This window comes from Streptomyces sp. NPDC048514 (assembly GCF_043199955.1).
Taxonomy (GTDB): domain Bacteria; phylum Actinomycetota; class Actinomycetes; order Streptomycetales; family Streptomycetaceae; genus Streptomyces.
Map to the genome: position 1 here is coordinate 222,903 of NZ_JBICWT010000003.1, position 41,672 is coordinate 264,574.

Annotated in this window: 31 protein-coding genes (1 of these 31 only partly in view); 7 read left to right on the top strand and 24 right to left on the bottom strand. The window is 72.8% G+C overall.

Going from position 1 to position 41,672, the window contains the following annotated elements:
- Positions 1–43 carry the final stretch of a carbohydrate ABC transporter permease gene (locus tag ACGFT2_RS07025; protein ID WP_393274325.1) on the top strand. It extends 917 nt beyond the left edge of the window, so the window shows 43 of its 960 coding nt (coding positions 918–960); its start codon lies beyond the left edge, outside the window; the stop codon is at positions 41–43.
- Complete coding sequence (locus tag ACGFT2_RS07030) at positions 40–909, top strand: carbohydrate ABC transporter permease (RefSeq protein ID WP_393274327.1); 870 nt, start codon at positions 40–42, stop codon at positions 907–909. The genes ACGFT2_RS07025 and ACGFT2_RS07030 overlap by 4 nt, the downstream gene beginning before the upstream one ends.
- A gap of 18 nt (positions 910–927) precedes the next feature.
- Here ACGFT2_RS07030 and ACGFT2_RS07035 read toward each other — a convergent pair whose 3' ends face one another.
- The 14 genes from ACGFT2_RS07035 to ACGFT2_RS07100 form a co-directional block, all read right to left on the bottom strand.
- A complete protein-coding gene (locus ACGFT2_RS07035; protein WP_393274329.1) occupies positions 928–1,890 on the bottom strand; it encodes an alpha/beta fold hydrolase in 963 nt (320 codons plus the stop codon).
- 100 nt (positions 1,891–1,990) lie between these two features.
- A complete protein-coding gene (locus ACGFT2_RS07040) occupies positions 1,991–2,461 on the bottom strand; it encodes a hypothetical protein (protein ID WP_393274331.1) in 471 nt (156 codons plus the stop codon).
- Positions 2,462–2,570: 109 nt separating this feature from the next.
- Positions 2,571–3,401, bottom strand: coding sequence for an SDR family NAD(P)-dependent oxidoreductase (locus ACGFT2_RS07045; protein WP_393274333.1), 831 nt, complete (start codon positions 3,399–3,401; stop codon positions 2,571–2,573).
- Positions 3,402–3,519: 118 nt separating this feature from the next.
- A complete protein-coding gene (locus ACGFT2_RS07050; protein ID WP_393274335.1) occupies positions 3,520–4,242 on the bottom strand; it encodes a tryptophan 2,3-dioxygenase family protein in 723 nt (240 codons plus the stop codon).
- Positions 4,239–5,480 (bottom strand): pyridoxal phosphate-dependent aminotransferase, encoded by a 1,242-nt coding sequence (locus ACGFT2_RS07055; protein WP_393274337.1) that lies wholly within the window; start codon positions 5,478–5,480, stop codon positions 4,239–4,241. The genes ACGFT2_RS07050 and ACGFT2_RS07055 overlap by 4 nt, the downstream gene beginning before the upstream one ends.
- Entirely contained in the window at positions 5,480–6,382 is a 903-nt protein-coding gene (locus ACGFT2_RS07060) for a class I SAM-dependent methyltransferase (protein WP_393274339.1), read from the bottom strand. The genes ACGFT2_RS07055 and ACGFT2_RS07060 overlap by 1 nt, the downstream gene beginning before the upstream one ends.
- An 82-nt stretch (positions 6,383–6,464) precedes the next feature.
- Positions 6,465–7,214 (bottom strand): SDR family NAD(P)-dependent oxidoreductase, encoded by a 750-nt coding sequence (locus ACGFT2_RS07065; RefSeq protein ID WP_393274341.1) that lies wholly within the window; start codon positions 7,212–7,214, stop codon positions 6,465–6,467.
- Between the two features lie 142 nt (positions 7,215–7,356).
- Complete coding sequence (locus ACGFT2_RS07070; RefSeq protein WP_393274343.1) at positions 7,357–8,010, bottom strand: O-methyltransferase; 654 nt, start codon at positions 8,008–8,010, stop codon at positions 7,357–7,359.
- A complete protein-coding gene (locus ACGFT2_RS07075) occupies positions 8,007–8,789 on the bottom strand; it encodes a thioesterase II family protein (RefSeq protein ID WP_393274345.1) in 783 nt (260 codons plus the stop codon). The genes ACGFT2_RS07070 and ACGFT2_RS07075 overlap by 4 nt, the downstream gene beginning before the upstream one ends.
- Positions 8,786–9,913: a Gfo/Idh/MocA family oxidoreductase gene (locus tag ACGFT2_RS07080; protein ID WP_393274347.1), complete on the bottom strand. Its 1,128-nt coding sequence runs from the start codon at positions 9,911–9,913 to the stop codon at positions 8,786–8,788. Before ACGFT2_RS07080 ends, ACGFT2_RS07075 begins: the two co-directional genes overlap by 4 nt.
- A complete protein-coding gene (locus tag ACGFT2_RS07085; RefSeq protein ID WP_393274348.1) occupies positions 9,910–11,046 on the bottom strand; it encodes a saccharopine dehydrogenase NADP-binding domain-containing protein in 1,137 nt (378 codons plus the stop codon). The genes ACGFT2_RS07080 and ACGFT2_RS07085 overlap by 4 nt, the downstream gene beginning before the upstream one ends.
- Positions 11,043–16,613, bottom strand: a complete 5,571-nt coding sequence (locus tag ACGFT2_RS07090; RefSeq protein ID WP_393274350.1) for an amino acid adenylation domain-containing protein — start codon at positions 16,611–16,613, stop codon at positions 11,043–11,045. The genes ACGFT2_RS07085 and ACGFT2_RS07090 overlap by 4 nt, the downstream gene beginning before the upstream one ends.
- A complete protein-coding gene (locus ACGFT2_RS07095) occupies positions 16,610–23,311 on the bottom strand; it encodes an amino acid adenylation domain-containing protein (protein WP_393274352.1) in 6,702 nt (2,233 codons plus the stop codon). Before ACGFT2_RS07095 ends, ACGFT2_RS07090 begins: the two co-directional genes overlap by 4 nt.
- Before the next feature lie 27 nt (positions 23,312–23,338).
- Positions 23,339–24,679, bottom strand: coding sequence for a condensation domain-containing protein (locus ACGFT2_RS07100; protein WP_393274354.1), 1,341 nt, complete (start codon positions 24,677–24,679; stop codon positions 23,339–23,341).
- Positions 24,680–24,788: 109 nt separating this feature from the next.
- Here ACGFT2_RS07100 and ACGFT2_RS07105 point away from each other — a divergent pair, with 109 nt between their 5' ends.
- Together ACGFT2_RS07105 and ACGFT2_RS07110 are read left to right on the top strand one after the other, a co-directional pair.
- A complete protein-coding gene (locus tag ACGFT2_RS07105) occupies positions 24,789–25,775 on the top strand; it encodes a diiron oxygenase (protein WP_393274356.1) in 987 nt (328 codons plus the stop codon).
- Between the two features lie 38 nt (positions 25,776–25,813).
- Positions 25,814–26,905: a methyltransferase domain-containing protein gene (locus ACGFT2_RS07110; protein WP_393274358.1), complete on the top strand. Its 1,092-nt coding sequence runs from the start codon at positions 25,814–25,816 to the stop codon at positions 26,903–26,905.
- A gap of 87 nt (positions 26,906–26,992) precedes the next feature.
- On the opposite strand, the gene ACGFT2_RS07115 is transcribed toward ACGFT2_RS07110, so the two are convergent.
- The 8 genes from ACGFT2_RS07115 to ACGFT2_RS07150 form a co-directional block, all read right to left on the bottom strand.
- A complete protein-coding gene (locus tag ACGFT2_RS07115) occupies positions 26,993–27,826 on the bottom strand; it encodes an alpha/beta fold hydrolase (RefSeq protein ID WP_393274360.1) in 834 nt (277 codons plus the stop codon).
- Between the two features lie 14 nt (positions 27,827–27,840).
- The gene (locus ACGFT2_RS07120) at positions 27,841–29,301 is read right to left on the bottom strand and encodes an NAD(P)/FAD-dependent oxidoreductase (protein WP_393274361.1); all 1,461 of its coding nucleotides are present in this window, start codon (positions 29,299–29,301) and stop codon (positions 27,841–27,843) included.
- Between the two features lie 6 nt (positions 29,302–29,307).
- Entirely contained in the window at positions 29,308–30,519 is a 1,212-nt protein-coding gene (locus tag ACGFT2_RS07125) for an FAD-dependent oxidoreductase (RefSeq protein ID WP_393274363.1), read from the bottom strand.
- A gap of 73 nt (positions 30,520–30,592) precedes the next feature.
- On the bottom strand, positions 30,593–31,396 hold the full coding sequence (locus ACGFT2_RS07130; RefSeq protein ID WP_393274365.1) for an ABC transporter permease: 804 nt from the start codon (positions 31,394–31,396) through the stop codon (positions 30,593–30,595).
- The gene (locus ACGFT2_RS07135) at positions 31,393–32,190 is read right to left on the bottom strand and encodes an ABC transporter permease (protein ID WP_393274366.1); all 798 of its coding nucleotides are present in this window, start codon (positions 32,188–32,190) and stop codon (positions 31,393–31,395) included. The genes ACGFT2_RS07130 and ACGFT2_RS07135 overlap by 4 nt, the downstream gene beginning before the upstream one ends.
- Positions 32,187–33,182 (bottom strand): ATP-binding cassette domain-containing protein, encoded by a 996-nt coding sequence (locus ACGFT2_RS07140; RefSeq protein ID WP_393274368.1) that lies wholly within the window; start codon positions 33,180–33,182, stop codon positions 32,187–32,189. The genes ACGFT2_RS07135 and ACGFT2_RS07140 overlap by 4 nt, the downstream gene beginning before the upstream one ends.
- 133 nt (positions 33,183–33,315) lie before the next feature.
- Positions 33,316–33,594 (bottom strand): hypothetical protein, encoded by a 279-nt coding sequence (locus ACGFT2_RS07145; RefSeq protein ID WP_393274369.1) that lies wholly within the window; start codon positions 33,592–33,594, stop codon positions 33,316–33,318.
- Between the two features lie 7 nt (positions 33,595–33,601).
- Complete coding sequence (locus ACGFT2_RS07150; RefSeq protein WP_393274371.1) at positions 33,602–35,299, bottom strand: AMP-binding protein; 1,698 nt, start codon at positions 35,297–35,299, stop codon at positions 33,602–33,604.
- Positions 35,300–35,590: 291 nt separating this feature from the next.
- Here ACGFT2_RS07150 and ACGFT2_RS07155 point away from each other — a divergent pair, with 291 nt between their 5' ends.
- Both ACGFT2_RS07155 and ACGFT2_RS07160 read left to right on the top strand, forming a co-directional pair.
- Positions 35,591–37,198 carry a (2,3-dihydroxybenzoyl)adenylate synthase gene (locus tag ACGFT2_RS07155; protein ID WP_393274373.1) on the top strand — a complete coding sequence of 536 codons (1,608 nt, stop codon included), beginning with the start codon at positions 35,591–35,593 and terminating at the stop codon, positions 37,196–37,198.
- Positions 37,185–37,898: a 4'-phosphopantetheinyl transferase gene (locus tag ACGFT2_RS07160; RefSeq protein WP_393274375.1), complete on the top strand. Its 714-nt coding sequence runs from the start codon at positions 37,185–37,187 to the stop codon at positions 37,896–37,898. Before ACGFT2_RS07155 ends, ACGFT2_RS07160 begins: the two co-directional genes overlap by 14 nt.
- Before the next feature lie 38 nt (positions 37,899–37,936).
- Here ACGFT2_RS07160 and ACGFT2_RS07165 read toward each other — a convergent pair whose 3' ends face one another.
- Positions 37,937–38,440 carry a winged helix-turn-helix domain-containing protein gene (locus ACGFT2_RS07165; protein WP_393274377.1) on the bottom strand — a complete coding sequence of 168 codons (504 nt, stop codon included), beginning with the start codon at positions 38,438–38,440 and terminating at the stop codon, positions 37,937–37,939.
- A 500-nt stretch (positions 38,441–38,940) separates the two neighbouring features.
- Positions 38,941–40,146, bottom strand: coding sequence for a cytochrome P450 (locus tag ACGFT2_RS07170; protein WP_393274379.1), 1,206 nt, complete (start codon positions 40,144–40,146; stop codon positions 38,941–38,943).
- Positions 40,147–40,309: 163 nt separating this feature from the next.
- Between ACGFT2_RS07170 and ACGFT2_RS07175 the strand changes: the two genes are divergently transcribed.
- On the top strand, positions 40,310–41,530 hold the full coding sequence (locus ACGFT2_RS07175; RefSeq protein WP_393274381.1) for a cytochrome P450: 1,221 nt from the start codon (positions 40,310–40,312) through the stop codon (positions 41,528–41,530).
- The last annotated feature ends 142 nt before the right edge of the window (positions 41,531–41,672 follow it).

A 41,672-nucleotide genomic window follows, 5' to 3' on the forward strand; every position in this document is an offset into this window, starting at 1 on the left:
GGTGCAGTTGTGGATCTTCCGGCGCAAGGGGGAGGACGCATGATCCGCCGCCGTTTCCCGTGGTTGTCGTACCTGGTGGTCGTGACCGGGGCGGTGCTCACGGTGGTGCCGTTCCTCGACATGGTGTTGACGTCCTTCAAGGGGCCGGGTGAGGCGGGCACGCTGCCGTACCGGTTCCTGCCCGAGGCGTTCGACCTGTCCAACTACCGGGCGGCGATGGACCAGCTCGATCTGCCGGTGCTCTTCCGCAACAGCGTCGTCGCCACCGGCGTGATCACCGGATCGGTGCTGCTCACGTCGTCACTCGCCGGCTACGCGCTGGCCAAACTCCGCTTCCCGGGCCGGGACCTGATCTTCCGCCTGGTGCTGTCGACGATGATGTTCCCTCCGTTCGTCTTCTTCATCCCGCACTTCCTGATCCTGGTGCACTGGCCGCTGGCGGGCGGCAACGACCTGTTCGGGCGCGGCGGCGCGGGCCTGACGGTCAGCCTCGCCGCGCTCGCCATGCCGTTCCTCGTCAACGGCTTCGGGATCTTCCTGACGCGGCAGTTCATGCTGTCGATCCCAGACGAGGTCCTCGAGGCCGCGCGCATCGACGGCGCCGGCGAGTTCGCCGTGTGGTGGCGGATCGTGGTGCCGCAGACCAAGCCGGTCGTGGTGACGCTCGGGCTGCTGACCTTCGTCGACGCCTGGAACGAGTACATCTGGGCGCTGCTCGTCTCGACCGCCGATCCGGACGTGATGACCCTGCCCGTCGGCATCCAGCTCCTGCAGGACTACGTCGACCCGACCCGCACGATGCCCATCGTCATGGCCGGACTCGTCCTGAGCGTGCTGCCGGTCCTGATCGTCTTCCTGCTGCTGCAGAAGCACTACATCCGGGGCGTCATGCTCAGCGGCCTCAAGTGACGGGCCTGGCAAGGGGCGTCAGGGACAGGATCGGAAGAAGTCGATGAGCGCCGCGTTCACCTCGTCGGGGCGTTCCTGCTGGGTCCAGTGGCCGCAGCCGGGCAGTTCGAGGGGCGTGCGCCTCAGGTCGGGCATGAGGTCGGGCAGTCTCCGGATGAGCTGGGGTGTGCCGGGGAAGGCCGGGACGACGTCTCGGTCGCCGTAGATGTACAGGGCGGGCGAGGTGACGACGGCGCCGTGCCACGGAGCGGTCAGTTCCCAGTTGCGGTCGATGTTGCGGTACCAGTTGAGGGCGCCGGTGAAGCCCTGGGAGAAGCTCTCGGTGAGGGCGTCGAGATGCTCCTCGGTGAACCAGTCGGGCAGCACCTCGGGATCCGGCATGCTCGCGAGCCAGCCGCGCTCGGGGTCGATCAGCGGCTGCCTTCCCTCGCCGGCGCCGGGAGCGTCCCCGGAGGCCCAGTAGAAGAACTTGCGCAAGGCGGTGCGCGGATCCCCGGCGAACTCGGCGTCGGCGTCGGCGGAGCGGTTGATGTAGTTCCAGTAGAAGCGGCCGCCGAACCTCTTGTCCATGGCCGCCAGCGGAGCTTCCGTGCCGCGGAAGGGAGGCGGCACGCTCAGACCGGCCACCCCGAGCACCACGTCCGGTCGCAGCAGGGCGGTGTGCCAGGCCACCGGCCCGCCCCAGTCGTGCCCGACGACGTACGCCTTCTCCTCGCCCAGCGCCCGGATCAGCCCGACGACGTCGCCGACCAGGTGGAGGATGGTGTACGCCCCGACGTCCTCGGGATGGTCGCTGCGTCCGTACCCGCGCTGATCGGGGGCGACCACCCGGAAGCCCGCGTCGGCGAGCGGGCCCAGCTGCCGCTGCCAGGAGAGCCATGACTCGGGGAAGCCGTGCAGGAGCACCACCAGGGGGCCGTCGCCCTGCTCCGCGACGTGCAGCCGAACGCCGTTCACGTCGACCATCCGATGCTTGACCATGTGCCCGAGCGTACGCGCCGTGATCTTCGGACGGCGGCGCCGGTGCCAGGGCCGCGGCGGACCTGCCCCGTTCGTCCCACAGCACCGGACGCCTCGCACGTCAGCCGGCGTAGAGCCTGCCCTTCTGCACGACGTAGTGCGCCGGCTCGGAGCAGCCGATGGACGGGGTGACGAGCAGACTCACGGTGAGCGGCGCCGGTTCCGTGCTCGCGGTGGAGAACTCGCAGACGGCGCCGCTGCCGGTGAGCGGGTACCAGAACCATCCGCCGGTCTCGCCCACGGTCACCCGGTCGGACTCCTTCCAGGTGCCGCCGGCGTGGGTGAAGACCTGCAGCCGCACGGAGGCGGCGGTCGGTTCCTGTGCCGAGCGCAGCGCGGTCAGCGTGACCTTGTAGTCGCTGCCGAGGACGGACGAGGCGATCGTCCGGGCCTGCGGGGCGGCGGACGGTGCGGCGCCGGCGACACCGCGGGCGTGGGACGGTGCGGCGCCGGCGGTGCCGAGCACGGCCGCCGTGAGGAGGGTGCAGGCCGCGGTCGTGAGGACGCGGGTGCGGTTGCGGACGAGACTCATGTGTTCCCCCGATGGAACGAGTTGTACCCGAAGGCCGGATTGGTCCCTACGGAGATAGAGACCAGCCACCCGGCTCCAGGGTTGTACGGCGATTCGCGGCGGGTGGTGCCTAACGGGGGTCGGGGCCCGCACCGCCGCGAGGCGTGATGTGGAAGTCGAAGGCGAGCGTGCCCGGATCGAGGGCGGTGGCCCCGCCGTCGGCGGTGAGCACCGCGCCGTTCACGTACGACGCCGCCGGGGACAGCAGCCAGCCGATCACCTCCGCGATCTCGCGCGGCTCTCCCGGCCGCCCCAGCGGCAGCACGCCGGTCGCCTCCGCGTAGGCGGCCTCCGCTCCCCCGCCGCCCAGGTCCGCCTCCTCGGCGAAGCGGGTCATGCGACGGTCGGCCATCTCGGTGCGGACCCAGCCGGGGCACACGATGTTGGCACGCACGCCCTGGCGCCCGTAGTCGACGGCCACGGAGCGGCAGAGCTGGAGCAGGGCCGCCTTGGACGTCGCGTACGGGGCGTTGCCGGTGGCGTTGCGCAGGGCGGAGACCGAAGCGACGGCGACGACGGAGCCCCTGGACTCCAGCAGGTGCGGTATCGCCGCCCGGAGCAGCAGGAGCGGGCCGGTGACGTTGGTGCGCATCACGTCCTCCCAGTCCTGCAGCGACAGGTCACCCACCGCTCCGCCGCGCCCGATGCCGGCGTTCAGCACCAGGCCGTCGAGCCGGCCGTACGCGGTCAGGGCCGCTTCGACGAGTCCTTCGGCCGCCTCCGGGTCCCCCACGTCGGACGGATGGGCCAGCACCCCCGTCTCCCGCTCCAGGCGCCGTAGCGGTTCGGCCCGTCGGCCGGCGACGACCACCTGGTGGCCCCCCTCCATCAGCAGGCGGGCCGTGGCCTCCCCGATGCCCGTGCCTCCGCCGGTCACGACGACAACCCTCTTGTCCGTCACTGCAGTCGGCTCCCTTCACCGAGATCGTCCAGTGAGGCCGAGCCTAGAACGCGCTGATCCACCGACGTCGACTTCCGGCCGGTCACCGCCGGCGCCTACGGGGCACGGCCCCGAGGTGTCAGGTGCCGGTCTGCCCCTGATGCAGTCGTTCGCGGGTCGAGCGCAGTTCGGGGAAGGGCATGCGGGTCCGTGAGACCAGGTAGGAGGCGCCCGCCGTGCCGCCGGTGCCGGAGAGGCCGCCCACCGCGCGGTCGACCAGCGACAGGTGGGCCACCTTCCAGTGCCAGAACCGGTATCCGAGGTCGAGCAGGGTCTCCGCGAGCCGATGGGGGGCGCCGGCCCCGGACGCGCCGAGCCGGCAGACCTCCTCCACGCTGGTGCCGCGGGCGGCGAGCGCCTTGAGGAAGGCGCGGTACAGCGGGCTCTCGCCCTCGTCGGCGGTGCCTAGGCGCACCTCCAGATCGTGGAAGTTGCGCGACTGGGCTCCGCTGGCGGTGCCCAGCCGGGGGCGGAAGGCGGCGAAACGCTGGACGGGAAGCCGCTCCAGGAGCCGTACCGTCTCCTCCAGCAGACCCATCACCGCCACGGCACGGCCCAGGTGCTCCAGCGCCTGTTCCATGCCGTCGGGTGTGCCCGTGCCGTCGGCGCCGACCAGTGCCTCGGTCGCGGCGTCCAGGTCGTTCAGTGTCTGGACGAGCCACAGTTCGCTGGTCTGATGGGCGACGATGAAGAACAGTTCGGCCGAGCCGGTGGCGGTGTCGTCGCCGGCCGGGTACAGCGGCTCCTGGAGCGACAGCAGCCGCTCCAGGCGCAGATATCCGGCGTAGTCGGGTCCGGTCACGGCGATCCGCCCCGCGAGCGCAGGGCCCTGGTGTGGGCGAGCAGCCGGGCGACGCCGGTGTCGAGTTCGTCGGGGTCGCCGCAGAACGCCAGCCGGACCAGGGTGCGGGCCTCGGGCGCGGGGTCGGCGGACAGCACCCGGCCGTCGTCCGCCAGCACGGGCCGCAGGGCGAATCCGGCGGCCGGTGCCACCCCCACCTCGTGGGCCTCGAGCAGGCTCGCGGCGAAGGTCTCGGCGTCCACGCCGGTCGAGCCGACGTCGATCACGGCGTACCAGCCCCCCTGCGGGAGTTCGGCCAGCAGGCCCGCCTCCCGCAGCGCGGGCAGGGCCCGGTCGCGGTTGGCCCGCACCATCCGGGCGTTGGCGCGCGCGCTGTCCTCCGCCTTCAGCGCGGTGAGGCCGGCGTACTGGACGGGTGTCGAGGGGCCTATGATGCTCGCCTCCTGCACCACCCGCAGGGCGTGCGCCGCGGCCTCGTTGGGCGTCACCACGTACCCAAGCCGGTAGCCGGTCATCGCCAGGCTCTTGGAGAAGGTGAACGTGCTGAAGATGCGCCGTTCCTCCTCGGGCACGCCGCTCTCCAGCGAGGCGAACGACACGTGCTCGCCCTCGTAGACGAAGTGCTCGTAGGCCTCGTCGCTGACGATCTGCAGGTCGTGCGCGCGTGCCAGTTCGAGGATGGCCGCCATCGACTCGGTGTCTATCACCGCGCCGGTCGGGTTGGCCGGGGAGTTGACCAGCACCGCCCGGGTGCGGGGGGTGACGGCGGCGCGCAGCGAGTCCAGGCTGGGGCGGTAGCCGGGCCCGAGCGCGTAGAACACCGGCCGGAAGCCGGCGAGCAGCACCTGCTGGAGGTGGATGGGCCAGTGCAGTTCCGGCATCAGCAGTTCGTCGCCCGGCCGCGCGAGCGACTGGAAGAGCGCGGCGAGCCCCTGGCACGAGCCGGGTGTCACGAACACCCGGTCGGGGCTCGTGCGGTGGCCGTTCTCCGTCTCCAGCTTGACCGCCAGCGCCTCCCGCAGCGTGAGCATGCCCTCGGCGGAGGTGTAGGCGGTGCGGCCTTCGTGCACCGCGTGCTCCACGGCCAGGGCGACCTCGCGCGGCGGCGGGAAGTACGGTTCGCCGACGTGGAGTTTGACGACCGGCCGGCCGGTGGCCCGTTCCCGGTCCTCCGCCGCGCGGAAGACCGCGTGCAGACAGGAGGGGGGGATGGTGCCGGCCCGGGAGACGCGGCCCATCACCGGTCGCCGGCGCTGTCGACGGCGGCTCCGTTCGCCGGGAGGAACTCGTAGATGAAGAAGCTCTGCAGCTCCGCGGGCCGGTCGCCGATGACGTGCTTGGCGACCTGCTCGAAGCCGTTCACGGCCAGTTCGTGCTCGACGATGAGCGGCGACAGTTTGTGCTCCTCCTCGAACGCCGTCACCATGTCGTCCTTGGTGATCTGCATCTCGGCGATGGCCACCGGCCAGTGGTCCCGCTCGATGGCGTAGTCGATGACGAACTTGTACCAGTTCCACAGTGTGCGGCGGCGGCGGTCCTCCAGGACCCGGGACCACTCGGGGACGCTGCCGTCCGCGCGGTACGCCTCGATCTCGTCCCGGGCGGCGAGCAGATAGCCGCCCCCCAGCTCGATGACGTCGGCGTTCTTCAGCCGTTTGACGTCGTCCTCGGTGCAGTACTCGGGACAGAACTCGTCGCCGAGTATCAGCACGCCCCCGTCTTCGAGGAGCGTGCGGGCGTGCTGGAGGTGGCTGTGCGGCAGATGGTGGTGGCTGCCCCAGGAGATGATGACGTCGAGCGGTTCCTTCCAGTCCATGAAGTCGTCGGTGAAGACTTCGGCGCGGGGGTGGGCCGCCAGCCGGTCACGGGCCTGCCGGGCGGGGTTGGGGGCGATCTCGTTGGCGATCACCCGGCAGTCGGGCAGCCGCTGCGCGATCAGTTCGGAGAGCACCCCGGATCCGGAACCCACGTCGATGACGCTGAGCGGGCGGCCGGCCGACTCGCGCTTCTTGGCCACCAGGTCCACGATGAGCTGGTCGCCGTCGCTGATGTCGGGGTGCCCGTCCCGCATGACGGCACCGACGTCGACCCGCTTGAATTCCTCACGGCCATAGACGGTGGAAACTTCTTCGCTGCTCATTCTTCTTCTCCCTCGTCCTTTCCGGCACCGTGGTGCTCTTCGAGCGATGCCGGGCTGCTGTACGGAACAACGAGCGGTGGAATTACGAAGTGCGGCCCCCGTCGACGGGAATGAGAGCGCCGGTGACCCACCCGGCGGCTTCCGGGTCGAGCAGCCGGCACACCCAGGAGGAGATGTCGTCCGGGGTTCCGAAGCGGCCCAGCGGGGTGCTCTCGACCATGTCGTCGCGCAGTTGCGCGACCTGCTGGGGGGCGAGTCCGAGATCGTCGTACATCGGGGTGTCGACCGGGCCGGGCAGCACCGCGTTGACCCGCACGCGCGGGGCGAGTTCGCGGGCCAGCGACCGGGTGAGGCTGTTCAGGGCGGCCTTGGAAGCGCCGTACACCGCCCGGCGGGGCATGGCCAGGACACCGCCGACGGAGGAGACGTTGACCACCGATCCGCCGGCGGCCCGCAAGGCGGGCAGGGCCGCCCGGATCAGGTGGACCGGGGCCAGCAGGTTGACGTCGAGCATGGCCGTCAGATCGTTCGGGTCGGCGTCGGCCAGCGGTCCGAAACGTGCCAGTCCGGCGTTGTTCACCAGGCCGTCCAGGCCGCCGAATCGGTTCAGCGCGGCTCGTACGGCGCCGGCGGCCTCGACGGGCCGGGCGATGTCCGCCGGGTGCACGAGTGCCTGCTGGTCCGCCGCCGCGCCCGCGCTCTCGCGCAGCGCCGTGGCCCGGCGGCCGACCAGGACGACGCGGGCGTCCTCCCGGAGCAGTTGCCGTGCCACGGCGCGTCCGATGCCGCTGCCGGCGCCGGTGACGAGGAAGGTCTTTCCGTGCAGGCTCATGAGGGAAATCCCGCTCGCTTTCTTCCGCGGTCGGTCCTGTGCGGTTTCCACTTGCTGTCGCCCGTCACCGGGAGCCTAGGGTCCGGTGCATCCGTTCCGGCGCAATCTTTCAGGGATCAAAAAGAACTTCCGAGGAATCGGATCAGCGAATTCCGTGGCGGTCGTTTCGCCGGATCAATGTGATGCCCTCGCGCACCGTGAGCATCACCTGTTCGACCCGGGGATCGTCGCGGACTTTCTCGTTGAACGCCCGCAGGGCCACCGTGTCCGCCTTCTGGTCCAGGGGGTTGGCCACGCCGCCGAACTGCAGCACGTTGTCGACGGCGATGAGCCCTTGCCCGGCGAGCCGGGGCAGCACCGCGTCGTAGTAGTCGGCGTAACCCGCCTTGTCGGCGTCGATGAACACGAGGTCGAAGGGCCCCTCCAGGTTCTTGAGCTGTTCCAGCGCCGGTCCCAGCCGGAGTTCGATCCGGTCCGCGTACGCCGAGGCGGCGAAGTGCCGGCGGGCGATCTCGGCGTGCGCCGGATCCACCTCGCAGGTCACCAGGCGGCCCTCCGGCGGGAGTTCGGCCGCCATGCTGAGAGCCGAGTAGCCTGTGAAGGTACCGATCTCCAGGACGGTGCGCGGGCGCAGCATCCGGACCAGCAGGGCGAGGAAGCGGCCCTCCAGCGGGCCGACCATCATCTGCGGGACCTCGCACAGGCTGCGGGTCTCCTCGGCGAGTTCCGCCAGCTCGGGCGGCTCGCCCGTCGAGTGCGCCTCGGCGTAGGCCTCGACGGTGGGCCTGACGATCATGCCGCCTCCCGGTCCGTTGTGGTGAGCAGCCAGCCGACGAGGTCGTCCTCCTGGCCGCGGAAGAAGAAGTGGTCCCCCGCGAAGAGACGGAAGGTGAAACCGCCGCGGGAGACTTCCGACCAGGCCTCGGCCTCCTGCGGTGTGACCTCCGGGTCCTGGTCGCCCAGGCAGGCCGCGACGGGGCAGGACAGCATGGGTGAGGTGCCGGGCCGGTACCGTTCCACCAGGCGGTAGTCGGCCCGCAGGGTGGGCAGGACCACGCGCCGGACCTGCGGGTTCGCGAGGAGCAGGGACGGGGTCGCGCCCAGGCGTCCGAGTTCGTCCCACAGTGCCTCGTCGTCCAGGTGCTTGCTGCCGGGTTTGTGGTGGCGGGGGGCCGGGCGGCCCGACAGGCACAGCAGTGCCGGGGCGACTCCGTGCCGGTGCTCCAGGCGCAGGGCCACCTCGTGGGCGACGGCCGCCCCCATGCTGTGCCCGAAGAACACGAACTCGCGGTCGAGCGCGGGCAGCAGCGCTTCGCAGGCCCGGTCGGCCAGCTCGGCCATCACGGTGATGTGGCGCTCCTCCAGGCGGTCCTCCCGGCCGGGGTACTGGGCGATCAGCGGTTCGGCGGCGGGCAGGAGCCGTTTGGCCAGCCCTCGGTAGAAGCTGGCGGAACCGCCGCCGTGCGGGAAGAGCACGATGCGGCGCCGGGCCGCGGGGCGCGGCCAGTAGCGGCGGAACCACCGGTCGAGATCCGAAGGTGCCTGCGTGGCCGGGGTGTCGGTGCGGGGGTTCATGGGCTGTTCCTCGGTTCCGGCGCGTCCTCGGTGAGGGCCGTGGCGGGCAGGACGTGGGGCGCGGGGACGTCGCGGTGCAGGCGGACCGGGCCGAAGCGGTCCGTGATGTCGCGGGTGAGCCGGCACAGCGACAGGTGGTACTGGCCGTCCCGGCCGGGATCGGTGCCGTCGTCGATGTCCTCGCGCAGCGCCCGCAGGGCCCCGACCGCTCCCTCGGGCCACAGCGCACCGAGGATGTGCCGGTAGTCGGGTGCGGTCGCGGGTCCGAGCGGCTCGGCGCTCGGATGGCCGAAGTGGGCGGCCCGCGACTCCTCCATGCGTACGGTCTCCCGCATGTCGCCCGGCATGTGCGGACGGGGGCTCCACATGACCGGGCCATGGGTGTTGAGCAGGGTGAGGTGTCCGCCCTCGGTGTGCAGGGTGATGCGGTGGAAGAGGTGGGTGTGGTTGTCGGGGTCGCCGGGGTCCATGTCGTTCTGCAGCCTCAGGGTGCACGGCACGCCGGCGATCACGCCGTCCAGGCCGCGGTAGACGAAGGGTGAGTCCGTCAGGTCCCGCACTTCGGGCGGCAGGTCGCTCGTCGTGCCGAAACCCCAGGGGCGGACGCCGCCCAGGGCGCGGCCGAGGATGTCGAGGAGCGTGTACAGCACCTGGAAGGCGCAGGCCGCGTCGATGTGCAGGACGCGTTGGCGGGCCAGCAGCCGGCGGGCGGCGGTGATGAACCGGCGTACCGGCTCGACGTGCACGTAGTGGCTGTTCAGCCGGTAGGCCACCCGGTGTTCCCGGGCCGCGCGCAGGCAGTCGGCCAGCTCGCGCGCGTGCAGCGGGTGCTCCTGCAGGACGTGGTGGCCGCGCGCCATGAGCTGCTGCGCGAGGCGGGCGCCGGGGCCGCCGTTGATGGCGGCCCCGACCACGACGCAGCAGGCCTCGACGTCCTTCGGTATCTCCTCCGGTTCGGTGAACAGGGGTACGGCGTAGTGGCGGGCCAGGCGGGCGGAGCGCTCGCTGCCACGGGCCAGGATCCCGGCGAGTTCGTACGGGGAGTCGGCGCGGGCGGCTCCCGCGAGGTAGATGCGCCCGAACTTGGTGCCGGCCACCACCATCCGGGGCCGTTCGCCGCTCACAGTTCGCCCTCCTCCGTGGCGCACGCCTCGGCGAGCGGGCGGTCGAAGAGGTCCAGCGAGGTCACCGCGGCGAGCTGCCCGAGCCGTTCGACGACGGCGTCCGCGTCCAGCACCTCGGCGGCGTAGTGGACCCCGGCGGGCACCCGGCCGGCGAGCAGTGCTCCGGCCGCTGCGGCGGCGACGGCGCCGGTCAGTTCGTAGGTGTCGGTGCCGCGCAGCACCAGGGCGCGCGTCGCCGTGCGGCCCGCGCTGCGGCCGGTCAGCTCCAGCGCGAACAGCTGGTAGGGGTCGCGTCCGAACAGGTCGAGCCCTGCGGCCTCGATGAGTTCGTGGGCGGCGGGTTCCAGGGCGCTCTGTCCGGTCATGGCGCCCTGGAGGCGTCCGAGGGTCTTGAGCATCCGGGAACCGCCGTCGAAGACGTTGTACCAGTCGACGGTGGCCAGTCCCAGGTCGCGGGCGAGCCGTTCGGCCTCGTAGCTGAGGTAGGGGTAGGCGCTGACCGTGCCGGGGAAGAAGGGCAGTTCGGTGTCGGTGAGCGGCTGCAGGACGCGCAGCACGCGGGCGCCGCCCCGCCAGGCCGACTGGGCTTCGCCGTAGGCGCCGCCGAGGCTGAGCAGGTAGTCGCCGGCGCCGGCGGGGGTGAGCCGGTCCATGGTGCCGACGTAGGCGAGGAGCCGTTCGGGTTCGTCGACTCCCTGGGCGGCGAGCCAGCGGGGCAGCATGCCGGTCAGGCCGGGCATCATGCCGGCGGTGAGGACGGCTGCGCGCCCCTGGCGCGCCGGGTCGCGGTCGGTCAGCGCCCGGTGCACGGGTTCGTCGCCGCCCGCGTCGACGTAGTCGGCTCCCGCGGCGAGAGCGGCCCGCGCGACCGTGTCCAGCACCCGGTAGGAGGGGCCCGCGCAGTTGACGACGACGTGGCTGCCGGCGCAGAACGCGGTGAGCGAGTCCGGGTCGGTCAGGTCCACGGCGTACGGCTCGGCGTGCCCGCCGAGGTGGTCGGCGCAGCGGGTGGCCTCGTCGAACCGCCGGCCGCCGATGCGCAGACGTGCCTCGGGGTGGGCGGTGGCCAGTTCGCGTGCGGCCACGGCGCCGACCGCGCCGTAGCCGCCGAGGACGGCGAGGGTGGTGGTCACCGGGTGTCCTCCTGGTGGATGGCGGGAGCGGTCAGTGCCGCGGCCAGCTCCGCCGTGTGACCGGCGGACAGGCAGGTGAAGTGGTCGCCTGGGACGGGCCGGGTCCGCACCCGGCCCAGGCACAGCTCGTCCCAGTGGTGCAGGGCGTCGGCGGCGAGCGTCGGCCACAGAGGGGTGTCGTCACGGTGCAGGAGCAGGGTGACGTCGCCCGTGTACGGGTCCGGCCGGTGGGTGGCCGCGGCTGCGGCGAGCAGACGTTGGGCGGCGTACCGCTCCTGCAGCTCGTCCGGGGTGCAGTTCAGGGCCGCGGCCAGCCGTGCCCGCCGCTCGCCGGCCGGCGTCGCGGCCAGCCGGGCGAACGCGGCGCCGGTGTCGGCGAGATCGCCGTCCAGTGCGCCGAAGGCTCCGTCGGGCACCCGGCCGGGGGTGCGGCCCAGTACGGCGGCCAGGGCGGCGCCGGTGGCGCGCTGGTCGGGCCAGCCCAGGCCGCGCGGGTCCGCTCCGCTGCCGAGGGCGAAGAGGTACTCGGCGAAGACGGCGTCCTCGACCACCGCGGGCAGTGGATAGCTGCTGATGACGGTCAGGTCGACGTCGGCGCCGGACTCGGTGAGCTGCCGGGCCGTCTCGGCCGCGAGCAGGGCTCCGCTGTGGGCTCCGACCAGCCGGAACCGGGAGTACCCGGTGGCCCGCAGCAGCCGTGCCCGCTCGTGGGCGACACGCTCGATCAGGGCGTTCGGCGCGGTGTCCCGGTGGGCGTCGAGGGGGTGGGCGGCGGAGGCGTCGAGCAGCGGGCCGTGCTCCTCCAGCCGGGCGCACAGCTCCTGGTGGGAGGAGCCGGCGGGGAAGCCCTCCCGGTACACCGCCCAGAGCCGGTCGTCCGCGGCGCCGGTGGCGGCGCTCGGCACCGGTGCCATCGGGGCGGTCGCGAGCGGCACGGCGGGGGCGGTCGGCTGCGCCGCCTCGGAGGCGGTCGGCTGCGGTCCCGCCGGGGACTGCGGGGTCGCGGTCAGCACCCCGGCGAGGTGGTGGACGCTCGCCCCGTCGAGGAGTTCGCGCAGCAGCTCGTCGAAGAGGGTGTGTTCGGCCTCGGGCAGTTCCTCCCGCAGTGCCCCGACGAGTTGCGCGGCGAGCAGGGAGTCGCCACCCGCCTCGTAGAACGTGTCGTCGCGGCCCACCGCGGGCGTGTCCAGGACGCGGCACCACAGCGCCGTGATGCGCCGCTCCAGGTCCGTCATCGGGGCGGGATCCGCGCCGCGGGCCTGCTCGACGGTCCGGCGGGGGGTGAGCCAGGACCGGAGGGTGCGCCGGTCCACCTTGCCGTTGTCGGTGAGCGGCAGCTCGTCGACGACCTGGATCTGCGCGGGCACCATCTCCTCGGGCAGCCGTTCGCCGAGGTGAGCGACGAGTGCGGCGGGCGTGACGTGCGCCCGGTCGGCCTTGAAGCGGACGGCGAAGACGTGCATGCCGATGGCCGACAGCGGGTCGTCCACGTCCGGCAGGCACAGCACGGTCTCACCGCCGGCCTCGGAGATCAGGTCGAGCCACTGGTCCCGGGCCACGAACGTCTGGTCCTTGCCCTGGCGCACGTCCTCGAAGTCGCCGGCGGTGGCGTCGAAGAGGAACTCCATGGAGGTGAGGATCTGGTAGTTGTCGCGGGTGGTCTCGATGAACACCAGCCAGCCGTCGGGGGCCAGCATCTGCCGCATCCGGTCCAGGACCACCGTCGCGTTGCGGGAGTAGTGCATGACGTTGCCGCACAGGATGAGGTCGAGGGAGTTCGGCTCGATGCCCTGGGGGCGGAAGTCCTCGTTCATGTCGAAGAGGGCGTAGTGCACCCACGGGAAGTCGGCGAACCGTTCGGCGGCCTTGTTCAGGAAGAACTGCGAGACGTCGGTGAAGAGGTAGGAGCAGTCGGTCCCGGCCAGCCGGGGCACCGCCTCGACGCTGACACCGCCCACACCGGCGCCGACCTCCAGCAGGCGCACCGTGCCGTGCCGGACGCGGTCGTCGGCGATGCGGCGTACGACGGAGGTGGCGATGCGGTTGAGGTAGGAGTTGAGGAAGCCCTGGGTGTAGGCGGCTTCCTGGATGTCGATGCTGCCCTCGGGGAACAGCAGCTGCACGGGGTCCTGTTCGTCGCGCAGCAGTTGCGGGAGGTGGGCGGTCGCGGAGCGGAAGTACTGCAGGAGCTGCGAGCCGTCCTGGGCGGAGGGCAGTGTCGCGTCGACGCGCCGCCAGGCCTCCTCCACGGCGTCCGGCGCGGCCCGGCGCAGCGCCCGGTAGCCGTCCTGCGGCCGGTGTTCCAGGTGGCCCTCGCGGACGAGGGCGGCGAGCCAGCGGCGCACCAGCCGGTGGTGCTTCGGTGCGACCTTGGCGGCGGCGAGGATCTCGGGCAGCGGGTGCCGGGTGCGTTCGTCCGGGAACAGCCCGCTGTTCTGGAGGACGTCCATCATGGCCAGCAGGGCGGCCTCGTCCAGGTGCCGGGCGAAGCCGACGACGAGCTCGGCGTCCACACCGGAGCGGACCTCCTCGCCCTCCTCGGCGACGGCCGTGACGAGCGCGGTGCCGTCGGTGCGTCCGGCGGCGCCGGGTGTGGCGCGGGCGGTCTGCGCGAAGCCGACGAGGCGGCGGTCCATGGGCCGTTCGCCGTCCACGATCACCGCGCCGGCGGCGACGGCCGGGTGGGACTGCAGGGCGGCCTCGACCTCGGCCGCCTCGATGCGGTGGCCGCGGATCTTGACCTGCCGGTCGTTGCGGCCGAGGAACTCGATCTCGCCCGAGGGCAGGTAGCGTCCCAGGTCGCCGGTCCGGTACAGGCGCTCGCCGGTGCGGGGATGCCGTACGAAACGCTCGGCGGTCTTCTCCTCGTCGTGCAGGTAGCCGGCGGCGAGTCCGGCGCCCGCGATGTACAGGTCACCGGCGACCAGCTCCGGGCAGGGTTCGAAGTCGCCGTCCAGGACGTGGAACCGCTGGTTGGCGAGGGGGGTGCCGTAGGGGATGGACGGCCAGTCCTCGGGCACCTGGCCGTCGACGGGGTGGAGGATGGACCAGATCGACGCCTCGGTGGCGCCGCCGAGGGAGACCACGCGCAGCCCGGGCACCTTGGCGCGGATGCTGTCGGGCAGCCGTACCGGTATCCAGTCGCCGGACAGCAGGGCCAGGCGCAGGGCGGGCAGCGGGAGCGGGCTGGTGCCGAGGTATTCGTTGACCATGTGGAGCTGGGCCGGCACGGAGTTCCAGAGGGTGACGCCGTGCTCGGCCACCAGCGCGGCCCAGTGCGAGGGGTCCGCTCGGCGGGCGGGGTCGGGGAGCACCAGGCAGCCGCCCGCCGCGAGGACGCCGAAGACGTCGTACACGGACAGGTCGAAGCCCAGGTTGGCCAGGGCCAGGACGCGGTCCTCGGCGCCCACGGAGAAACGGCGGTTGATGTCGTCGATGGTGTTGACCGCGCCCCGGTGCGTGATCATCACGCCCTTGGGGCTGCCGGTGGAGCCGGAGGTGTAGATGACGTAGGCGAGGTCGTCCGGGGTGCGCAGCCGCTCGGGCAGCCGGGTGGGAGCGGGCTCGGGCGTGAGCGTGTCGACGGTGATCGCGCTGACGCCGGCGGGCAGGCCGGTGGTACCGGAGCGGATCAGGGCGTGCCGGACCCCGGCGTCGCGCAGCATGCGCTCGCGGCGCGCGGCCGGCTGGTGGGTGTCCACGGGGATGTACACCGCGCCCGCCGACAGGGCGCCGAGGACGGCCGCGATCTGCTCCCAGCCCTTGTCGGCGACGATCGCGACCGGGTCGCCGGGCGCGCATCCGGCCTCGGTGAGCGCCCGGCTCACGGCGGCGGCACGGGACGCGAGGTCGCCGTGGGTGAGCCGCCGGGTTCCGGCGATCACGGCAGGGGCGTCGGGGGTGTTCAGCGCGGCGGCCAGCGCGCCCTCGTGCAGCAGCGCGTCGGGCAGGGGGGCGTCGGTGGCGTTGGCCCGCTGCCGGCGCCGCAGTTGTGCGTCGGGCAGCCGGACGGGCGTGGTCGCTTCCCACGGCTCGTCGCCGTCCGCCAGACGGTCCAGCAGATCGTGGAAGGCGGTGAACATGTCGGCCACGACCGTCTCGTCCAGGACGCCGTCGCGCACGTCCCAGTTGACGCAGAGGGCGCCGCGCCGTTCCATGGCCTGGCAGTCGATCCACACCTGGGGGGTCTGGCTGATGCCGTGGACCAGTTCGCCGTCGGCGTCGGCGGCGCTGTCCCCGGCGGCCCCGGTGTTCCCGGTGTCCGCGGTGTGCGGCGTGCCGTCCGGGGCGTCCTGTTCGCGCAGGCCGATGGCGCTGGTGAAGACGACCGGCATCAGGGCGGCCTCCTGGCCGCGGCGGCGCGCGAGTTCGCGCATGACCTCGACCCCGGTGAACAGCCGGTGGTCCAGGTCCTCGAAGAGCTGTCCCAGCACGCTGGTGGCGCGCTCGGTGAACGTGGTGCCCCGGCGGCGGTCCACCGCGAGCAGTTCCACGGAGGTGAAGTCGCCCACGAGTGAGCCGACCTGCGGGTGCAGGGGCAGCCGGTTGAGCAGCGTGAGGTCGAGGGTGAAGCGGTCCCGTCCGCTCCACCGGCCCATCACCTCCGCGTAGGCGGCCAGTACGGCACCCGAGGGGGTGAGACCGCGCTCGACCGCCCGGCGGCGCAGGGCGCTCCAGCGGGCGGCGTCCAGGACGAGCTGGTGGCGGTCGAACCGCGCCGGTCCGCCCCTCGTGCGCCCCTCGCGCATCGGCAGCGGCGGGGCGGGGGGAAGCTCGTCGATCCGGTTCAGCCAGTAGGCGCGGTCGCGCTCACGGCGCGGGCCCTGGCGCAGGTGGCGTTCGGCGAGCAGGTAGTCCCGGAAGGTGACGGGCAGTTCGGGCAGGGCGGCGTCCGGGTCGGCGTAGAGGGTGCGCAGTTCGTCGAGCAGGAGGTGCAGGGAGACGTAGTCGGCGATGAGGAAGTCGATCGAGAGGTGCAGCAGGGCGTGGTCGGGGAGGAGCGTGATCCGCAGGTCGAACAGCGGCCAGGTGCCGGCGGGCAGGACCTGGTGCTCCATGTCCTCGCGCACGGCCGACAGGGCCGCCGCGGTCTCGCCGGCGGTGGCCGAGCGCAGGTCGGTGACCTCGATGCGGTAGGGCGGCGTCGAGGGGAGGACGAGCTGGGCGCCTTCGTCCCGCACCACCGCCCGCAGCATGTCGTGCCGGTCGACCAGAGCCTGCCAGGCGGCCTCCAGACGGGCCGGTTCGAGGGCGGCGAAGCGCAGTTCGCCGTAGGCGTGGCAGGCGACCGACCCGTAGTCGAAGACGTCGCGGCGGCCGAGGAGGTAGGCGGTCTGCACGTCGGTGAGCGGGAACGGGGCGTGGCGTTCGGCGGGGCGCGGGGTCACCGTGACGCGGTCGTACCCGGTCCTGAGGAGGTCGAGGACGTCGTCCTTGTGGGCTTTCAGCAGGGCGCGCTGCTCCCCGGTGAGAGCGCCCTGCGGGGCGCGGAAGCGGAGCGAGCCCGATTCCTCCCACAACTCGACGCCGCTGGCCTCCAGTTCGGCCAAGAGCCCGGCCAGGTTCATAGCACTCCTTCTTCCATGGGGATCAGGGCGCTCTCGGCGCGTCGGTGCTCGATGAGTCGGGCGAGTGCCTCGACCGCGGGCGCGGAGAAGAACTCACGCAGGGTGAGACGGACGCCGACGGTCTGCCACAGCCGTTCGGTGGCCCGGGTGGCGGTGAGGCTGTCACCGCCGAGTGCGAAGAAACTCTCCGTGCGGCCGACCCGTTCGACGCCCAGGAGGTCGGCGAAGAGGGCGGCGAGGGCGGTCTCCAGCTCTCCCCTGGGTCCCTCGTCGACCGGGGACGCCTCCTCGTCGAGGAGTGCGGCCAGGGCGCCGCGGTCCACCTTGCCGTTGGCGGTCAGCGGCAATCGGTCCACGATCCCGATGCGTTCGGGGATCATGTAGCCGGGCAGCCGCTCGGCGAGGGCGGCGCGCAGCGCGACCGGTCCGGGCGGATCACCGGCGGGTACGGCGAACGCCGCGATCCGGTGCCGGGGCCGCTCCCCCACGATGCAGGCGACGGCCCGGCCGATGCCCGGCAGTTCGTGCAACGCCGCCTCGATCTCACCGAGTTCGATGCGGTGCCCGCGGATCTTCACCTGCTGGTCCGCCCGGCCGAGGAACTCCAGGATGCCGCCCGGCCGGTAGCGGCCGAGGTCACCGGTGCGGTACCAGCGCAGGCCCTCGTGCTCGACGAACTGCTGTGCCGTGCGCTCGGGGTCACCGCGGTAGCCGCGGGCCACGCCCGTGCCGCCGATCCACAGTTCGCCCGGCACCCAGTCCGGACGGTCGCGGCCCGCCGGGTCGGCCACCCGGAAGCACTGGTTGCGCAGCGGGTACCCGTACGGGATGGAGGGCCAGCCGGGCGGCGGCTCAATCACGGGATAGGCGTTGGACCAGATGGCCGCCTCGGTGGCGCCGCCGAGCGCCACCAGGCGGCAGCCCGGGGCGCGGGCGGCCAGCCGGCCCGGCAGGTCGAGACCGACCCAGTCGCCGGAGACGAGCGCGAGGCGCAGCGGCTCCGGCGCGGGGCCGTCCGCTCCCTCGGCCGCGGTCAGCAGCATGTCGAGGAGCGCCGGCACGGTGTTCCACACGGTGACCCGGTGGGTGCGCAGCAGGTCGAGCCAGCGGTGGGGTTCGCGCCGGTCGCGCTCCTCGACGAGGACGAGGGCACCACCGGCTCCCAGCAGACCGAAGATGTCGTAGACGGACAGGTCGAAGTCGAGGGCGGACAGGGCGAGTACGCGGTCGTCCGGGCCCACCGAGAAGCGGGCGCCGATGTCCTCCACGGTGTTCGCGGCCGCGCGGTGGGTGGTCTCGACCCCCTTGGGCTCGCCGGTGGAGCCCGAGGTGAAGATGGTGTAGGCGAGTGCGGTGTCCGGCACGGTGACCGGCGCGGGCACGGCGGCGGCGGTCGTGCGGGCCGTCCGCACGTCCAGCACCGCGATCCCGTCCGGCCATGCGGCGTCGGTCGCCGGGTCCACGTCGGTGAGGACGGCCACGGCGCGGGCGCGGCGCAGGATGCGCGCCCGCCGGACCGGCGGCTGGTCGACACCCACCGGCACGTAGCAGGCGCCCGCGGCGAGGGTGCCGAGTACGGCGGTGATCTGGTCGGGCCCCTTGGGGAGCACGATCGCGACGCCGTCACCGGGCCCGACGCCCGCGGCCCGCAGCGCTCCGGCGACCCGCAGGGCCCGCTCGGCGAGTTCGCCGTGGTCCAGCCGGCCCTCGCGCCACAGCAGTGCGGGGCGGCCGGGTGCCGCGGCGGCTCCGGCGAAGAAGGGTTCGTGCAGCAGGCGTCCGCTCAGCGGGGCCTCGGTGGCGTTCACCTCGGCCCGGGCGCGGGCCTGCTCCGCGGGCAGTTCCACGACGACGGGCCGCCGCCAGTCCGCGCGGGCCAGACCGGTGAGATGCCGCTCGTAGGCGGTGATCATGGTCTGCAGGAGCCCGGCGGGGAACAGTTCCTCGACGGCGTCCCAGTTGACCGAGACGCCGCCGTCACGCTCCACGACCTGGCAGTCCAGCCACACCTGCGGGGTCTGCGAGAGCCCGTACACCTGTTCGCCGAAGGGCATGGTCAGGTCGGCGAGCCGGTCGGAGACGCCGAGCGTGCTGGTGAAGACGACCGGCATGGCCACCTCCGCCGCCCCGGTGCGCCGGGCCAGCTCGCGCAGGACCCACAGCGCCGACACCGAGCTGTGCTGGAGCCCCTCCCAGATCTGCTGCTGGAAGCGGCGCGCCGCGTCGGCCCAGCCGTCGGCGTCCGCGGGGCGGTGTCCCACCAGCAGCAGGGAGGTGAAGTCGCCGACGATGTTGTTGATGTCCGGGTGGACCTCGCGCCGGTCGAACAGGGTGAGGTTCACCGTGACCTCGGGCTGTGCACTCCAGGCGGCGAGGACGTCGGCGAAGGCGGCCGCGAGCACGGCCGACGGGGTCAGTCCGGTGCCGCGGGCGGTACGGGTCAGCGCCTGCCAGACGGCCGGCGGGAGGAAGAACTCGCGCCGGGTGAAGCGGGGCGGGCCGGCCTGCTCCGGGGCGATGCCCAGCGGCAGCGCCGGGGCGCGTGGCAGCTCGGGCAGCCGCCCGGTCCAGTACGCCCGGTCGGCGGCGACCTCCTCGGGGTCGGGGGCGGCCTGCAGCACGTAGTCGCGGAAGGAGACGTCGAGCGAGGGCAGCGCGCAGGCCGGGTCCTCGTACAGCCGGGAGAGTTCCCAGAAGATCGTCATGATGCTCAGCGCGTCGAGCACGATGTAGTCGAAGCCGAAGCGGATGCGGGTGCGGTCGGCGTCGTAGCGGGTGGCGGAGATATGGAACAGCGGCCACCGCGTCACGTCGAACACCCGGTGGTCCAGCCCGGCACGCTGGGTCCGCAGCGTCTCCTCGGCGTCGCCGGGCGGTGCCTCGGTGACGTCGAAGGCGATGGGCGGAACGTGGTCGAGGATGCGCTGGTTGCCGTCCTCGTCGAAGACCGCGCGCATCATCTCGTGCCGCTCGACGAGCCGGTTCCAGGCGTCCTCCAGGCGCTTGAGGTCAACGTCCCGGCCGTCGAACTCCCAGTACCAGTACGATCCGACGCCGCCGAGCGTGAAGTCCGCGCCGCGTCCGAGCCAGTAGGCGCGCTGGATGTCGGTCGCGGGGAACGGCTCGTACCGGTCGTCCGGGTCGGGCGTGACGGGGGGCAGCCGGGTGGGCCGGCCCAGGTCGAGCCCGGCGGCGAAGTCGCGCAGCATCGGGGCGGCGAACAGGCGCCCCAGGTCGGCACCGTGCAGCCCCGCGGCCCGCAAGCGGGTCAGCAGCCGGGTCGCGAGCAGGCTGTCGCCGCCGAGTTCGAAGAACCCGTCGTCGCGTCCGACCCGCTCCACGCCGAGCAACTCCGCCCACAGCTCGGCTACTTGGGTCTCCACCACGCCCTGTGGCGGCTGGTGCCCGGCGGTGGGGCGCTCGTCGCGGGAGACGAGGTCCCGCAAGGCGCCGCGGTCGACCTTGCCGTTGGTGTTGAGCGGCAGCGCGTCGAGCACCGTGACGACGTCCGGGATCATGGCGGGCGGCAGCCGGTCGGCGAGATGTTCCCGCAGCAGCTCCACGAGCGACGGCACCGGCTCCTCCGCCGGCTCGCCCCCCGGCGCGGACGGCTCACCGGCACGTACGGGCGGCTCCCCCGCACTCACGGACGCCCCACCCGCTGGTTCGGAGACGGCGTTAACCCCCGCGACCGGCACGTCGGCGTGCGGGGCCGGCTCGTCGGCCTGCGGGGACCGCCCGTCGGCATACCGGGACGGCTCGCGCAGGACGACCGCGGCGGCCAGGTGCGTGGGTGGGTCGCCGAGGCCGAGCACGGCGGCGGCGGCGATCGCGGGATGGTCCCGCAACGCGGCCTCGATCTCGCCCGGTTCGATGCGGTGCCCGCGCACCTTGAGCTGGAAGTCGGCCCGGCCCAGGAACTCCAGCGTGCCGTCGGGCAGATAGCGGGCCAGGTCGCCGGTGCGGTACCAGCGCAGCCCCGCGTGCTCGACGAACCGGTCCGCGGTGCGTGTGGGGTCGCCCCGGTAACCGCGGGCGACCGACGCGCCGCCGATCCACAGTTCACCGGGCACCCGGTCCGGGCAGTCCCGGCCGCGCGGGTCGACGACCCGGCAGCGCTGCCCCGGCAACGGGACGCCGTAGGGCACGCACGTCCAGTGCGCGGGCGCCTCCCCGACCTCCTGGACGGTGGAGTGGATGGCGGTCTCGGTGGTGCCGCCGAGCCCGGCGAACCGCACCGAGGGGAACACCCGGCGGGCCCGCGCGGCCAGGTCGGGGGCGATCCGGTCGCCGCCGAGCAGGGCCACCCGGATTCCCGCGGTGGCGCCGGCCCCCTCGGTCGCCTCGAGGAGCATCTGCAGCAAGGTGGGAACGCAGTTGACGACGGTGACGTCCAGGCCGCGGACCAGGTCGAGCCAGGCCCGTGCGTCGCGTCGCTCCTCTTGCCGTACGCAGACCACGGCGCCGCCCGCGGACAGGGGGCCGAAGACGTCGTACACCGACAGGTCGAAGTCGAGGGCGGAGACCGCGAGGGCGCGGTCGCCGGGCCCGATGCCGAACCGTTCGTTGAGCGCCGACACGGTGTTGACGGCGCTGCGGTGCGGTACCTCCACGCCCTTGGGCTCGCCGGTGGAGCCGGAGGTGTAGAGGATGTACGCGGTCTGTTCGGGCGGTACGGGGACCGGGCCGGGCAACGGCGTTACCGTACAGGCCTCTTGGAGGAGGGCCTCGGTGACGGTCAGGCGTGCGCCGCAGGAGTCCTCGATGCGCCGGCGGCGGTGTTCGGGCTGGTCGATCCCCGCCGGTACGTAGGTGCCCCCGGCCGCGAGGACACCGAGCACGGCGACGATCTGCCGCGGTCCCTTGGGCAGCGAGATCATCACCGTGTCGCCCGGGGCCACGCCCCGGGAGCGGAGCAGTCCGGCGAGGGCGAGGGCCTGGCCGGCGAGGTCCGCCCGGGTCAGGGAGCCGTCCGCCCACAGCAGCGCGGGCCGCTGCGGTTCCTGGCGCGCCAGGGTGAAGAACGGTTCGTGCAGGGTGTGTTCGGGGCAGGGCCGGTCGGTGGCGTTGACCGCTGCCCGGACCTGGCGCTGGGCCGCCGGCAGCAGGTCGGGCAGGGGGTCCGCCCAGTCGGCGTCCGGCGCGGTCAGCCCGTCGAGCAGCCGGCGCAGGGCGTCGGCCATGTCGTCCAGCAGGCCCGCGGGGAAGAGATCCTCGACGGCCTCCCAGATGAGCCGGATGCCGCCGTCGTGCTCGACGGCCTGGAGGTCCATCCACACCTGAGGTGTCTGGGAGCTGAGCCACACCGGCTCCCCCAGCACCCGGCGGACCTCGTCGGCGAACAGCTCGCCCATGCTCAGTGCGGACGTGAACACCACCGGCGCGACGGCTGCGCCGGGGCGGCTGCGCGCCAGGTCGCGCAGGACGTCGGTGCCCGGGCAGGCGCTGTGCCCGGCGGACTCGCGGAAGTCGGCGTTCAGCCGGCGGGCCCGCTCGGCGAAGGACTCCTCGCGGGTGGCGTCCGCGGTGAGCAGCAGCAGGCTGGTGAAGTCGCCGACCAGCGCGGCGACGTCGGCGTGCACCGGGTCGCGGTCGAACAGGGGCAGATTGAGCAGGAAGCGCTTCTCCGCGCTCCATGTGGCGAGGACCTCGGCGTAGCAGGTGGCCAGCGCCATCGCCGGGCTGATGCCGTGCTCACGGGCGCGGGACGCGAGCCGTTCACGGCGCTCCGGTGTCAGCCAGAGGGTGCGGCGGCCGGTGCGGGGGCGGTGCAGCCGCTCCGGCGGTGCGGCCAGCGGGAGTTGTGGCCCGCCGGGCAGGGTGGGCAGCCGGCCGGCCCAGTAGGCGCGGTCCCGTTCCAGGCGGGCGGGCGGCCGGGCGGCCCGGTCCGCCAGGTACCGCGGATAGCTGTAGCCGAGGGGGCCGGGCTGCCGGCCGGGCTCGTCGTAGCCGCGCGCGAGGTCGGCGAGGGCGATGCGGAAGCTCATCGCGTCGCACACCAGCATGTCGACGTCGAGGTGCAGTCGGCTGGTGCCGCCCGGCAGCAGGGTGAGGTGCACGTCGAGCAGGGGGCCGGCGGCGGCGTCGAGCCGCTGGTGGGACAGTCGGGCGCGCAGCCGGTCCAGCTCGGCGCCGACCTGCTCGGCATCCCCATCCCGCAGGTCGTGCACCCGGGCGAGACCGGTCGGCGGGCCGGAGATCCGCTGGGTGCCGTCGGGCAGGAAGCGGGCCCGGAACATGGCGTGCCGGCTGGTGAGCGCACGCAGCGCCGCGTCCAGCCGGTCCGGGTCGAGGGCGGGTCCGTCGAACTCGAAGTAGAAGTGGCCGCCGACTCCGCCCAGTACCTGGCCGTCCGCGCGGCCCACCCAGTAGGCGTGCTGCATGGGGGCGAGGGGGAAGGGAGCGCTCTCGTCGACGGCGGCCGATGGCGGGGCGCCGGGCAGGGCGGCCCCGGCCTCGTGCGGGACGGTGCCGGCAGCCTGTGCCACCAGCTCCCACCAGTGCGCCAGCCGCGGCCGCTCGACCAGGTCGCCGAAGCGGATCTCGGCACCCTCACCGCGCCATTGCGCGGCGAGGCTCATGATGGCCATCGAGTCGAGACCAAGGGCGGTCAGGTCGTCCTGGTCGCCGATGGCGCCGGGCGGCTCGTCGAGGATGTCGGCGACGGCCCTGCGCATGGTCTCGAGCGTTATTCGCATGAACATCTCCTGAGTTCCCCGCGGTAATCAAGCGATCCGGTCGAAGGGCAGGCCGGTGTTCTGGGAGACACGTTCGGCCGCCGCGACATAGCGCTCGGCCAATTCCGTGGCGAATTTCTCGTCGAGTCGCCCCTGGTTGTAGAAGAGCAGAACGTGGAATCCCTTGTCGTGCGGGACCAGAACCAGTTCGAGTTCGAATCTGCTGCCGACTCCGTCGGGCACCAGCACTTCGAGGTCGAGACCGCCGGCCGTGGTGCTGTAGACCGGCTCGGCAAGCATCTGGAAGACGATGTCGTCGGCCCGCGCCCCCTGGCTCTGCGCCTCCCGCAGCGGCAGCAGCTGGTAGGGGACGCCCTGGTTGAGGAAGGCGCCGGTGACGGTGGCGTGGGTGGCGCGCAGGGCGTCGAGGACTCCGGCGGCCGGGTCGAGCCGGGTGCGCAGCACGACCATGTTGGCCAGGAACCCGACGGTCCGGCGCAGTTCGGGCCGGCTCCGGTTGGCGTACAGGGAGGCCACGGCGAGGTCGGTGCGGCCGGTGGCCCGGTGCAGTACGGCGTAGTACAGGGTCAGCAGCAGCGAGAAGAGGGTGCTGCGGCCCGTCCGGGCGGCCTCGCGCAGAGCCGCCACCGTGTCCTGGTCCAGTTCCCGTCGCACCAGAGCGGTGCGGCGCTCGCCCGGGGTGTTCCGGGTGGGCAGCGGCTCCACGGTGAGCCCGGCCAGGCGGTCGCGCCAGTACTCCTGCTGCCCCCGCAGTTCGCCACCGTCCAGGGCCACGCGCTGCCACTCGGCGAACGCGCCGAACGGCAGTCCGGGCGGGGGCGGTTCGGCTCCGGACCCGTGGGCCCGGTCGAGGAGGGCGCACAGGTCCTGGAAGACGACGCCGCACGACCAGGAGTCGGTGACGAGGTGGTGCATGTTCAGACACAGCACGTGGTCGCCGTCCGCGACCCGCCACAGGGTGACGCGGAACGCGCTGCCGGTCGGATCGATGCGGGTGGCGAGTTCCTCGGCGATCGCCTCGCGCAGTGCCCGCTCGGGGTCGGGCTCGTGGTCGAGGTGCCGCAGCCGCAGCTCGACGGGCGCGGCCGCCCTCACGAGCCGGCGCAGATTGCGTCCGCCGCCGCGGAAGACCGACCGCAGGGATTCGTGACGGGACACCACCGCTTCGAGGGACCGGCGGAGCACCGGCAATTCCAGCGGGCCTCGAATACGGCACATCATCGGGCAGTTGAGGGCGCCGTCATGTCCCCGATATCGGTCCAGGAACCACAGCAGCCGCTGTCCCGCGGATGGCTCGCTCTCCTGTGCTTCCGGCTCTCGCGCTGCCGGCTCGCCTTCTTCTGGCTCTCGCGCTTCTGGGCTGGCCACGCCGTCAAGTTATCCGCGGCCCACAGGTGCCCGGCGTTCCACTGAAAGATGTTTGGCGGCATTGAAAGATTTGCACCGGCGGGCGGTGTGCGGGGTTAGCCTCGCCCGCATGCAGCACCTCGAGCTCGAGGCCCGGGTGCACACCCGCCTGTCCTGGGACTACACGGCGAGCACCCCCAGGCTTCAGACCCTCACCCGACGCGCCCACGCCGGTCAGTGGGACGCGGACCGCGACATCGACTGGTCGGTGCCCGTGCCGTTCGGCGCTCCGCTCGCCGACGGCTCCGGCCTCGCGCGCGCCTCCTTCGAGGCCTCCCCCATGGCCGGGCGGGGACGCGCGATGTGGGACGCCTTCCGCTGGGAGCTGCAGGCCTGGCTGGTCAGCCAGTTCCTGCACGGCGAGCAGGCCGCGCTCACGGTGGCGGCCCGCCTGGTGGAGTCCTTGCCGACGGTCGAGGCGAAGCTCTGCGCCGCGACCCAGGTGACCGACGAGGCCCGGCACGTGGAGGTGTTCGCGCGCTATCTGCGCGAGCACGTCCCCGATCCGTACCCGATCAACGCCGATCTGCGTGCCCTCCTCGAGGACGTGCTGCGCGACTCCCGGTGGGACGTGACGGCGCTGGGCATGCAGATCATGGTGGAGGCGCTGGCGATGGCCGCGTTCCGGCTGGCCGGCGCCACGTTCCACGACCCGCTGATCCGCCGGATCACCACGCTGGTGGCGCGCGACGAGGCACGGCACGTCTCGCTCGGGGTGATGTCCCTGGAGGAGGCCTACCGTGAGCTGTCCAGCCGGGAACTGTCCGAACGCGAGGAGCTGGTGCTGGACGCGGCGGCGCTGATGCGGCGGCGCTTCCTGCTCGCCGACATCTGGGAGCGGCTGGACGTCGACCGGTCGGCCGGGGTGGCCTACGCCGCGACCGACCCGGCGATGGTGATGTACCGGCAGACGGTGTTCGCGCGGGTGGTGTCGTCCCTCGTGCACATCGGGCTGATGTCCGAGCGGGTGCGTCAGGGCCTGGCGGACCTGGATCTGCTCAGTTACGGGACGGTGCCCCGCCGGCTGTCCCGACGGCCGTCCGGCCGGCCCGCGTGAGGGATTCCCGGCGGTCGAGTCGGAGGGAAGCGGGACGCATGACCAACAAGGCGCCGGACACGGAGAACGCGGCACGTGCGCTGTCGGTACGGCTGTTCATGGCCGGGCTGGGCGCGGCGGAGCTGATGACCGCCTACCTGGGCCTTCGGCTGGGTCTGTACGACGAACTGGCCAAGGGCCCGGCCACCGCGGGGGACTTGGCGGGGCGGGCCGGGGTGGATCCGCGGTACGCGCGCGAGTGGCTGGAACAGCAGGCGGCGGCCGGGATCGTGACGACGGACGAGTCCGAACAGGATCCCGGCCGACGGGTGTTCACCCTCCCCGCCGGTCACGCGGAGGCGCTCACCGATCCCGACAGCCCGTTCTCGATCGCTCCGCTGGTGGTGCTGCCGATCGGCGGGCTGTCCGCGGTGCTGCCCCGGCTGGCCGACGCCTTCCGCTCCGGGAACGGGGTTCCGTACGCCGCGTACGGTGGCGAACTGCGGGGCGGGCAGGAGGGGTTGAACAAGTCGGTGTTCCGGCACCAGCTCGCCGGGTGGATCGCCGCGACTCTTCCGGAGGTGCACGCGAGGCTGTCCGGCGAGGGCGGCCGGATCGCCGATGTCGCGTGTGGCACCGGCTGGTCGTCGATCGCCCTGGCGCAGGCCTATCCGCGTGCGCGGGTGCACGGTCTGGACCTCGACGAGGCCTCGGTCGCGGACGCCCGGCGCAACGCGCGGGAGGCCGGGGTGGCCGAGCGGGTCGGCTTCGAGGTCCGGGACGCGGCCGACCGTGCGCTGGCCGGCCGCTTCGACCTGGTGTGCGTCTTCGACGCGTTGCACGACATGGCCCGGCCGGTGGAGGTGCTCGCGGCGTGCCGGGGGCTGCTGGCGGACGGTGGCAGCATGCTGCTGATGGAACCCAACGTCGGCGAACGCTTCCGGGCCCCGGCGCCGGAGACCGAGCGATACCAGTACGCCGTGAGCGTGCTGCACTGTCTGCCGGTCGGGCTGGTGGAGGAGGGTTCGGCCGCCACCGGCACGGTGATGCGCCCCGACACGGTACGGGCGTACGCGGCGGCCGCGGGGTTCGGGCAGGTACGGATCCTGCCGGTGCGGCACACCTTCCACCGCCTGTACCACCTGCGCTGAACGGCGATGAGGGGCCGTTCCTTCCCCGGCGCCGGCCACGGCGATGGCCGGCCCGTGCCGGGGAGGGCGCGGGCCGGCCGTCGTCGTTCAGCTCGCCGGTGTGGTCGGCCGGCCGGCACCGAGGTACTCGTCCAGCAGCCGGTTGACCTCGGTGGGCTTCTCCAGCAGGGCGGCGTGGCCGCTGTTCTTGATCTCCCGGTACTCGGATCCCGGGATGAGCCGGGCCAGTTCGCGGGACATCGGGTAGGGGGCCATGATGTCGTGCTCCATGCCGACGATCAGGCAGGGCACGGTGATCCGGGCGATCCGCTGCGGATCGGGGTCGTAGGCCGCCGAGGCCTCCGCGTGTCCGAGGGCGCCGTGCCCGCCGGAGGCGGCGAGTCCGCGCAGGCCTTCGAGATAGGGCCCGATGAAGGCGTCCCGGTTCAGCGCCCGCGGGCCGAAGAGGTACATCGCCCGGTAGATGCCTTCCGTCACCGGCGGCAGCACCCCGCCCGACCGGAGCCGTTCCAGGGCGTCCTCGCGGATCGCCCGGTGCAGCGCGCTCGGCTTCCACGGCACGCCCACCAGCGCGGCCCGGGTGAGCAGATCCGGCCGTTCGACGGCGAGTTCCAGGATGATCGTCGCGCCCAGCGAGTAGCCCACGATGGCGCACGGTCCGATGCCCAGCTCCTCGATGAGGGCGGCGGTGTCCTCGGCCAGGCCCTCCATCGTGTAGGGCGGCGGGGTCTCCTCGGACGGCGGCACCCCCCGGTGGTCGAAGGTGATGACCCGGTGGCCGCGCTTGGTGAGGAAAGGGACCTGCGTGTGGTGGAACAGGTTGGCCTGGTGCTGTCCGGCCACCAGGAGGACCGGTGAGCCGTCCGGGTCCCCGAAGATGTCGTAGCTCAGGGTCACGCCCGTCTTCAGTGTGATGTCCACGCTGTCGTCCTTCGTCAGGTTCGGGCCCGGGGGCCGGGCCCCTTCGTGGGGATGCCGGCGGATGGCAGGACCGAGGAGGTGGCGGCGCCGGTGACCAGGGCCTCGAAGGCGGCACGGTCCGGGCCCTCCGCACGGGTCTCGGGCATCGGGTGTTCGCGCAGGAAGGCGAGGATGCGGCGGGACACGGCCCGGTCGCTCATCAGTTCCCGCGGGGTCATCAGCATGTGGTACATCCGCAGCGAGGCGCTGCGGATGCGCTCGTCGTCGTCGCGCAGCACGGCCATCGCGCGGACGAACCGGTTGGGCAGGTCGTCGGCGGGCGGCGCGTGCTCACCGCGCAGTCCGGCCCGCAGCTGGGCGAGCCGGGCCTGGTCGGTGGCCCGCTGGATCTCGAACCAGACGCCGAGGTTGTCGTCGGTCCAGCGCTCGAACCCGGCGGTGTAGGCGGCCGGTCCGGCCGCCGCCCGGTCCGCGGTGCGGGCGAGCTGCCTGGCGTGCACGAAGGCCAGGGAGACCCCCCGGCCGAAGGTGGGGTTGGTCTGCAGCGCGGCGTCGCCGACCAGGACGAGACCGGCGGCCGTGGGCCTGCCGTCCGCGTCGAGCAGAGTGCGGCGTCGGTTCTCCAGCCGGCCCATGGGTGCGGGATCGTCCAGCGGTACGCCGCGCTCGCACCACTCGGCGGTGCTCGGCACGGCCTGCAGGAAGCGGGTGAAGATCTCCGGCTCGCGCAGCCGGTGCCGGTGGGGGTCGTCGACCGCGACCGTGGTGGAGAGCTGGAAGGTGTCGTTGTCGCCGGGGAAGACCAGGGCGGTGCCGTAGTCCAGCTCGGTGACGATGGGGACGGTGGTGGAGGGGAAGGAGCTGCCCGGGCGCAGCCGGTAGTGCCGGGTGAGGTAGAAGAAGCCGCAGGGCTGTGCCGTCTCCCGGGGCGGGACCAGGTCCGCCGCGGCGAGCCAGCGCGCGAGCTGCGAGCGGCGGCCGCCCGCGTCCACCACGAGATCGGCGGTGTGCTGCGTGCCGTCCTCGGTGCGCACGCCGCTCACCCGGGGGACGCCGTCGGCCTCCCCGTCTCTCAGCAGGCCGGTCACGCGTGTCCCGGTGACCAGGGTGACACCGGGCTCGGCGGCTGCGGTCCGCCGGATCACCCCTTCGTGGACGAGGCGCCGGCTGAGGACGGTGGCGTCCTCGGAGCCCGTCTCCAGTGGGGTGACATGGGCTCCGCGGGCGGCGAGGGCGGCCAGGAGGTCTGGGCGTTCCTCGCGCAGTACGCGGGTGGACAGGGCGAGGAAGGCGTGCCCCTGGCGGGCGTGCGGCACCTCCTTGCGCTCCCAGCCGCGCCAGTCGTCGTCAGCGCCGGCTCCCGGTGGTGGGGGGCCGCCGCCCTCCAGGACCGTGACCCGGTGACCGCGCCGGGCGCAGAACAGCGCGGTCGCCGATCCGGCGAGTCCGGCTCCGATGACCAGGATGTGGGCCACGGCCGGTCACCGCTCCGCGGCGGTGACCGGGGTGGACCAGTCGACGCGGTGGCCGTAGACCGATTCGGCGTTCTTCAGGCCGAGCCTGAGGAAGAACGGCAGCATCAGATCGCGCACGGCGCGGCCCACCGGCCCGGCCGGGGTCATCTGGCCGCCGGTGCGGCGCGCCTTCCGGACCAGGTCCTCCACCCGGGGCCGGCGTGACGCCTCGTACGCGGCGAAGGCTGTGCGGGGGTCGGGCAGGTCGCGCAGGCACTTGGCGAGAACGACGGCGTCCTCCAGGCCGAGCGCCGCCCCCTGGCCCAGGTGGGGCGAGATGGCGTGCGCGGCGTCCCCGATCAGGGTCACGTCGCCCCGGTGCCAGGCGGGCAGGGAGGGCAGGTCGTACAGGGGCCAGCGGCCGATCGGCCCGGCGGTGGCGCCCAGGATCTCGCCGACGAGGGGGTGGTCGCCGGCGTGCCGGCGCAGCAGTTGCTCGCGCCACTGCTGGTCGCTGATGGTCCCGGCCCAGCCGCGGGCCGGTTCGCGGGTCTGGGTGTGGTTCTCGAACCAGTACACCTCGCCGCCCGGCAGCACCTGGTATCCGAAGAAGCCGCGCAGCCCGAACATCATCCGGAAGGAGCCGTCCGGCCCCCCAGGGGCACTGGTGCGGGCGAAGCCGCCGGATCCGATGCCCTGGGTGAAGCTGGGCGCGGGGGCCTCGGGGAACACGGCGGCACGAGTGGCGGAGTTGATGCCGTCGGCCCCGACGAGGAGGTGGCCGTCGGCGGCGGTGCCGTCGGCGAAGACGGCCGTGACCTCGCCGCGCCGTTCGCCCTTCACGTCGACCAGGCGCTTGCCGAACTCGACGCGCACTCCGGCCCGCTCGGCGCACTCCCGCAGTGCCTTGTTGAGCAGACCGCGCTTGACGCACGTGGTGTGTTCGGGGTTGCTGCCGATGGTGCGGCCCTTGTGATTGGTGAAGACGAGCCGGGTGGTCGGAGCGCCGTGCCGCAGCACGGTGTCGGCGATGCCGAGGGTCTCGAGGACGCTGCGCCCGTTGGGCCCGAGGTTCAGGAAGGAACCGGCGTGATCGTCGGGTTCGGAACGGGCTTCGTACAGCACGGGGTTGTAGCCGCAGCGGAGCAGGAACAGGGCGAGCACCGGGCCCGTGATGCCGCATCCGGCGATGACGGCACGCCGCTCACCGGGCTCGGGGGACACGGGTGTTTCAGGCATGACGGGACTCCTCATTCTCCGTGGACCGTGCCACGGGCGACGGAACTCCTGGGCCTCGGCGAAGCGTTGTGCGTCAGCCGGCGACGAATCCGCGGAACTTGCGCACGGTCACGAAGGCGCACAGCACGCTCACGCCCACCGTCCAGGCGACGGTGGCGAGCACGGGCACCAGCAGGGGCCCGCCGTGCGATAGCCCGACCAGCGCCTCGACGGCGGTCGAGACCGGGTTGGCGGCGACCACCGGGCGGATCGCGGAGGGGAAGGCGTCGCGCGGCATGTAGCCGGACGACAGCATGGTCAGGGCGAGCGTGGGCAGTTGCACCCACTGCATGATCACCGGCGGATACGGCGCGGACAGCGCCGCGACCACCGAGAGGGAGGTGCACATCAGCCCGAACAGCACGACCAGCACGAAGAAGCCCACGGTGGCGGCCACGCCCTGCCGGAAGCGGAATCCGGGGGCCAGCGCGATCAGGGCGACCAGGACGGCGATGCCCAGGATGCGCACGAGGTCGCCGAGCATGCGGCCGACCAGGACGGACAGGGCGTTGATCGGCATGGCCCGCAGCCGGTTGAAGACGCCGCTGCGGATGTCCACCCAGAAGGCGATGGCGCTGGAGCCGATCGCGGAGAAGGCGGTGACCAGGATGATCAGCGGGGCCAGGCGCAGCACGTAGCTCTGCCCCAGGGTGTCGTGCACGATGATCTTGAACGCGGCCAGCAGCATGAACAGCTGCAGCAGCGGAAACCCGAAGGTGGCCAGCAGCATCATGGGGCTGCGCACGAAGTGCTTGAGCACCCGGCCGCCGATGAGGGTGGACTGCGCCCACAGTCCGGTCGCCGGGATCTGCAGGGGGGCCGGACTGGTCGCGGTCACTGGGTCACCTTCCGGAACGCGCGTGCGGTGGTCCATCCGAAGAACAGGGCCAGGCCCGCGCACCAGAGCACGGCCGGCACGATCCGTCCGCTGGTGGGGTCGCCGGTGGACAGCGCGCGCAGTGCGTCGATCACGGCGGACACCGGCGAGTTGCGTACGACGGGCCGGAGCCAGCCCGGGAAGAGGGCGGCGGGTACGAATCCGGTGGAGACCACCAGCAGGGGCAGGTACGGCAGATAGAGCGCGGCGGCCAGCGACTCCGGGTTGCGCAGCGTCAGCCCGAGGGTGGCGGTGACGGCGGCGAGAGCGACCGTGAAGGCGACCGCCACCAGCAGGAAGCCGCCCGCGGCGGCCACGCCGGCGTGGAACCGGAATCCGGCGAGGTGTGCGACGAGGCAGATCACCACGGTGGAGGTCAGCGCCTCGGCGGCGACCACCAGGAGCCGGGCGGTGCCCAGGGCCGAACCGGCGATCGGCATGGTGCGCAGCCGACTGAACAGGCCGCTGCCGCGATCGGCGGCCAGTGACATCGCGGAGGAGATGGCCACGAACATCAGGGCCTGCACGACGATGGTCGGGGTGACGAAGCGGCCGTAGTCGATGTCCTTGGCGTCAAGCATCCGGCTGAAGGTGGCGTAGAAGATGCCGAAGAACACCAGCGGCTCCAGCACGGTGCCGACGAGCGCTCCCCGGCTGAAGGAGCGCCGGAAGTCCCGTTCGGCGAGGACCTGTACGTCGTGGACGAGCCCGGGTGAGGAGACCGGGGCGGGCGGGGCCGGCGCGAGGGACGTCATGCGCGGGCCTCCGGGACCGTTCGGCCGGGCGCTGGGGCGGTGCTGCCGGCCGTGGGAGCGGTGGTGCCCGTCCGGTCGGCGGTGAGGGCGAAGAAGACGTCGTTGAGCGTGGGCGGGTGCACCGCGACGTCGTCGGCGCGGATACCGCCGGCGTTCAGGGCGGCGATGATCCCGCCGAGGTCCTCCATGCCGCTGACGGGTACGACGAGGCAGTCGTCGCGGACGTTGACCGGGCCGGTGACGGCGAGGAGTTCCGCGGCGCGGGCGCGGACGGAGTCGTCGGCGAGGATCACTTCGCAGACGGATCCGCCGGTCTGCTGTTTCAGCTCCCGGGGGGTGCCCTCGGCGATGACCCGGCCGTGGTCGATGACGACGATCCGGTCGGCGAGCTCGTCGGCCTCGTCGAGGTACTGGGTGGTGAGCAGGATCGCCATGCCGTCGGCCGCCAGGTCCCGTACGGCGTCCCACAGCGTTTCCCGGCTGCGCGGGTCGAGCCCCGTGGTGGGCTCGTCGAGGACCAGGACGGGTCGCGGGACGACCAGTCCGACGGCCAGGTCGAGTTTGCGGCGCATGCCGCCCGAGTACTGCTGCACGGGCCGGCCGGCACTCTCGGTCAGCCCGAAGCGGTCGAGGAGTTCCTCGGCGCGGGCCGCGGCGCGGGGTTTGGCGAGGCCGAGCAGCCGGCCGAAGAAGACCAGGTTCTCGCGTCCGGTGAGAGTCTCGTCGACGGCCGCGAACTGGCCGGTGACCGCGATGCGGGCACGCACTCCGTGCGGGTCGGCGAGCAGGTCGCGACCGCCCACGGTGGCGGTGCCGCCGTCGGGGGTGAGCAGGGTCGTGAGACAGTTGATGAGTGTGGTCTTGCCTGCGCCGTTCGGTCCCAGCAGACCCACCACGGAACCGGCGGAGACGGAGAACGACACGTCGTCGACGGCCGTGGTCGGTCCGAAGTTCTTGCGCAGCCGTTCGATGGAGATCACGGCGTCGGACACGTGAAAGCCCCTCTCTTCACGCCGGAAGTGCGCGGGCCTCGGGCGGGCGCACAGAGCCTTCCGAACCTAACGATGTGTACATGTCCACTCCGGTCACCTGTCAGAGTTCTTTCGGCGCCCGGAGTCAGGCGGGTCAGCCCGCCACCAGCTCGTTCTGCTCGCGCAACTGGCCCACCACGTAGGCGATCACGTCGTCGGAGGTGGCGATGGAGCGGCCGGTCTCCTCGTCGATGGGCGGCAGGTCGAAGTCGTCCTCGATGGCGAAGGCCAGCTCCAGGAGGGCCAGGGAGTGGTAGCCGAGGTCGTTGACCAGGTGGGCGGGTCCCTCTGCGGGAAACCCCTCGGCGTCCGGGGCCAGTTGACGGATGATGCCCAGGATGTTCTCGCGAACCGCGCTTTCGGTGTGGGCCATGACTCTCCTAGGTCTGAGGGTGGTCTGCCGCGTTCTCGACGAGGGTGTGCCAGATCGTGCGGCGCCGCGGTTTGCCGCTCGGGGTGCGCGGCAGGGCGCTGCGCGCCACCTCGAGCACGAGGGCGTCGGCTCCCGGGACCGCGCGCCGCAGCACCCGGCGTACGGCGTCGTCCGTGGCCGCGCCCGGCCTGCCTGCGCCGGTGCCGGTCCCGGTGCCCGCGCCGGTGCCCGCGCCGGTGCTGGTGCTGATCCCGGTGCCGGTCCCGGCCCCCGTCCCGGCCCGGGTCCCGGCGCCGGTGCCGGCTCCGGTTCCCGTTCCGGTTCCGTCCTCGGCGACCAGGGCGGCGACCGGGCCGGTGGCGTCCTCGCCGAGCACCACGACGGCACGCGGTGGCAGCAGACCTGCCCGGCCGAGGATCTGCTCCACGTCCTCCGCGAACACCCACTGGCCGCGCACCTTGAGTCCGTCCCCGATCCGGCCGTGCACGAAGAGCTGTCCGTCGGCGAGGAACCCGGCGTCGCCGGTGCGCAGTTCGCCGCCGGCGATGCGGGTGTCGCGGTCGTCGCCGCCGAGATGGCCGAGGGCCAGCTGCGGTCCGCGTACGGCGATCTCGCCGACCGTGCGGTCCGGCAGGTCCCGGCCGTCGTCGTCGACGATCCGCACGGTGGTGCCGGGCAGCGGGACACCGCAGCCGACCACCGACTTCTCCTCGGTCCACTGCTGTCCGTGCCGAAGGCCGGTGACGGCGAGCGAGGCCTCGGCCAGCCCGTAGGCGGGCAGCAGTGCACCGCGGCGCAGTCCGTGCAGACCGAGCAGCGCGTGGAAGTCGCGCAGGGTGGCGGGCGGGATGCGCTCGGCGCCCACCACGAGGGACTGCCAGCCGGAGAAGTCCAGGCCGGTCAGGTCCTCGGGGCGGACCTTACGCAGGATGTGATCGAGGCCGAAGGCGGGGGTGGCGCTGATGGACGCGCCGCGCAGGCCGAAGCAGCGCAGATATTCCAGCGGCTGCCGGACGAAGGCCTCGGGCGGCAGCAGCCACAGCTCGTCCTGGGCGAGCACGGCGCCGAGCAGGCAGCCGACGAGTCCCATGTCGTGGTGCACGGGCAGCCAGCTGGCCCACACCGTGCCGGGCCCGGCCCGGAGCCAGTCCCGGATGGTGGAGACGTGGCCGGCCAGCGCGGCGGCGTCGAGGGCGACACCGCGCGCACGACCGCCGGATCCGGAGGTGAACTGCACCAGTCCGCGCGTGGCCGGCGCCCGGCCGGGACCGGTGTCCCGCTCGTGTGCCGGGTCCAGCAGGCTCGCGCTGCGCAGGACGGGTATGTCCGCCGGGAGGACCTGTCCGGGATCGCGGTCCGTGATCACGGCGCGCGGCCGGGCGGCGGTCAGGAGTGCGGACATCCGGTCGTCGTAGCCCACCGCCGTGGGCGCTCCGGTGACCGGTGGTGCCAGCGGTGCCGGAGTGGCACCGGCCAGCAGGACGCCGAAGTACGCGGCGAGGAAGGCGGGTGACGAGGGCAGCACCAGGGCGACGACGTCGTCGCGGCGCACTCCCGCGTCGGTGAGCGCATGAGCCGCCCGGCGGCTGAGCCGGGCCAACTCGGCATAGCTGTACCGGCGCCAGCCTCCTTCCCGCGAACCGAAGTTCACGCCTGTGCGAGTGCTCGGCGCTTCGAGCCAGGTGAGCAACGTGGTGACGGACACGGCCGGTTCACCTCCGATCCGCCGTGGACCTCGGCGAGCGTAGAGGCCCCCTGTGACAGGCCGGCCGATGCTGTTGGGTGTCTTTCATCCGCCCCGGACCCGTGTGCGCGGTGATGGATGCTGGTGTCCTCACCGCGCGGGATCTCGCGCGGACGCCCGCCCCCGGCGCTGCCGGGTGGCCCTGCCGGCCGTGCCGGGCGTCTCGTCGAGTCCCCCGGTGGCCCGCGCCGCCCACGGCCCACCGGGCCGGGGCGCACCGCACCGCGCGGCACGTCGATAGGGAGGCGTCGCATGCTGGAAGGCTTCGTACCGTGGCCCGCCGAGTTCGCCGAGCGTTACCGCGAGGAGGGTTACTGGCAGGGCCGTACCCTGTACGACCTGCTGCGGTCGGCGGAGCGCGAGCACCGGGAGCGCACCGCCGTGGTGGCCGGGGACGTACGCCTGACCTTCGGCCAACTCCTCCGTCAGGTGGATGAGTTGGCGGCCGGACTGCACGGGCTCGGGGTGCGCGCCCGGGACCGGGTGGTCGTGCAGCTGCCCAACCAGGCGTCCTTCGTCGGCCTGAGCTTCGCGCTGTTCAGGCTGGGCGCCGTGCCGGTGATGGCGCTGCCCGGGCACCGCCGCAGCGAGATCGTCCACCTGTGCCGGCACGCGGACGCGGTCGCCTATGTGGTGCCGGACCGCTTCCAGGGCTTCGACTACCGGGTGCTGGCCCGGGAGGTGCGTGCCGAGGTGCCGGGGCTGCGTCATGTCCTGGTGGCGGGCGAGGCCGCGGAGTTCACGCCGCTCGACGAGGTGCGCGCCGCCCCGCTGGACCTGCCGCCGGTCGACCCCTCGGAGGTGGCGCTGCTGCTCCTGTCCGGTGGTACGACCGGGCTGCCCAAGCTGATCCCGCGCACCCACGACGACTACGCCTACAACGCGCTGGCCTGTGCCCGGGCCCTGGCCATGGATGAGCACGGGGTGTATCTCGCGGCCACCCCCGTGGCCCACAACGCCGCGCTCGGCTGTCCCGGGGTGCTGGGGACCCTCCTCGTCGGCGGCAAGGCGGTACTCGCCGCGAACCCGAGCCCGGACGAAGCCCTGCCGCTCGTGCTGCGGGAGGGCGTCACACTGACCACGCTGGTGCCGCCGCTGGTGATGATGTGGCTGGCGGATCCCGAGGTGGCCAAGGCCGACCTGTCGGGGCTGCTGCTGCAGGTGGGCAGTTCCAAGTTCCAGCCGGAGGTGGCCCGTCGGGTGACCGCCACCCTGGGATGCCGGCTCACCCAGTGGTACGGCATCGGGGAGGGACTGCTCACCCACACCCGGCTGGACGATCCCGAGGACGTGGTCCTCACCACCGAGGGGCGCCCGCTGTGTCCCGCCGACGAGGTCCGTGTGGTGGACGAGGCGGGACGGGACGTACCACGGGGCGAGGTGGGCGAGTTGCTGACGCGCGGCCCGTACACGATCCGCGGGTACTACCGGGCTCCCGAGCAGAACGCCCGGGCGTTCACCCCGGACGGGTTCTTCCGCACCGGCGACCTGGTCCGGCTGACGCCCGAGGGGAACCTGGTGGTGTCGGGGCGGGTGAAGGACATCATCCACCGGGGCGGCGACAAGGTGTCGGCGGAGGAGGTGGAGAGCCATCTGCTGACGCATCCCGCCGTACGGGACGTGGCGGTGGTCGGACTGCCGGACGAGCGGCTCGGTGAGCGGGTGTGTGCCTTCGTGGTGCCGTCGTCCCCGTCCGGTGACGGGCAGCCGCTGCGGCTCGCGCGGCTGAAGGCCTACCTCGCCGAGCGCGGACTGGCCACCTACAAGATGCCCGACCGGCTCGAACTGGTGGAGGGCTTCCCCAAGACACCCGTGGGGAAGGTCGACAAGAAGGCGCTGCGGGCCCGTGGCGAGGACTGAACGGCCGCGAACCGAGGAAGTGCTGTTGCGGGCCGTGCTGCCTCCTTGGGCGTACGGCGCGGCCCGTGCCGGCGACGCGGCGCCGGGTGAGCTGTTCGCGTCGGAGGCGACCGTGTGCGCGGACGCCGGGCCGCGCCGCCGGGCCGAGTTCACCGCGGGGCGCTGGTGTGCGCACCGGGCGCTGGCCGCGCTGGGCGGGGCACCGGCGGCGGTGCCCCGCGGCCCGCGTGGCGCACCGGTCTGGCCCATGGGTGTGGTGGGCAGCATCACGCACTGCGCCGGGTTCCGGGCGGCCGCGGTCTGCCGGTCCCGCGACGCGTCGGGGCTGGGGCTGGACGCCGAGCCGGCGGAACCGCTGCCCGCTCGCGTACGCGCCCGGATGCTGACCGCGCGGGAGACCGCGCTGGCCGATGGGATGCGGCGTCGGTTGCCCCGGCTGCCCGTGGACCGCCTGCTGTTCAGCGCGCGCGAGGCGGCCTACAAGGCCTGGCCTCCCGCCGGGACGGGGCCCCCGCCGTTGCGCGCCCTGAGCGTCGAGTCGGTCACCGAGCCGGGACCCGGTGCGCCTGCGGGCGATTTCGTGGTGCGGCTTCCGGACGGGTGGGCGCCGGGCGATCCGCGGCTGCACGGCAGGTGGCACGCAGCGGCGGGGCTGCTCGTGACCTGTGTGGTGATCGCACGACGGCCGCCCGGGCGATGAGTGTCGCGCGGGTCCCGGCCCGGGCCGGGACCGGCCGGTCACGACAGGTCGGGATGCGCCTCCAGCACGTAACCGCGTCCCCACACGGTACGGATGGAGAGTCCGAGCGGTTGGATCCGGTCCCTGATCCGCATCATGTGCAGATCGAGGGCGTTGCGTGTTCGGGAACCGCTGACCTGTCCGAGCCTGAATCGCAGCGCCTCGCGTGGCACCACCTCGCGGTAGCGGGCCACGAGCAGTTCCAGCAGCTCCGCCTGGGTGGGTGAGACGGTCACGGAGCGGGAGCAGAAGTGCAGTACGCCGCTCTCGTCCAGGTAGGGCAAGCGGTTCATCTGGTACCTGCGGCTCAGGGCGTCCACCCTGGCCTGCAGGTCATGGGCCGGGATCGGCGCCCGTACCCAGTCCTCGCAGACGTCCTCACATATCGGGGCCGCCGCGCCCGCTTCGACGACCAGTATCCTGGGCAGGCCCTTGGACCGACATCGGTCACGTAATTCACGCTGTGCCGGCCATCGCAGGAGCCGGACTTCTTCACGTGCCAACTACGCGCTCCCTCCACGCGCTTGCTGATGCAGCACACACCGGCCCCCGTGACTCTTGTCGCCGGAAATTCGAGCAGCGTTCAACGGGCGTCCGAAGAACGCCAGTCGGGCACGCACAACCGTACTGCCGAATCCGGCGGATGAAACGATTCCGCCCTGCCCTCGTCCGGGCCGGATCAGGTATGCACCAATGCTCGCGCACCGGCGCACCACCCGAGAGATGGTTTAGTTTCGAATGAAATTTCCCGGCGCCGGGACTCGCCGGCCCGCAGGCGGCGGCGCACCGACCAGGACTTCGCCGAACCATGGCGTGACCACACGTACACGGCCATCACTCCCCCGTGGACAACCGAATGATGATCAAGTCCTGCCGGGAATTCGGGTCGGGGCCGCACGACGGCAGCTTCGAACCGTCCGGTTCCCCCTGAATTTCCCACAGCCAATGTACGGTCCGGGAGCTTTGCCGTCGGTCAAATCTGTCAGTTGTGTTTCGGCCAGGTTCAGCGCAGCGCGACGGGGACACTGCGATAGGAGCGGAAGGTGACGCTCTGCCTGCGGACGACGTCTCCCGCCGCCTTCAGCGCCGGCGCGTGCCGCAGCAGCCAGCCGATCGCCGCCTGCCCCTCGATCCTGGCCAGATTGGCGCCGAGACAGTGGTGGGCGCCGCCGCCGAAGCTGAGGTGGGGGTTGGGGGTACGGGCGATGTCGAGCCGACCGGGGTCGGCGAAGCGGCGCTCGTCGTGATTGGCCGAACCCAGCAGCAGGACCAGTACCCGTCCGGGCCGCACGGTCCGGCCGCCCACCTCGACCGGTTCCCGCACCAGGCGCGCGGTGGCCTGGATCGGAGCGTCGTAGCGCAGGAACTCCTCCACCGCGCTCGGCAGCAGGCCCGGGTCGTGCCGGAGCCGGGCGGTCTCCTCGGGATGGTCGAGCAGCGCCGCGAGGCTCGTGGCGATGAGGTTGGTGGTGGTCTCGAACCCGGCGAAGAACAGGAACACCGTGTTGTCGACGATCTCCTCGGCGGTCAGCCGGGCGCCCGGCTCCTCTGCGTCCTCGGCGACGATCATCCGGGAGAGCAGATCGTCCCCCAGTGACGCACGCCGTTCGCGCAGCAGTTCGCCGATGTACTCGCGCAGCCAGGCCACCGCCCCGTGGGCCGCTGCCCGGTCCTCTTCGGCCACGTGGAGGGCGAAGGCCTTGGCGAGGTCGATGGCGTGCGGGCGCACCAGGTCCCGGTCGACGGCCGGTATGCCCACCAGTTCGCACACCACGGTGACCGGGAGCGGGAAGGCCAGTTCGGTGACCGCGTCGAAGCCGCCGCGCTCCAGGGCGGGGCGGAGCAGCAGGTCGACCTGCTGCTCGATGTAGTCGTGCATCCGCTGCAGCAGGCGCGGGCTGAAGGCCTGCACCATCAGCCGCCGCAGCCGCGTGTGGTCCGGCGCGTCCCGGTCGAGGAGGATTCGCTGGAAGAACGACTGGGCGGGTCCCTCACCCGTGCTGAATTCGTGGTACTCCGGGGGGTATTCGTGGCTGAGGCGGCGATCCCGCAGCAGCGGCGCGACGTCGTCGTACCGGCTCACCACCCACTGGCCAGGGCCGCCCCGGCTCAGACCTCCGGAGGCGCGCAGCTCCGCGTAGATCGGATAGGGGTCCCTGAGTACGGCGGGGTCCCTGGAATCGAATTTCAGCGGCAGATCGGAAGACATTCCACTCCCCCAGATCGAGAAATTCCTCCGGCTCGCGCACCCTACCACCGGACGAACACGGTCTCGGCCCCCCGGAACAGGACTTCAGCAGTGCGCGCAATTCCCTGTCCAACCCCTTTCAGAAACCACGATGAATACCGGTGGACCAGGCATCCTCTGCCCTGTGACCGAGGCAATGGACACGCAACTTCCCAGGTTCGTCCTGAGCGATCCCGAATTCCTGCGAGATCCTTATCCGGTCTACCGGGAACTGCGGGAACGGGGGCCGCTGTGCCGGGGCGGCCCCGCCCAGTGGGTCGTCACCCGCCATGCGGAGGTCTCCGCTCTGCTGCGCGACCGCCGGCTCGGCAGGGAGTTTCCCGAGGAGTTCCAGAACATGTCGGTGGGCCCGGGGCCCGCGGTGGACTTCCTGCGGCGCATCATCATCGACCGGGATCCCGAGGAACACACCCGGCTGCGCCGGCTGCTGAGCCGGGCGCTGAGCCCGCCGCTGGCGCGCTCGCTGGCGGAACCGATCGCCGCCATGACCGACGACCTGCTCGAGCGCGCCGTGACCGGCGGAACCTTCGACGCGGTCCGGGATCTCGCGCAGCCCCTGCCGGTGCTGGTCATGAGTACCCTGCTCGGCATCCCGCGGGAGGACCGCGCCGCGGTGATGGAGCGCTCGATCGACGTCTCCAAGGCGTTCGCCGTCTTCATTCCGGAAGCGGAGCGTGCCGCCGCGCACGCGGCGGTCGTGTGGCTGCGGGACTACTTCCGCGATCTGATGCGCCGGCGCCGGGCCCGGCCGGGCGACGACCTGCTCACCGCCATCGCCATGGCGCAGGAAGGCGACTGGCGGCTCACCGAGGAGGAGGCCGTCGACAACACGCTGTTCCTGTACTACGCCGGCTTCGAGACGACGACGAACCTGATCGCGACGGGCTGTGCCGCCCTGGCCCGCCATCCGCAGGAGCAGACCAGGCTGCGCGCCGACCGCTCGCTGCTGCCGGCCGCGCTGGAGGAGTTCCTGCGCTGGGACGCCCCCATCCACACCACGACCCGGCTCACCCTGGAACCGGTCGAGGTGGGCGGACGCACCCTGCGCCGGGGCCGGGTCGTGGTCCTGCTGCTGGCATCCGCCAACCACGACGAGCGGCGGTTCGCCGACCCCGGCCGGCTCGACGTCGGCCGGCATCCCAATCCGCACCTCAGCTTCGGCGGCGGGGCCCACCACTGTCTCGGAGCCATGCTGGCCCGGGTGGAGGGCATGGCGGTGTTCGGCCGGCTCCTCGACCGGTTCGCGCGACTCGAACCGGCGGGGCCGGAGGACTGGCAGCCCAGTGGGGGCGGCTTCCGCTTTCCCTACTGCGCCTATCGGAGCATCCCGATCAGCGTCCGCTGAGTACGCGAGACGGGGGGGGGGGGGGGGGGGGGGGGGGGGGGGGGGGGCCGGCCGGGGGGGGGGGGGGGGGGGGGGGGGGGGGGGGGGGGGGCCGGGGCCGGGGCGCCGCCCCGGGGGGGGGGGGGGGGGGGGTGTGGGGCGG

Excerpts from the sequence above, each read along its gene's own strand:
- ACGFT2_RS07065 (WP_393274341.1), bottom strand. The coding sequence starts at position 7,214 with ATGAGCCTGCACGGAAAGACCTTCCTCGTCACCGGCGCCGGCAGCGGC.
- ACGFT2_RS07095 (WP_393274352.1), bottom strand. The coding sequence starts at position 23,311 with ATGCGAATAACGCTCGAGACCATGCGCAGGGCCGTCGCCGACATCCTC.
- ACGFT2_RS07135 (WP_393274366.1), bottom strand. The coding sequence starts at position 32,190 with ATGACGTCCCTCGCGCCGGCCCCGCCCGCCCCGGTCTCCTCACCCGGG.
- ACGFT2_RS07040 (WP_393274331.1), bottom strand. The coding sequence starts at position 2,461 with ATGAGTCTCGTCCGCAACCGCACCCGCGTCCTCACGACCGCGGCCTGC.
- ACGFT2_RS07030 (WP_393274327.1), top strand. The coding sequence starts at position 40 with ATGATCCGCCGCCGTTTCCCGTGGTTGTCGTACCTGGTGGTCGTGACC.
- ACGFT2_RS07125 (WP_393274363.1), bottom strand. The coding sequence starts at position 30,519 with ATGCCTGAAACACCCGTGTCCCCCGAGCCCGGTGAGCGGCGTGCCGTC.
- ACGFT2_RS07090 (WP_393274350.1), bottom strand. The coding sequence starts at position 16,613 with ATGAACCTGGCCGGGCTCTTGGCCGAACTGGAGGCCAGCGGCGTCGAG.
- ACGFT2_RS07155 (WP_393274373.1), top strand. The coding sequence starts at position 35,591 with ATGCTGGAAGGCTTCGTACCGTGGCCCGCCGAGTTCGCCGAGCGTTAC.
- ACGFT2_RS07055 (WP_393274337.1), bottom strand. The coding sequence starts at position 5,480 with ATGGGCCGCGTCTCCCGGGCCGGCACCATCCCCCCCTCCTGTCTGCAC.
- ACGFT2_RS07110 (WP_393274358.1), top strand. The coding sequence starts at position 25,814 with ATGACCAACAAGGCGCCGGACACGGAGAACGCGGCACGTGCGCTGTCG.
- ACGFT2_RS07170 (WP_393274379.1), bottom strand. The coding sequence starts at position 40,146 with ATGTCTTCCGATCTGCCGCTGAAATTCGATTCCAGGGACCCCGCCGTA.
- ACGFT2_RS07105 (WP_393274356.1), top strand. The coding sequence starts at position 24,789 with ATGCAGCACCTCGAGCTCGAGGCCCGGGTGCACACCCGCCTGTCCTGG.
- ACGFT2_RS07035 (WP_393274329.1), bottom strand. The coding sequence starts at position 1,890 with ATGGTCAAGCATCGGATGGTCGACGTGAACGGCGTTCGGCTGCACGTC.
- ACGFT2_RS07070 (WP_393274343.1), bottom strand. The coding sequence starts at position 8,010 with ATGATCGTCAGGCCCACCGTCGAGGCCTACGCCGAGGCGCACTCGACG.
- ACGFT2_RS07145 (WP_393274369.1), bottom strand. The coding sequence starts at position 33,594 with ATGGCCCACACCGAAAGCGCGGTTCGCGAGAACATCCTGGGCATCATC.
- ACGFT2_RS07075 (WP_393274345.1), bottom strand. The coding sequence starts at position 8,789 with ATGAACCCCCGCACCGACACCCCGGCCACGCAGGCACCTTCGGATCTC.
- ACGFT2_RS07060 (WP_393274339.1), bottom strand. The coding sequence starts at position 6,382 with ATGAGCAGCGAAGAAGTTTCCACCGTCTATGGCCGTGAGGAATTCAAG.